At 68.8% G+C, this 56,064-nt stretch carries 54 protein-coding genes and 5 pseudogenes (1 of these 59 only partly in view); 26 read left to right on the top strand and 33 right to left on the bottom strand.

Features of this window, described 5'->3' with window-relative positions:
• From BXA11_RS42370 to BXA11_RS45445, 4 genes are all read right to left on the bottom strand, one after another.
• Positions 1–52, bottom strand: the 5' end (the start) of a protein-coding gene (locus BXA11_RS42370; RefSeq protein ID WP_143734480.1) for a hypothetical protein. It extends 338 nt beyond the left edge of the window; 52 of the gene's 390 nt are visible here — the first part of the coding sequence; it begins with the start codon at positions 50–52; its stop codon lies beyond the left edge, outside the window.
• A 994-nt stretch (positions 53–1,046) separates the two neighbouring features.
• Complete coding sequence (locus BXA11_RS24030; protein ID WP_076438064.1) at positions 1,047–2,636, bottom strand: ABC transporter permease; 1,590 nt, start codon at positions 2,634–2,636, stop codon at positions 1,047–1,049.
• Positions 2,633–3,556, bottom strand: a complete 924-nt coding sequence (locus BXA11_RS24025) for an ABC transporter ATP-binding protein (RefSeq protein ID WP_076438062.1) — start codon at positions 3,554–3,556, stop codon at positions 2,633–2,635. The genes BXA11_RS24030 and BXA11_RS24025 overlap by 4 nt, the downstream gene beginning before the upstream one ends.
• Positions 3,557–3,562: 6 nt before the next feature.
• Entirely contained in the window at positions 3,563–4,246 is a 684-nt protein-coding gene (locus BXA11_RS45445) for a TetR/AcrR family transcriptional regulator (RefSeq protein WP_275409728.1), read from the bottom strand.
• Between the two features lie 256 nt (positions 4,247–4,502).
• On the opposite strand from BXA11_RS45445, the gene BXA11_RS24015 reads away from it, so the two are divergent.
• The gene (locus BXA11_RS24015) at positions 4,503–4,673 is read left to right on the top strand and encodes an IS3 family transposase (RefSeq protein ID WP_083744533.1); all 171 of its coding nucleotides are present in this window, start codon (positions 4,503–4,505) and stop codon (positions 4,671–4,673) included.
• A 473-nt stretch (positions 4,674–5,146) separates the two neighbouring features.
• Here BXA11_RS24015 and BXA11_RS24010 read toward each other — a convergent pair whose 3' ends face one another.
• Positions 5,147–6,745, bottom strand: coding sequence for an ISL3 family transposase (locus BXA11_RS24010; protein ID WP_076438236.1), 1,599 nt, complete (start codon positions 6,743–6,745; stop codon positions 5,147–5,149).
• A gap of 246 nt (positions 6,746–6,991) precedes the next feature.
• Here BXA11_RS24010 and BXA11_RS24005 point away from each other — a divergent pair, with 246 nt between their 5' ends.
• The gene (locus BXA11_RS24005; protein WP_143734478.1) at positions 6,992–7,303 is read left to right on the top strand and encodes a hypothetical protein; all 312 of its coding nucleotides are present in this window, start codon (positions 6,992–6,994) and stop codon (positions 7,301–7,303) included.
• A gap of 496 nt (positions 7,304–7,799) precedes the next feature.
• Here the strand turns inward: BXA11_RS24005 and BXA11_RS24000 are convergent, their stop codons facing one another.
• The 9 genes from BXA11_RS24000 to BXA11_RS23960 form a co-directional block, all read right to left on the bottom strand.
• Positions 7,800–8,636 carry an HpcH/HpaI aldolase/citrate lyase family protein gene (locus BXA11_RS24000; protein WP_076438058.1) on the bottom strand — a complete coding sequence of 279 codons (837 nt, stop codon included), beginning with the start codon at positions 8,634–8,636 and terminating at the stop codon, positions 7,800–7,802.
• Entirely contained in the window at positions 8,633–9,217 is a 585-nt protein-coding gene (locus BXA11_RS23995; RefSeq protein WP_231514118.1) for a MaoC family dehydratase, read from the bottom strand. Before BXA11_RS23995 ends, BXA11_RS24000 begins: the two co-directional genes overlap by 4 nt.
• Before the next feature lie 126 nt (positions 9,218–9,343).
• Positions 9,344–10,264 (bottom strand): succinylglutamate desuccinylase/aspartoacylase family protein, encoded by a 921-nt coding sequence (locus BXA11_RS23990; RefSeq protein WP_076438055.1) that lies wholly within the window; start codon positions 10,262–10,264, stop codon positions 9,344–9,346.
• Positions 10,261–11,118, bottom strand: a complete 858-nt coding sequence (locus BXA11_RS23985) for an alpha/beta fold hydrolase (protein ID WP_076438052.1) — start codon at positions 11,116–11,118, stop codon at positions 10,261–10,263. The genes BXA11_RS23990 and BXA11_RS23985 overlap by 4 nt, the downstream gene beginning before the upstream one ends.
• A 36-nt stretch (positions 11,119–11,154) precedes the next feature.
• Positions 11,155–12,879, bottom strand: a complete 1,725-nt coding sequence (locus BXA11_RS23980) for a DUF885 domain-containing protein (protein WP_083744531.1) — start codon at positions 12,877–12,879, stop codon at positions 11,155–11,157.
• Positions 12,880–12,918: 39 nt separating this feature from the next.
• Entirely contained in the window at positions 12,919–14,112 is a 1,194-nt protein-coding gene (locus tag BXA11_RS23975; protein WP_076438050.1) for a dipeptidase, read from the bottom strand.
• Positions 14,109–15,485 (bottom strand): dipeptidase, encoded by a 1,377-nt coding sequence (locus tag BXA11_RS23970; RefSeq protein WP_076438232.1) that lies wholly within the window; start codon positions 15,483–15,485, stop codon positions 14,109–14,111. Before BXA11_RS23970 ends, BXA11_RS23975 begins: the two co-directional genes overlap by 4 nt.
• A complete protein-coding gene (locus tag BXA11_RS23965; RefSeq protein WP_197042867.1) occupies positions 15,472–16,170 on the bottom strand; it encodes an SDR family NAD(P)-dependent oxidoreductase in 699 nt (232 codons plus the stop codon). Before BXA11_RS23965 ends, BXA11_RS23970 begins: the two co-directional genes overlap by 14 nt.
• Entirely contained in the window at positions 16,167–16,880 is a 714-nt protein-coding gene (locus tag BXA11_RS23960; protein WP_030511290.1) for a creatininase family protein, read from the bottom strand. Before BXA11_RS23960 ends, BXA11_RS23965 begins: the two co-directional genes overlap by 4 nt.
• Before the next feature lie 250 nt (positions 16,881–17,130).
• Between BXA11_RS23960 and BXA11_RS23955 the strand changes: the two genes are divergently transcribed.
• Positions 17,131–17,700 carry an Lrp/AsnC family transcriptional regulator gene (locus tag BXA11_RS23955; RefSeq protein WP_083744529.1) on the top strand — a complete coding sequence of 190 codons (570 nt, stop codon included), beginning with the start codon at positions 17,131–17,133 and terminating at the stop codon, positions 17,698–17,700.
• A gap of 104 nt (positions 17,701–17,804) precedes the next feature.
• Here the strand turns inward: BXA11_RS23955 and BXA11_RS23950 are convergent, their stop codons facing one another.
• From BXA11_RS23950 to BXA11_RS23910, 9 genes are read right to left on the bottom strand one after another with little or no spacing between them, the layout of a single operon-like run.
• Positions 17,805–18,995, bottom strand: a complete 1,191-nt coding sequence (locus BXA11_RS23950; RefSeq protein ID WP_239105122.1) for a CaiB/BaiF CoA transferase family protein — start codon at positions 18,993–18,995, stop codon at positions 17,805–17,807.
• Entirely contained in the window at positions 18,995–20,251 is a 1,257-nt protein-coding gene (locus BXA11_RS23945; RefSeq protein ID WP_076438044.1) for a methylaspartate ammonia-lyase, read from the bottom strand. Before BXA11_RS23945 ends, BXA11_RS23950 begins: the two co-directional genes overlap by 1 nt.
• Positions 20,248–21,072, bottom strand: coding sequence for a M55 family metallopeptidase (locus tag BXA11_RS23940; RefSeq protein WP_030511286.1), 825 nt, complete (start codon positions 21,070–21,072; stop codon positions 20,248–20,250). The genes BXA11_RS23945 and BXA11_RS23940 overlap by 4 nt, the downstream gene beginning before the upstream one ends.
• Complete coding sequence (locus tag BXA11_RS23935) at positions 21,069–22,019, bottom strand: glycosylasparaginase (RefSeq protein ID WP_051762446.1); 951 nt, start codon at positions 22,017–22,019, stop codon at positions 21,069–21,071. The genes BXA11_RS23940 and BXA11_RS23935 overlap by 4 nt, the downstream gene beginning before the upstream one ends.
• On the bottom strand, positions 22,016–23,053 hold the full coding sequence (locus BXA11_RS23930; protein ID WP_076438041.1) for an oligopeptide/dipeptide ABC transporter ATP-binding protein: 1,038 nt from the start codon (positions 23,051–23,053) through the stop codon (positions 22,016–22,018). Before BXA11_RS23930 ends, BXA11_RS23935 begins: the two co-directional genes overlap by 4 nt.
• Positions 23,050–24,066: an ABC transporter ATP-binding protein gene (locus BXA11_RS23925; RefSeq protein ID WP_063754694.1), complete on the bottom strand. Its 1,017-nt coding sequence runs from the start codon at positions 24,064–24,066 to the stop codon at positions 23,050–23,052. Before BXA11_RS23925 ends, BXA11_RS23930 begins: the two co-directional genes overlap by 4 nt.
• Positions 24,063–24,926, bottom strand: coding sequence for an ABC transporter permease (locus BXA11_RS23920; RefSeq protein WP_030511282.1), 864 nt, complete (start codon positions 24,924–24,926; stop codon positions 24,063–24,065). Before BXA11_RS23920 ends, BXA11_RS23925 begins: the two co-directional genes overlap by 4 nt.
• The gene (locus tag BXA11_RS23915) at positions 24,923–25,864 is read right to left on the bottom strand and encodes an ABC transporter permease (RefSeq protein WP_076438038.1); all 942 of its coding nucleotides are present in this window, start codon (positions 25,862–25,864) and stop codon (positions 24,923–24,925) included. The genes BXA11_RS23920 and BXA11_RS23915 overlap by 4 nt, the downstream gene beginning before the upstream one ends.
• 41 nt (positions 25,865–25,905) lie before the next feature.
• Positions 25,906–27,543: an ABC transporter substrate-binding protein gene (locus BXA11_RS23910; protein WP_076438035.1), complete on the bottom strand. Its 1,638-nt coding sequence runs from the start codon at positions 27,541–27,543 to the stop codon at positions 25,906–25,908.
• Between the two features lie 279 nt (positions 27,544–27,822).
• Between BXA11_RS23910 and BXA11_RS23905 the strand changes: the two genes are divergently transcribed.
• The 3 genes from BXA11_RS23905 to BXA11_RS23895 all read left to right on the top strand — a co-directional run bounded on the left by BXA11_RS23905 (position 27,823) and on the right by BXA11_RS23895 (position 31,569).
• On the top strand, positions 27,823–29,964 hold the full coding sequence (locus BXA11_RS23905) for an amidase family protein (protein WP_076438033.1): 2,142 nt from the start codon (positions 27,823–27,825) through the stop codon (positions 29,962–29,964).
• A gap of 31 nt (positions 29,965–29,995) precedes the next feature.
• Positions 29,996–31,051, top strand: coding sequence for a zinc-binding dehydrogenase (locus tag BXA11_RS23900; RefSeq protein WP_239105121.1), 1,056 nt, complete (start codon positions 29,996–29,998; stop codon positions 31,049–31,051).
• 101 nt (positions 31,052–31,152) lie between these two features.
• On the top strand, positions 31,153–31,569 hold the full coding sequence (locus tag BXA11_RS23895) for a VOC family protein (RefSeq protein WP_076438030.1): 417 nt from the start codon (positions 31,153–31,155) through the stop codon (positions 31,567–31,569).
• On the opposite strand, the pseudogene BXA11_RS23890 reads toward BXA11_RS23895, so the two are convergent.
• Positions 31,566–31,907 (bottom strand): annotated as a pseudogene (locus tag BXA11_RS23890) (transposase); the annotation flags it as partial. The gene BXA11_RS23895 and the pseudogene BXA11_RS23890 overlap by 4 nt on opposite strands.
• A gap of 4 nt (positions 31,908–31,911) precedes the next feature.
• Between BXA11_RS23890 and BXA11_RS45785 the strand changes: the two are divergent.
• From BXA11_RS45785 to BXA11_RS23875, 4 genes and pseudogenes are all read left to right on the top strand, one after another.
• Positions 31,912–32,040 (top strand): annotated as a pseudogene (locus BXA11_RS45785) (IS481 family transposase); the annotation flags it as partial.
• 107 nt (positions 32,041–32,147) lie between these two features.
• A complete protein-coding gene (locus BXA11_RS23885) occupies positions 32,148–32,606 on the top strand; it encodes a MarR family winged helix-turn-helix transcriptional regulator (protein WP_239105119.1) in 459 nt (152 codons plus the stop codon).
• The gene (locus BXA11_RS23880; RefSeq protein WP_076438025.1) at positions 32,603–34,036 is read left to right on the top strand and encodes an MFS transporter; all 1,434 of its coding nucleotides are present in this window, start codon (positions 32,603–32,605) and stop codon (positions 34,034–34,036) included. The genes BXA11_RS23885 and BXA11_RS23880 overlap by 4 nt, the downstream gene beginning before the upstream one ends.
• 33 nt (positions 34,037–34,069) lie before the next feature.
• On the top strand, positions 34,070–34,363 hold the full coding sequence (locus BXA11_RS23875; RefSeq protein WP_076438022.1) for a DUF1330 domain-containing protein: 294 nt from the start codon (positions 34,070–34,072) through the stop codon (positions 34,361–34,363).
• Between the two features lie 141 nt (positions 34,364–34,504).
• Here BXA11_RS23875 and BXA11_RS45440 read toward each other — a convergent pair.
• A pseudogene (locus tag BXA11_RS45440) lies at positions 34,505–34,759 on the bottom strand (GIY-YIG nuclease family protein); the annotation flags it as partial.
• A gap of 807 nt (positions 34,760–35,566) precedes the next feature.
• Here BXA11_RS45440 and BXA11_RS23865 point away from each other — a divergent pair.
• The 3 genes from BXA11_RS23865 (at position 35,567) to BXA11_RS23855 (ending at position 37,730) form a co-directional block, all read left to right on the top strand.
• Positions 35,567–36,361, top strand: a complete 795-nt coding sequence (locus BXA11_RS23865; RefSeq protein WP_204053823.1) for an isocitrate lyase/PEP mutase family protein — start codon at positions 35,567–35,569, stop codon at positions 36,359–36,361.
• Positions 36,362–36,420: 59 nt separating this feature from the next.
• Complete coding sequence (locus BXA11_RS23860; RefSeq protein ID WP_030511273.1) at positions 36,421–37,068, top strand: nitroreductase family protein; 648 nt, start codon at positions 36,421–36,423, stop codon at positions 37,066–37,068.
• Positions 37,069–37,424: 356 nt separating this feature from the next.
• Entirely contained in the window at positions 37,425–37,730 is a 306-nt protein-coding gene (locus tag BXA11_RS23855; protein ID WP_076438018.1) for an aldolase/citrate lyase family protein, read from the top strand.
• Between the two features lie 483 nt (positions 37,731–38,213).
• Here the strand turns inward: BXA11_RS23855 and BXA11_RS23850 are convergent, their stop codons facing one another.
• Entirely contained in the window at positions 38,214–38,780 is a 567-nt protein-coding gene (locus BXA11_RS23850; protein ID WP_143734476.1) for an MFS transporter, read from the bottom strand.
• A complete protein-coding gene (locus BXA11_RS23845; protein ID WP_076438013.1) occupies positions 38,777–39,508 on the bottom strand; it encodes an MFS transporter in 732 nt (243 codons plus the stop codon). Before BXA11_RS23845 ends, BXA11_RS23850 begins: the two co-directional genes overlap by 4 nt.
• 620 nt (positions 39,509–40,128) lie before the next feature.
• Here BXA11_RS23845 and BXA11_RS42355 point away from each other — a divergent pair.
• The gene (locus BXA11_RS42355; protein ID WP_143734475.1) at positions 40,129–40,554 is read left to right on the top strand and encodes a hypothetical protein; all 426 of its coding nucleotides are present in this window, start codon (positions 40,129–40,131) and stop codon (positions 40,552–40,554) included.
• 22 nt (positions 40,555–40,576) lie between these two features.
• Here BXA11_RS42355 and BXA11_RS23835 read toward each other — a convergent pair whose 3' ends face one another.
• Positions 40,577–41,350 (bottom strand): methyltransferase domain-containing protein, encoded by a 774-nt coding sequence (locus tag BXA11_RS23835; protein WP_076438226.1) that lies wholly within the window; start codon positions 41,348–41,350, stop codon positions 40,577–40,579.
• A gap of 55 nt (positions 41,351–41,405) precedes the next feature.
• Here BXA11_RS23835 and BXA11_RS23830 point away from each other — a divergent pair, with 55 nt between their 5' ends.
• A complete protein-coding gene (locus BXA11_RS23830) occupies positions 41,406–41,810 on the top strand; it encodes a MerR family transcriptional regulator (protein WP_204053822.1) in 405 nt (134 codons plus the stop codon).
• Between the two features lie 40 nt (positions 41,811–41,850).
• Here the strand turns inward: BXA11_RS23830 and BXA11_RS23825 are convergent, their stop codons facing one another.
• Complete coding sequence (locus BXA11_RS23825) at positions 41,851–42,210, bottom strand: BlaI/MecI/CopY family transcriptional regulator (RefSeq protein WP_030512459.1); 360 nt, start codon at positions 42,208–42,210, stop codon at positions 41,851–41,853.
• 119 nt (positions 42,211–42,329) lie between these two features.
• Here BXA11_RS23825 and BXA11_RS45780 point away from each other — a divergent pair, with 119 nt between their 5' ends.
• The 4 genes from BXA11_RS45780 (at position 42,330) to BXA11_RS23805 (ending at position 45,746) form a co-directional block, all read left to right on the top strand.
• Positions 42,330–42,941, top strand: coding sequence for a DUF6153 family protein (locus tag BXA11_RS45780; RefSeq protein WP_373320624.1), 612 nt, complete (start codon positions 42,330–42,332; stop codon positions 42,939–42,941).
• A 76-nt stretch (positions 42,942–43,017) separates the two neighbouring features.
• On the top strand, positions 43,018–43,638 hold the full coding sequence (locus BXA11_RS23820) for a DUF305 domain-containing protein (RefSeq protein ID WP_076438006.1): 621 nt from the start codon (positions 43,018–43,020) through the stop codon (positions 43,636–43,638).
• 78 nt (positions 43,639–43,716) lie between these two features.
• Positions 43,717–44,652, top strand: coding sequence for a M56 family metallopeptidase (locus tag BXA11_RS23815; RefSeq protein WP_083744527.1), 936 nt, complete (start codon positions 43,717–43,719; stop codon positions 44,650–44,652).
• 557 nt (positions 44,653–45,209) lie between these two features.
• On the top strand, positions 45,210–45,746 hold the full coding sequence (locus tag BXA11_RS23805) for a DUF4396 domain-containing protein (RefSeq protein WP_076438002.1): 537 nt from the start codon (positions 45,210–45,212) through the stop codon (positions 45,744–45,746).
• Between the two features lie 150 nt (positions 45,747–45,896).
• On the opposite strand, the gene BXA11_RS23800 is transcribed toward BXA11_RS23805, so the two are convergent.
• Positions 45,897–47,795 (bottom strand): heavy metal translocating P-type ATPase, encoded by a 1,899-nt coding sequence (locus BXA11_RS23800; protein ID WP_275409727.1) that lies wholly within the window; start codon positions 47,793–47,795, stop codon positions 45,897–45,899.
• A 245-nt stretch (positions 47,796–48,040) separates the two neighbouring features.
• A complete protein-coding gene (locus BXA11_RS23795; RefSeq protein ID WP_239105118.1) occupies positions 48,041–49,450 on the bottom strand; it encodes an MFS transporter in 1,410 nt (469 codons plus the stop codon).
• A 644-nt stretch (positions 49,451–50,094) separates the two neighbouring features.
• Between BXA11_RS23795 and BXA11_RS23790 the strand changes: the two genes are divergently transcribed.
• A complete protein-coding gene (locus BXA11_RS23790; RefSeq protein WP_076437996.1) occupies positions 50,095–50,550 on the top strand; it encodes a MarR family winged helix-turn-helix transcriptional regulator in 456 nt (151 codons plus the stop codon).
• 64 nt (positions 50,551–50,614) lie between these two features.
• Here BXA11_RS23790 and BXA11_RS42345 read toward each other — a convergent pair whose 3' ends face one another.
• On the bottom strand, positions 50,615–50,944 hold the full coding sequence (locus BXA11_RS42345) for a multicopper oxidase domain-containing protein (RefSeq protein ID WP_076437994.1): 330 nt from the start codon (positions 50,942–50,944) through the stop codon (positions 50,615–50,617).
• Positions 50,945–51,182: 238 nt separating this feature from the next.
• Between BXA11_RS42345 and BXA11_RS44765 the strand changes: the two are divergent.
• The 4 genes and pseudogenes from BXA11_RS44765 to BXA11_RS44755 form a co-directional block, all read left to right on the top strand.
• Positions 51,183–51,715, top strand: a pseudogene (locus BXA11_RS44765) (transposase); the annotation flags it as partial.
• Between the two features lie 727 nt (positions 51,716–52,442).
• A complete protein-coding gene (locus tag BXA11_RS23775; protein ID WP_076437991.1) occupies positions 52,443–52,787 on the top strand; it encodes a hypothetical protein in 345 nt (114 codons plus the stop codon).
• 72 nt (positions 52,788–52,859) lie between these two features.
• The gene (locus BXA11_RS44760) at positions 52,860–53,024 is read left to right on the top strand and encodes a twin-arginine translocation signal domain-containing protein (protein WP_239105117.1); all 165 of its coding nucleotides are present in this window, start codon (positions 52,860–52,862) and stop codon (positions 53,022–53,024) included.
• A 15-nt stretch (positions 53,025–53,039) separates the two neighbouring features.
• Positions 53,040–53,231, top strand: a pseudogene (locus tag BXA11_RS44755) (hypothetical protein); the annotation flags it as partial.
• Between the two features lie 432 nt (positions 53,232–53,663).
• On the opposite strand, the gene bla reads toward BXA11_RS44755, so the two are convergent.
• Positions 53,664–54,611, bottom strand: a complete 948-nt coding sequence (gene bla / locus BXA11_RS23760) for a class A beta-lactamase (RefSeq protein ID WP_076437989.1) — start codon at positions 54,609–54,611, stop codon at positions 53,664–53,666.
• A gap of 479 nt (positions 54,612–55,090) precedes the next feature.
• Here bla and BXA11_RS45775 point away from each other — a divergent pair, with 479 nt between their 5' ends.
• A complete protein-coding gene (locus BXA11_RS45775) occupies positions 55,091–55,405 on the top strand; it encodes a transposase family protein (protein WP_204053834.1) in 315 nt (104 codons plus the stop codon).
• Positions 55,406–55,497: 92 nt separating this feature from the next.
• Positions 55,498–56,064: GntR family transcriptional regulator (locus BXA11_RS23750; protein ID WP_280175325.1), on the top strand; the 567-nt coding region annotated here is incomplete at its 3' end.

Below are 56,064 nucleotides of genomic sequence, written 5' to 3'. Positions count from 1 at the left end.
TGGACGATGCTCCGGTTACGGCCAGGAATGAAGCCAGCTTGTTGCGAATCATCCGACGCCCTTTCGTATAATGTGATCTTGAATTGGAATGGAAGGCACTAGTGGCCACATCTCCATTGAAGGGTCGTGTTGTGATTCATACGGCGAACTGGTGAAGCAGCTACGCCGAGGTGCCCCCACCGACTCTCGGACTCCATGGCGAACGCATAGTCGGCGCTTCGGTTGGCCGACCCAGATTGGCGCATGATGCGACAAAATGCCGGGTGTGATTGTGGACCAGGCGACCTATTGCAAAGTGGTCATCAAGCCGCTGCTGTATGTGGAGGAGACCTCCGGCATCGAGACTGGGGAAATCAACGTCTTCCTCGGCGCCGACGGCGCAGCCACCTCGCGATCACCGAGGACGCGGGCGACAACACGCCGGAGACGCTGCACGTCCTTTTGGTAGGCCGGATCGCCACCCGGTGCCAGGCGCCGCACCGGTGACGCGGCAGGGGCCGGCAGCGACAAGGGTTTCCCGCGTCTCCGCCGACAGGTCACTCATGATGCGGTCACCTATGCCCTAGTCACCGGCACCGTTGGGACGGCTGACGATGGAACCCTTGCCTGGCTTGGTGGTGATGAGGCCTTGAGCGCGGAGCTGCCCCATCGCCTTGCGGACAGTGACACGGGCAACGTCGAACTTCTTGTAGCTGCACCTATCACGGTGAGAGACGGGTAGGTGCCATGAGCGATGCCCTCGGCGACCACGACCGCTATCTGCTCCCACTTGTAGATCATCTGTACGCGGTCTACGTCCCTGGCCCTTTGCCTTGGCTTGCAGCGTGGCGAGATGCTCGGGCTCCAATGGGAGGACATCAATCTCGACGCACGTGCATCTATCTGCGGTGGCGTCCTCCGTCGTGGTCAGCGGAACAGACCTGCGTTCTCAGCCGCCCATTCGTATTAAGGACGCGTTGGGCAACGCTCCACCATGAACGTGCAGTGATCCAGAACGTGTCGAGGGCCGCGTGGGTCGAGCCGCGCGACCCTCGACTCGGGCGTGATTACGCCACCGGCACGTCCCTCCGGTGCAGGCCCGCGAGGCCGACTGCGCCGAGGGCGAGCGCGATGGCGGTGAGCCACAGCATCGGCGTCACGGTGAACGCGGAGCCGGGTAGTTTCGGCACGTGCGCGAACGGGGTGGCGTCGACGATCCACTGGCTCAGCCCGAACAGCGCGCCGAGCTCGACGAGCAGGACGGACAAGATGAGCGCGGCCCAGGCCAGTGCGCTGAACCTCGGTGCCAGGCCGATCAGGGCGGTGCCGAACCCGGCCAGCACCCAGGTGGCCGGCAGTTGCACCAGGGCGGCGCCGAGCAGCCGTCCGATTTGCCCGCCGATGTCGTGGACCTGCATGCCGTACCCGAGACCGCCGGCGATGCCCGCCGCTGCCAGCAACAGGGCGGTGCCCAGGAGCGCGAACGTCAGGTGGCTCGCCGCCCAGCGGAGCCGGCCGACCGGCGTGGCCAGCAGCGCCTCGACCCGTCCGCTGCTCTCCTCTTGGCGCAGCCGCAGTATCGCCTGCACGGTGTAGGCGGCGGCGACCATGCCGGTGATGCCGAAGATCGCGGCCAGGAACGCGTCGGTGAGGCCGTTGTTCCCGCCCATCCGCGTCAGGATGTCGGTCAGCTGCTGGTTCGGCGACTGCAGGTCGCCGATGCCTGCGGCGGCTCCACCCATGACGGCCCCGGTCAGCGCGAGCCCGATGGTCCAGCCGAGGAGCAGGCCGCGGTGCAGCCGCCAGGCCAGCGCGAGCGGGCTGCGCAGGGCCGGGGAGGACTCGGCGGACCCGAGCCGCTCCCGTAGCAGGCCGGCGCCCACGTCCCGGCGCGCGACGAGCGCGTACGCGACGACGGCGAAGACGGCCCCGACCCCGACGAACAGGCCGGCCACCCACCAGCGTTCACCGGCGTATGGGCGCAGGTGCAGCGCCCAGCCGGTCGGGGACAGCCAGCTCAGCCAGGTCGGCCCGGTGTCGCCGACAGCACGCAGCAGGTAGGTCCCGCCAAGGACGGCGCCTGCGATGGCGCTGGCCGCCCGGGCGCTCTGGGTAAGCTGCGCGCTCGCCGCGGCGATCGCGGCGAACAGCATCCCGACAAGGCCGGTGGCGAGGCCGAAGGCCAGCGATCCGGCTGCGGGCAGCCCGGTTGCCAGCAGCCCGAGGGCGATCAGCGCCGCGATGGCCAGGTTCACCAGCCCGGTCACGAGCAGGGCGGCGGTGAGCGGCGCATATCGGCCGACCACGGTGGCGCCGATGAGCTCCAGCCGGCCGGTCTCCTCCTCGGTCCGGGTGTGCCGTACGACCGTGAGCAGGCTCATCAGACCGACCAGGATGAACTCGGTCACGCCGATCTTCCACGCGGTGAGCCCACCGATCGAGAGGCCGAACAGCGGGCCGCTCAACGCGACGAGCGACGGGTTGGACAGGACGGCGCTCACCGCGCGCAGGTCCGCCTCTGTCGGGTACAGGCTCAAGTAGTTGGCCGCGGTCCCCATCGGCATCACCGCGAGCCCGAGCACCCACACGGTCAGCCGGACGCGGTCGAGCCGGAACGCCAGCCGCGCCAGAGCGCGCGTGCCGGTCAGCGAGTTCATCGGGTCACCCTTGTCTGCGGCTTTTCGTCGGCCTGCGTCCGGTCGTAGTGGCGCAGGAACAGCTCCTCGAGGGTCGGCGGCTGGCTGGTCAGGCTCAGGATGCCCACGGTGGTGAGGTGCCGCAGCACCGCGTCGAGAGCACTGGTGTCGACGTCGAAGCGCACGGTCCCGTTGTGAGTCTGTACGTCGTGCACGCCGGGCAGCGTGTCCAAGCCGGTCACCGGCCCGGCGAGGCCGACCTCTATCGAGGTACGGGTCAGGTGACGCATGTCGGCGAGCGTGCCGGTCTCGACCGCCCGCCCATCGCGGATGATGGTGATCCGATCACAGAGCGCTTCGACCTCGGCGAGGATGTGGCTGGACAGCAGGACGGTCCGGCCATCGCGCTGCTGCTCTTCACGGATCACCTGGCGGAAGACTTCTTCCATGAGTGGGTCGAGGCCGGAGGTGGGCTCGTCGAGAATGAGCAGGTCGACGTCCGAGGCGAGGGCGGCGACGAGGGCGACCTTCTGCCGGTTGCCCTTCGAGTAGGCCCGGCCCTTCTTACGCGGGTCGAGGTCGAAGCGCTCCAGCAGCTCGTCTCGGCGCTTGGCGTTGAGGCCGCCGCGGAGCCGGCCGAGCAGGTCGATGACCTCGATGCCGGACAGGTTGGGCCAGAGGGTGACGTCGCCGGGCACGTATGCGAGGCGGCGGTGCAGTTCCGCGGCGTCGCGCCGCGGGTCGCCGCCGAGCAGCCGGGCGGAGCCGGAGTCGGCGCGCAGCAGTCCGAGCAGAATCCGGATGGTGGTGGACTTCCCCGCGCCGTTCGGACCGAGGAAGCCGTGCACCTCCCCGGTCCGTACAGACAGATCGAGCCCGTCGAGCGCGCGGGTGGGCCCGAATGTTTTGACCAGTGCGTCTACGTGGATCGCCTCGGTCATGGTTTCTCATGCTCCTTCAGCCCCGGGGTCGGTCCCCGTGGCGGTAGGGGGGTTGGGTGCCCGCGGCGGTTCCATCGCCGCGCGGGCTTTCGTGACGAACTCGGGATCGAGCAGCGAGTGGGAGTAGAAGTCGGCCAGCGCGCCCGCCATGCGCAGGTGCCCTTCAGTGGTGAAGATGTCGACACCCAGCGTGCGGGACACGTGGTCGTGCATCGCCAGAAGTCCGGACTGCATGCCGACGAGCACCGCGGCGTATGCCCGGTAGTCCTCGGTGACGGCCGGCGCGTGCTTACGGACCCACTGCTCGCTCAGCGTCACCATCTCGTCGAACATCGCCGCGGCGCCCGACGAGCCGCCGAGCAGAGCACGGGTGAGGTATTTGTAGAGCAGCACGATCGTCGGATGGACCGACGGCAGGAAGCCCGGGTTGGCCACCTTGCCCTCAAGGTAGAACTCCTCCTTGATCTTGACGAGCCGGTCCAGCGCGTAGGTGTCGCACACCTCGCGCAACGCCTCCTTGGACCCGAAGTGGTGTCGAAGCAGGCCCGGCGACACGCCTGCCTCCTGGGCGATGTCGCGAACCGTCGTGCCGTCGATGCCCCGCTCGGCGAACAGGCGGATCGCGGCGTCCCTGATCCGCGCCCGAGCCGTCAGGTCCTCGAACGCCGGATCGCCAATCGGGTCTCCCACTACTCAAATCTCCTTATACAAGCATGTTGTCAGATGGTCGATCGGATAGCTCACTATACACGCATATAGTGCTTGCCGTCGCAACCGCCAAGCGGGAATTGTTCCTGCTGGCCGCGCGCACCCTGGCCGACAGGGGCGGGCAGGATCTGGGCGATCGCTTCACCTCCCTGGTCGGTCAGTTGGCGATCACCGATGACACGTGGGTGCGTTCCCTCATCGACTGGACACGCCGGCAACCCGCGCTGCGCTGGGCCGGATGCAGACCGAACTGCTCAATCGGCGGCGGTGGAACACCCGCATCGAGCTGGCAAACGCGATCTTCGAGTGCCTGGAGATCTTCCACAACCGCCAACGACGTCACAGCGCCCTGGGGATGCGCACCCCGGTCGAATACGAGATGCTCTACGCAAACACGCAGCTGGCATGACGGCCAACCAAGCCGACTCCACGGAACCCGAGGCACATCAGTTCCACTCTGCGGCAAGGAAAGACAGCAGGCTGTCGGCAACTGACGTCCCGTCCGAGCAACAAATGAGCAACGAGAAACAGAAAAGCCGTGATCACATAGTTCGTGATCACGGCTCCGACCTGCCGAAACAGTGTCGGGACACAGTGCGTGCTGGACCCACGGCAGCTCGGGCTCTCCTCGCGGCGGTAGACCGTACTGCCAGCGGATATCCCCGGCAAGCTCCTCGTACCCCCACTACGCTCCCCGAAAGGCGGGCTGCAGACAACAGCGTTGGTCTGATGGAAGCCGAACCGATCCGGCGCACAGGGAATCGCCGATGCGCACGACTGCTTCCTGGCCGTACAGCAGGAGCCGTACGGCAGTCATACGCGCCGCGTGTCAACGACGCTCGAATTCTGGATCAGGCACACTTTCCGTGAAGTGGACCCTGGTCAGTCGGCCAGCAGGAGGCGTTTGCGCAGGAGATCGGGGTTGGCGCGGCCGTACATCTGCCGCTTGAGCATTTTGGTGCGGTTGACGTGCCCTTCGACGGGTCCAGAGCTGTAGGGCAGGGTGAGGCCGGCGGTGACGGCGTCTTGGTCGCGGCGTAGCCCGGTGACGAAGGAGTGCAGGTCAGGCAGGTCGTCGCGGAGTACCGCGTTGATCCATGCCTCCAGGTCCCGGCCGCGGCGGTTCATCATCATTTCGGCGAACTGGCGCACATGGCCCCGGAGCGCTGCCAGCTGGGGAGATAAGGCGGTGAGGGTGTCGAGCTGGCGTTGCTCGCCGGGTTCGAGGCGGGCGGGGTTGCGCAGGAACCAGCCGGTGGCTTGGCGGACCGTGGGCGGGCGGGGCGAAGCCGGGGTTGGTGGCAGGCGGGCTCGCCAGGGGCGGACGTATTGGCGGACGGCGGTGCTGCTGCCGCGGTAGCCGAGATTCCGCAGTTCACGGCAGAGGACTTCGGCGTTGGTGCATCCCTCCGCCCACCGCTTGCGTAGGTAGCCGTCGTAAGCGTCCAATGCCTTGGGGCGTTGGCCGGTGCCGGTGTGGACGAGAAGGTCTTCGGGGTTGTCGGCGCGGGCGAAGCGCCGGACGGTGTTGCGGCCGAGGTTCAACTGCCGGGCGATCTCCCGTACGCCGTGGCCCTGCTTCAGCAGAGCGTGAACGACGGAATGCCGTTCCCGGGTGCGGACGGCGATCCGGTCGTCGCGGTCGGCGGGCGAGCGAGGTGGGGTGGGTGCCTGCGGAGGTGGAGAAGGGGTGGGCTGAGTGACGAGCGTGGGGATTAGGGACGGCAGGTGATGGCGGTGGCGGGTGAGGGTGCGTTCGACGGCCTCGCCGAGGTTTCTCCAGATATGCCAGCGGTCTGCCACCTGGATCGCCTGCGGTGCGCCGCGGGCGGTGCCCTCGGCATAGGCGCTGGCCCGGTCCCGGCACACGATCTCGACGCCGGGGTGAGCGTGCAGCCAGGCCGCGAGGGTGTCGGCCGTCCGGTCGGGCAGCACGTCGACCACCGTGCTGGTGGAGATGTCGATCAGGATGGTGCCGTAGGAGTGGCCCCGACGGTAGGCGAAGTCGTCCACGCCGAGCACCCGCGGGCCCGCCAGGAGGGGCGGCTCGGGCAGGCCGCGACTCAGTCTGATCAGCGTCATCCGGCTCACTGAGGCGGCCAGGCGCTGGGTGAGCCGGGCCCCGGCGCGACCGCCCAGCGCCAGCGCAATCGCCGCCAACACCTTGCCCGCTGGGATGCTGCGGCGGCCGTATCGCACCGTCAGGCCGGGAATCTGCTCGGCGAACGTCGCCCTCACGCAGGCGGTATTACGGCAGAAGAATCGGTGTACCCGCAGGTGGATGAGCAGTTCCTGACCGCCGGCTGCGGTGTCGGACAACCGCCGTTCATAGTGACTGTGCCTGCGCCGCGACCGATCTCCGCAGTCCGGGCACGCCGCCTCCACGGTGCCGGTGCTGGCCCGGATCCGCACCGTCCTTCCCGCACGCGACACCTGGTCAATGCACACGCGGGCCAGGTGAGGGAACAACGCCCTGACCATCTCACTGATCAACACGCCGCAGATCGTCGCCATAGACAGGTGAGCTACTGGCTAGAACGCCTGAACCGTGATCAGCTCAGCCGGGGTCCGATCATGGAAAGTTGTGCCTGATCCAGTTTTCACGCGTCGTCGACATCGCCGGCCGCCGGGGCGGGTCATAAGTTCCAGTGACAAGCCCCGGCCTGGTCAACGGCCGCCGTCCGCTCCGAAACCTGCCGATGGTTTCTGTCGGTAGGTTTCGGAGCGGTGTCGACTCATGTTGTGGAGATCACGATGGTGGTGGGCCGCCGCCCTGGTGGCCTCGGCGGCGGAGGCCGGATACATCCTCTCGGCCGCGCCGTCTCGCGAGTCCTCGCAGCGCTGCTGCTGGCTGCCTACAGCACGGCCCCACTCGCACTCGCCGTCGATCTCGGCATCAACCGGAGCTGCCTCGGCGTATGGGGCGGGCCCGAGGGAGCCACGCTATTCCTGCGAGGCGACACCGCGCCCATGCCGGCCGCGCTGTGCATCCTGGCGACGCTGGGTCTGCTGGCGCTACTGCCCGCCGCCGACCTCTGAACGGCCCCATCGCCCCGCTCGACCACTGCCCCACCGGCCACGGCCTGCCGCCCGGGTGAGCCCGACCACGTCAGAACCAGCGGAATAGGACGCGTAGCACACGACGTCTCTGGTGTGTGGCGCGTGGATCATCTGGCCGGGAGTGACGACGATCCCGGCATGCCCGGGCCCGCCGGCTCCCCGGCCCCTCAGCTCCCCAAGCGTACGGCTTGCCGAGCTGCATCCGCGCGTAGGCGAGGACACGGCCGGCCACGGCACTCGGCGCGGCAGGAAGCGCACACAGCTCCTCCCCACGCCGGCCGAGCTCGAAGAGTAACCGCGGGCGAAGTCGAAGACCCGGCCGACGTACCAGTCGGCGTGGTTGTGGCGCCAGACGGCCCGGCACATGTCCGCCGACGCTCCGCTCGCCTTCAGCACTATTTCGCCGCCGCCGGGATCGAGTCGGCCGGGTCGTAGGATCACACCCGCGCGCCGCACGACGCGCGGGCCGGCCGCTTCACGCCGGCTCCTCCCCCGCGGAGTCGACGATGCGCCGGGCGAGCTCCAGACGAGGTCTGTCGATCATCTCTCCGTCGACCCGTACGGCGGCGCCCGCGGATCCTGCCGCCACGTCGAGCACACGCCGGGCCCAGTCCAGTTCCCCGTCCGAGGGCGTGAACGCGCTGCGGACGAGAGCGACCTGACGCGGGTGCAGGCACAACTTGCCGGTGAATCCCAGGGCCGCCGCCCGGCGGGCGGCCCCCAGGGTCGCCGCCTCGTTGTCGATCTCGGGCTCGACCCCGTCGACGGGCCCGGGCAACCCGGCGGCCCTCGCCGCGAGGACGACCTTGCTGCGCGCGAACAACAACCCCTGCTCGTCGCCGCCCCGCGAGGGAATACCCGCGTCGAGACAGAAGTCGAGGTTTCCGAACAGAAGCCGCGCCACGCCCGGGGCCTGTGCGATGAGATCCGCGTCCCGTACGCCCCGGGCGGATTCGAGCAACGCGAAGACCGGTACCCGCGGGCCGAGCACGGCGGCCACCGTCGCGACGTGCTCCGGCGCCTCGGTCTTGGCAAGGACGACTCCGGCCAGCCCTTCGGCCCCGGCGAGCGCCGCCAGGTCGTCATCGTGCCACGGCGTGCCGATCCCGTTGACCCTGACCAGTGCCGGGTGGACGGAGACGTGGCCGGCGGCGGCCGCCCGCGCGTGTGCCTTGTCCTGCGGGGCGACGGCGTCCTCGAGGTCGATGATGATCGCGTCCGCGCCGCTGGCGGCGGCCTTCGCGAAGCGGTCGGGCCGGGTCCCGGGCACGAAGAGCAGGGTCCGCGCCGTCGTCCCGTACGCCCCGGTCACGGTGTGCCGGGACGCGGGTCGAGACCGGCGGCCCGCAGAGACCTCTCGTCCCACCGGGGTTCGACGACGGCGCGGGTGGGACCATGCCCCCGCCGGTAGACCAGAAGGGTGCGCTCGAAGCTGATCACGATCACGCCGTCCTGGTTGAACCCGATGGTGCGCACCTCCACCACGCCAACGTCGGGACGGGACTGCGACTCGCGCACCGAGAGCACTTCCGACTGGGAGTAGATCGTGTCGCCTTCGAAGACGGGATTGGGCAGGCGCACCCGGTCCCAGCCCAGGTTCGCCATGACGTTCATGGACACGTCGTGCACACTCTGCCCGGTGACCAGGGCCAGGGTGAAGGTCGAGTCGACCAGCGGCCTGCCCCACTGCGTTCGCTCCGCGTAGTGCCGGTCGAAGTGGATGGCCGCCGTGTTCTGGGTCAGCAGGGTGAGCCATGAGTTGTCCACCTCGGTCACCGTACGGCCGAGCGGGTGCCGGTAGACGTCGCCGACGACGAAATCCTCCAGGTAACGGCCCTCCCAGCTCACTGACGGCGTTCGGGGCGCCGGGGAGGCGGTTCCGTTCTCGTCCACGTCGGGTCTCCTTGTCGATGGTGTCTGTACGTCGGTGCCGCCCTCGGTATGCCCGGAGCGGCGAAGACGGGAAGCGGCTGCTCCCATGGATGTCATGCTGCGAGTTCTGGGCCACCCCCGGCGGGATCAGTGACGGGCCAGGCCCAGCAGCAGGCCGCCGGCCGATACCGCCGGGCTGCTCGTCAGGAACAACGGTGTGCCCGCCTCGGGCGCCCGCACCTCGGCGAAGACCTCACCCCACACGTCGCTCATCGTTCCCAGCAGCCCGGCGGCCGGCACGGGCTCCCCCACCGCCACGGCGGGCTCCCACCAGCCCGCCCGGTCCGTGCGCAGCCAGTGCCACCCCTCGTGCAGGCGGACATCGCGCACCGGCCACGGCTCGCCGTCCAGCACCCCGACGGATCTCGCGATGTTGGTCAGCCCGGCCAGGTGCCGGTCGATCGCCGCCTGGTCGAGCAGGCCGTTCTGGCCTGACTCCGCGATGACGGCGGGGATGCCGGCGTCCGCCGCGGCCGCGCACGTGCTGCCCGCCACGGTCCGCGCCTCCGCGGCCTGCCTGACGACGTGTCCGGCGCCGTACGCCAGGGCGAGTTCCAGCGAGGCCGCCTCGACCGGGGACTCCTCGAAGATCGTGAACGGCTCCAGCGACTCGGGCAGGTCGCCGGCGTGCATGTCGACGAGGTAGTCGGAGCCGAGGACGAACTCGGTGAAGACGTGGTGCGCCAGCACCTCCGTGAACGAGCCGCGAGGGTCGCCGGGAAAGCTCCGGTTCAGGTTCTCGCCGTCCACCGGGACGACGAACGGCGTCCTGGCCCAGAATCCCGGCACGTTCACCACGGGGACGACGACGATCCGCCCGGAGACGGCGGCGGCGTCGAGGTTCCGCACGAACTCGCGGACGGCCGCGATCGAGGCGTACTCGGCGCCGTGCACGCCGGACAGCACGGTGAGCCGCGGCCCGTCTCCGCGGCCCCGGATGTCGAAGTACGGGATGTCGAGCCCGTCCGGGCCGAGGCCGGGGATGCGGAGAGTCCGCCGCTCGATCATCGCACCGCCGTTCCGAGGTCCGGCAGCGCCTCGGCGAGGAAGTCGCGCATCGTCCGCTGGAACAGCTCCGCCTCCTCGAACTGCGGGGAGTGCCCGGACTTCTCGAAGACGACCAGCGTGGAGTCCGGGATGAGGGAGGCGATCGTCTCCGACGACGACACCTGGGTCACCCAGTCGTGGCGGCCCACGGTGACAAGGGTGGGGCAGGTCACGGACGGAAGCTGCGGCTTCACGTCGTAGATCGGCGCGTTCTGCTGGAAGCACCAGTTGTGCGCCTCGTGGCGGTAGATGCCAGCCTCGACCCGCGCGGCCGCCTTCTCCGGGTCGTACTCGTGGTCGTACAGCGGGATCAGTTCGGCCCAGCGGGCCTTCAGGTCGGCGTCGTCGCGGATCTTGCCGCTCCAATAGCGCTCGTAGTTCTCCCAGTCGAGCTCCACCCGGGTCTGCTTCCGCGCGTTCTCGTGGGCGAGCTCCAGGTTGGTCCAGTCCGGTGAGGTGTCCCGCAGGATCATCGCCCGCACCCTGTCCGGGTAGGCGATCGCGTACTCCATGGCGATGAATCCGCCGTAGGAGCCGCCCGCGATCACGACCGTCTCGGCGCCGGCCCACTCGCGCAGCGCGTCGACGTCGGCGGCCCACTGGGCGTGCGAGTAGGGCGGGACGCCCTCGCTCAGGCCGCAGCCGCGGGCGTCGAACACCACGACGCGGAACAGGTCGGACAGCGGGCCGAAGGTCGCCTTCGGCTCCGCCAGCGAGCCGATGCCCCCGCCGCCGTGGTGGGCGATCAGCACGGGGGCGCCCTCCTCGCCGAGGACCTCGACGTTGAGCCGCGCACCATTGATGTTCACGAACATGTGCACTCCTTGCTGAGGAAACGCAGGCGCCCTGGCTCAGGCCGCCGCGGAGTCGATCCAGGCGGCCACGATCTGGTCGAGCACACCGAGGGGGACGGCGCCGTTGCCGAGCACCGTCCCGTGGAAGGCGCGGATGTCGAACCGGGATCCGAGCCGGGCCTCGGCCACGGTTCGCAGGCGGCGGATCTCGCGACGGCCGATCATGTACGCCAGCGCCTGCCCGGGCCATGCGATGTAGCGGTCGATCTCGTTGCGGACGTTGGCCCGCGTCGTCGCGGTGTTGTCCCACATGAATTCCATGGCCTGCCTCCGCGACCAGCCGAGGTGGTGCATGCCCGTGTCCACCACCAGCCGGCAGGCGCGCAGCGCGTCGAACGAGAGCATCCCCAGCCGGGCGATGTCCGAGGTGTACAGGCCCATCTCGTCGGCCAGCCGTTCGCTGTACAGGCCCCAGCCCTCGACGTACCCGCACACCTCGGCGTCCAGGAAACGCCGGTACGCCGGAAGGTCCGTCAAGGTCTGCGCGGAGGCGATCTGCAGGTGGTGCCCGGGCGTGCTCTCGTGGAAGGCCAGTGCCTCGTACTCGTACACGAACCGTTCCTTCGGGTCGGCCGTGAGGACGCAATGGGCGCCGGGCCGGGACCCGTCGCCCGCCGGCGGCCGGTAGTGGGCGAGCGCGGCGTTGCCCGCCTCGATCGGGTTGATCTCCTCGATGACGCAGTCGGCGATGTCGTACGCCGGGAACCAGTCGTCGCGGGCCTCCTCGGCCCGGCGCAGCGCGTCGGTCACCACGTCGACGATCTCGGCGGCCGAGCCGAACCGCAACGAGGGATCGTCCCGCAGCCGGGCCAGGATCTCGCCCACGTCGCTCGTACCGAGCACCCGGCCGCCCAGCTCGGCCCATTCCTGTCTCAGCTCCGCGAGACAGTCGAGGCCGATCTGATGGATCTCCTCCGGAGACAGGTCCGTGGTGGTGTGGCGCCGCACCGCGGCCCGGTAGCCCTCCTCGCCACCGGGGACGAAGCGGACGCCGACCCGCTCGTCGGGCCGGGCCACGGGCAGCAACTCGTCCCGGAGGCCGGCGAGCAGGCGCCGGAGCGCGGGACGGACGGACTCCTCGACGATGCGGGACGCTCGCCCCCTGACGCTCCCCTCGTCGACGCCGGCCGGCAGCCGGAGGCTGAGCAGGGTGTCGTCGGCCAGGCTCAGCGAAAGGTGCCCGGTGAGCTGGTCGATGGCCTGGCCGACGCCGACGCGGGTGGGTATGCGCCCGTCCTCCTTGGCCGCCCGATAGCGGTCGAGGATGGCGTCGACGAACGCGGGCAGGGCGGTAAGCCGCCGGAGGTACTGGTCGACGGCCGCCGCGTCGGAGAGGGACGCCGCCGGGACCGACATGAACATCATCGCCTGCGGTGAGGAGTAGCCGTCCGCGGACGCCCCCGTCTCCCACAGCCCATGCTCCAGATCGGACCGCACGCCCCAGGCGAGGCGGCCGAGCACCGCGTGGTTGATCCGGTCGGCCGGGTTCAGGCCGCCGGGGTCGATCTCCGCCAGCCGCCGCTCGATGTCCGCGATCTTCGCGGCGTCGGCGGCGGAGCCGGAGCGGCTGGGGTCGGGCACCAGTCCGTCGAAGCCCGAGACGCCGAGCAGTGTGGCGCTGAAGGGGTCGGCCGTGTGCTTCACCTGGAAGAACTCGGCGCTGAGCTGGGCGAGCCGATCGTCCGCCCCGGCGGCCGCCGGGGGCTGGTCGTCAGGAATCACTGATCCTCTTTCCTGTTGACGGGGGCGCGGGAGGGGCCACTAGGCCCAGATCCGCTCGAGCGCCCGGAGGATGTTGCCGCCGAGCACGGCCGTGATCTCGCTGTCGGAGAACCCTTCCCGTACGAGCAGGCCGCAGATGTTGTGGAAGTTCTCGGTCGGGTTCTCCAACCCGTCGACGTACTCCACCTTCTCGAAGGAGGGGCCGCCGGGTGCCGCGGCGCCCACCTTGAGCAGGTGCCCGAAGACGGTGTGCAGGCCGACGTGGTCGCCGTAGAGGGTGTCCGGCCCGAACGCGACGTGCTCGATGCCGACCAGGTCCAGGCAGTACCGGAAGTGGTCCATCACCGACAGGATGGTGTGCCGGGGATGAGCCTCGGACAACGTCGTGTGGGGCGCCGCCGACATCCCGATGACTCCGCCCGTCTCGGCGACCGCGCGCAGGACGTCGTCCGGCTTCATCCGCGGCGTGTCCCAGACCGCACGCGCTCCGGCGTGGGTCATGAACACCGGGCGCTCGCTCACGGCGCAGACGTCCAGGCCGGTCCGGTCGGAGGAGTGCGAGATGTCGATGGCCAGGCCGAGCCTGTTCATCCTGGCGACCGCGCGCCCGCCGAAGTCGGTGAGCCCGCCGTCGGTGGTCTCGTTCAGGCCGCTGCCGAGGGCGTTGGCGTCGGAGTAGGCGATGCCGATCTGCCGGAGGCCGAGGCCGTACAGGACGTCGAGCCGATCGATCTCGTTCTCGATCGGCGTCGCCGCCTCCAGGCCGAAGAGCAGCCCCACCTTGCCCGACCGGTGCGCGTGCTCGATGTCGTCCATCGTCCGGATCACGATCACGTCGGACTGGTGGGCGATGTCGGCCTGGCGCATGCCGAGGTCGGTGATGATGTCGAGCCAGCGCCACGGGGCGTTGCCGGTGACGCAGGCGGTGCCGTCCATCATGTTGTCGAACACCACGGTCATGCCCGACGCGAGGAGCCCGGCGAACGCGGTGTGCTGGCGTCCGGTCCTGTTGTACTCCGGCGTCTGCCGCATGTCCGCGGGGAACCGGACGGGATGGTCGTGCAGGCTGACCACGACGTTGTCCCGTAGCAGCCGCTCGGCCCGTTCCCGCTCCTGCTCGCTCAGGCCGCCGGCGTACGGCGGCACGCGGCCGAACTCGGGGGCCAGCTCGATGTCCGGGAAGTCGACGCCGGGCGTGAGGTAGCCGTACGACTCGTAGGCGCCCGCGGTCACCGCGTGCCGTCCCCGCGGACCGGCGCCAGCCGGTGCGGCCCGTCGGCGAGCAGCCGCCACAGCCGCTCCCAGGCGCGCATCCCCTCACGCAGCCGGGAGATCCGCATGAACTCGTTCGGCGCGTGCAGGTTCTCGTCGGCGGTGGAGAAGGAGAAGAACAGGGTCTTCGCGCCGAGGACCTCCTCGAACAGGGCCGTCGCGGGCAGCGTCCCCGCGATGACGGCCAACAGGACATCCTGGTCCGGGTAGACGTGCGCGAGCGCCTCGGTGGCGGCGCGGATCGCCGGGTGGCCGGCGGGGATCGTGTACGCGGGCACCCCGCCCTTGTCGGGGCGGACGGCGACGCGCACGCCGGGGATCTTCTGGGCGAGCACATGGTCGGTGATCGCCTGGAGCACCCGTTCCGGGCGCTGACCCGGCACGAGACGGCAGGAGATGTGGGCGGTCGCGACGTGCGGGATCACCGTGTACTTGCCTCCGGCCAGGACGCCGTTGATCTCGAGGGTGGGACGCTCCCACAGCCGCTCCAGCGTGCTGTAGCCGGCCTCGCCGAAGAGGCCGTCGAGACCCAGGTCGTCGCGGTAGCGGTCCTCGTCGAACGGCACCGCCGCGATGGCGGCGCGACGCTCGTCGCTCAGTTCGGGGATCCCGTCGTAGAAGCCGTCGACCGCGACCCGGCCGTCGGCCGCGTGCAGGCCGGCCAGGATCTCGCTCAGGGCGTGCACGGGGTTGGCGACGGTGCCGCCGTAACGCCCGGAGTGCAGGTCGGTGGCGGCGCCGCTGACCTCGACGTCGAGCGTCACCAGGCCTTTGGACGCGATCGACAACGAGGGCTCGCTCGGCCGCCACATCGCCCCGTCGGCCGAGATGACCAGGTCGGCCGCGAGTTCGTCCGCATGCTCGCGCAGGTATGCGGGAAGGTGGGGGCTGCCGATCTCCTCCTCCCCCTCGAAGAGGAACTTGACGTTCAGCGGCAGCGCGCCTTCCTGCTCGATGAACGCCTGCGCCACCTTGAGCACGATGAAGACCGGGCCCTTGTCGTCGGTGACCCCGCGCCCGCGCATCACGTCGCCGTCGACTCTCAGCTCGAACGGCGGGGTGCGCCACTCGGCGAGATCGCCGGTCGGCTGCACGTCGTAGTGGCCGTAGACCAGGATGGTGGGAGCGCCGGGCGCCCCGAGCCACTCGCCCCGGACGACGGGGTGACCCGCCGTGTCGACGACCCGTCCGCCGGCGAAGGACAGCTGGGCCGCGAGCCATTGAGCCGCGGTCCGCATGGTCTCCGCGGTGGCGTCCCGGCTCACGCTGGGCACCGCGACGTAGTCGGCGAGCTCGTCGAGGTAGGCGGCGTCGGTCGAATCAAAAGAGAGCATGTCCACCATCAATCGAGAGGGTCTGACCGGTGATCCAGGATGAGGATTCCGAGACGAAGAACCGGACGCCGTGCGCGATGTCCTCGGGCCGGCCGAGCCGGCGTACCGCGATGCCTTCGACGAGCGCGGCCTGCCCCTGCTCGCCGTAGCTCTCCCACTGCTCGATCGTCGTGGGATTGGACAGGACGAACCCCGGCGCGATGCAGTTGACCGTGATGCCGAACCGTCCCAGCTCGTGCGCCATCTGACGGGTGAAGCCGATCTGCCCGGCCTTCGCGCTGGCGTAGGCCTGGATGCCGGTCAGGCTGACGCTGCGGCCCGCGCCCGACGAGATGTTCACGATGCGGCCGAAGCCTCGCCGCTTCATGGCCGGCACCGCCGCCCTGGTGCACAGGAAGGTGCTGGTCAGATTGGCCGCGACCACGGCGGACCAGTCCTCGTCGCTGATCTCCTCCAGAGGGTGGTGGACCTGGCCGACCACCCCGCCGGCGTTGTTGACCAGGATGTCGACGTCGCCGATCTCGGCGAAGAAGGCGTCGACCGCGGACGAGTCCGTCACGTCCACCGTGTCCTTGTCGACGCCGTGCACCCGGGCCCCGTCCGCCTCGAGCGCGGCGGCGATGGCCGCCCCGATCCCGTGTGCCGTGCCGGTGACGACGGCGACCCTGCCCCTGACTGCTGTCACTGGTCGAGCCATCCCTTCTCGAGCAGCTCGCGGACCTCGGCCACGCCGGCGTCCCACACGATTCGCATGTCCTCGTCGCTGCGCTGGTAGGCCCCACCCAGGCTTCCGTCCGGGGACAGCTCCCTCATCTCGCGCGCGGTCACGTTGTCCGCCAGCGACCTCGGCAGGACCGGCGCGCTGCCGCCGGGGATCTCGACGCCGTCGACCCTGGTCCAGGCGAAGTTCTCCAGCCAGGAGCCGTGGAACTGGTCGTCGTCGAACCTGGACGCGGCCTCCGCCGTCTTCGGCGCGTTGTACCAGCTGTGGAACAGCACCTCCACCCGTTCCTCGCGCGGCAGGCACACCCATTCGCGGATGAGGCCGGCGACGGGAGCGTTGCCGCCGTGGCCGTTGATCACCGCGATCCGCCGGAACCCCTGGGAGGCCAGGCAGTTGAGCAGGTCGCGGATCACCTCGATGTAGGTGCTCATCCGCAGGCTCATGCTGCCCGGGTACTCCACGAAGTACGGCGCCATGCCGAACGGCAGGACCGGCAGGACCGGCACGCCGAGCGGCTCCGCCGCTTCCACCGACACACGCTCGGCCAGTAAGGCGTCCGTCCCGAGCGAGAGATACCCGTGCTGCTCGGTCGACCCGACCGGGAGCACGATGCGATCGTCGCGTTGGAGGTAGTCGGCGATCTGCATCCAGTTGCTGTCGAAGACCCGCACCGGTCCTCACACTCCGTTCGATATGCGAAGTGAAACCAATGTCGACCTTGGGAGTGGTCAACTGTAAGGGAAGTTGCGTCTCATACTAACCATTTGCCCCACAAATACCAGCCATCCACTGCAAACGCATTCGGATCGCCTGTCGCCGCGGGTGTCCGCCCCGGGATGTGGCACCTGTCATACGGGTGACTCCGGCGGCGGTGCTCTTTCCGTGCCCCTTCCGTGTCCCCGGCGGGGTAGCCTTCCCGCCATGCCCCCTCGCCGTCGTTCCCCTGCTTCGCACACTTCGGCCGCGCCCCTGCGGGCTGTCGCCGACGTGCCCGTCCCAGTGCCTCCGGTTCCGCTCGACGACGTAGACCGGCAGATACTCGTCCTGCTCAGCCAGGACTCCAGGCGCTCGCAGCGGGCGCTCGCCCGTGAGCTCGGCATGTCCGCCCCCGCGGTCGGAGAACGCATCGCGCGTCTGGAACGTCTCGGTGTGATCCAGGGGTACGGCGTGCGCGTGAACTGGAGCGCCGCGGGCTATCCGATGACGGTGTACCTGATCATCACGGCCGTCCAGGGCTACCAGCAGCAGGACCTCGTCGAGCAGCTCGCCCTGATACCCGAGCTGGAAGCGCTCGACATCGTCACCGGCGCCATGGACATGCTCGCCCGGCTCCGGGTGCGTGATCACCAGCATCTGCGGCAGCTGCTCATGGACTGCATCTGGCAGATCGAGGGCGTGCAGCGCACCGAGACCGCGCTGAGCCTGGTGGAGATAGAGCCGAAGAACCTGGTGGCCGACCTGCTGTCGGCCCCGCCCGGCGAGCCGGCCTGAGCGGTCCGGCCGGCTCACCGGGGATCGTGTGGGGGTCCGTGCGCCCGTAGGCGTTTTCGGGGGCGGGTCACGGACCTCGCGGCGGCGTGGCCATCTGGGAGGCCTCAGCCCCGGCGATCGGCGGCGCGCAGCCGCTCGATGCGTTCCGCGTCGTATCCGAGCACCTCGCCCAGGACATAGCCGGCGTCCTCGTCGCGCCGGGGAGCACGCGCGTGGGCGCGTTGTTCCGCACCCACCCGCAGCGGGCTCGCGACCTGCCGCACGGTCCCGAAATAGGGATGTTCGGTCTCGACGACCATGCCCCGGGCGACGGTGTGCGGATCCCGCAGGGCCTGCGCCACGGTGTTCACCGGCCCGCACGGCACCCCGGCCGACCGCAACAGGCCCAGCCAGTGCTCGCTCGTGCCGGTGGCGAACACCGCCTCGAGCTCGGCCAGCAGGGCCTCGGCGTTCTCCCGCCGGGCGGCGAAGTCCCGGTACCGGGGGTCGTCCGGCCACTCCGGATGCCCGAGGGCCCCGGCGAGCCGGCGGAAGAACTTCTCCTTCGGGCAGGCGACCACCAGCCAGCCGTCTCCCGTCGGGAAGGCCTGGAAGGGGACGAGTGACGGATGAGCGGAGTGGTGGGTGCGCCTGGGCTCGAAGTCGCCGTTGAGCTGCCAGGCGGCCGGGTAGGTCAGCATCGAGATCGCCGTGTCGAACAGGCTGACGTCGCAGTCGGAGCCGACACCGTCGCGCCGCGCGGCGTGCAGCGCGGCCAGGATGGATGCCGCCGCCACCAGCCCGCCCGAGTAGTCCACGAGCGACAGCCCGGACTTGGTGGGCGGTCCGCCGGGCTCGCCGGTGAGGTCCATCCAGCCGGCCATGCCCTGCAGCACGTAGTCGTACCCGGGTTCGGCGCTGCGCGGCCCGGTCATGCCGAACCCGCTGAGCGAACTGCACACGATCGCCGGGTTGAGATGCTTGAGGTCGTCGTAGCGGATCCTCAGCTTGGCCGGGACGTCCCCCCGCAGGTTCGAGTGCACCACGTCGCTGACCTTGACCAGGTCCTCGAACACGGCGCGGCCCTCGGGCGTGGAGATGTCGAGGCTGAGGCTGCGCTTGTTGCGGTTGAAGGTCTCGAAGAACAGGCTGTCCTCGCCGTGCTGCTCGGGAACGACGTACCTCCCGATGTCACCGCCGGTCGACGGGTCCTCGATCTTGATGACCTCGGCTCCCAGGTCCGCCAGATGCACGCTCCCGAACGGCCCCGCGCCGTACTGCTCGATCGCGATGATCCTGACATCCTCCAGCGGCATCACGGCAGGACCGGCTCTCGGCGTGCCGCGGCGATCGCCGCCACCCGTGCCATCTCGTTTCCCACGATCATCAGTCCCTCGTCCACTCCCATGCCGGGCTTGGCCAGCACCTGTCCCGCGCCGCAGGCCATGGCGACGTTGGCGGTGACCTGCGCCGAGCGGTCCGTCTCGTTGCACGTGCCACCGCAGTACGCGACAAGTCCGCGGTCGCGCACCAGCAGCAGCGCCTCGATCGTGTTGTTGATGCCGCCGAGGTCCGGTGTCTTGACGTGGATCACGTCGGCCGCGCCCCGGTCGACGAACATCTCGATGTCCTCAAGGGTGTTGCACCACTCGTCGACGGCGATCTTCACCCGTGCGTTCATCCGCCGCAGGGCGGACCGCAGCCGGACGTACGTCTCGATCTGGGCCTCCCGGCTCCCGGCGTCGACGGGATGCTCGACCACCAGCTCGTACGGGGCCGCGATGTCCCCGAGACGGGCGAGATAGGCGGCGACCGCGTCGACGTCGCCGTCGAAGGCGAGGCCCACGGTGCCGTAGGTGTCGACGTGCAACCGGGGCGTGTACGCGCTGTCCGGGCGCAGCTCCCCGATCCTCTTCACCAGCCACCGCAGGTAGTCCTCGAGGAGTTCGCCGCCCCGGCCCAGCTTGGTGTCGACGTTGTTGATCAGGGCGTGCGGCAGGACGTCCACCTGTTTGAGGATCATCTTCTCCGCGTTGGCATACCGGTCGTCGCCGGTCTGCGCGAACATCGGCACCGGTTCCAGATCGACGCCGGTCGCGTATTCGTCACGCACGACCTCGGCCATGGTGAGCCGCCGGCTCTGCGCGACGGCGTCGAGCACCGCCTGCGTCACGCCGTACCGGATGGCCGTGTGCAACGGGCCGGAGGTCGTACGGCATGCGTCCACCCGCCCGGCCAGCTCGCGGAACGAGCCGAGCTCCGTCCCGGCCAGCATCGGGACGAGGTGCTCCTCGACGTCCCGGCGGGCCGCCGCGGCGCTGAAGAGCGGGTCGCGGCCACCGGCACCGCTGTACTGCACCGCCGCGCAGTCGCCGTGGGCCACGGAGCCGTCTTCGAGGAGCAGCAGGACCGACAGCGCCTCGCCCGCCTGCCGGATGGCGGAGAACCCGGGCGTGATCGGGGCGCCCGCGTAGGCGAAGCCGTCGTGCTCCGCACCGGCCCTGATCGCCGCCTGGTCGTCGGCGAAGAAGCCGGTGCGAACCGGCTGTGTGAGCACGTCGACTATCTTCATTCGACCAGCCCCCGGCACAGCAGCACGACCGTGATGAACGTCTGATAGATCCACAGCGGGTCGTCTCCGACGATGACCGCCGACAGGTCCCCGGTCCGCTCGACTCCGGCGATCCTGGCGGCCAGCTCGCAGTAGTCGCTGCTGCGGAAGGACATGCCGAGCGTGACGGGGAGGCCGATGGACGGCGGCGCCGCGCCCGGCAGGTGCTCGACGGCCTCGCGCGCCCGCTCCCGGATCAGGTCCCTCGCGGCCTCCGGGTGCAACGCCTCGGCGGAGAACCGGGACACCGACCGCTTCACGACCGCGGCCTTGATTCCCGGGCAGAACCGCTCGGTCTCCTCGGCGGTCGTCGCGTCGCCGGTGACCAGCACGATCGGCACCCGGTATGCGGCCGCCACGAGCGCGTTGATGCCCGCCTCACCGGCGACGACGCCGTTGATCGTCACCTCGGCGAACGCCAGCGGGAAGTAGGTGTGCGACAGGACCGAGCCCCTGCTGCCCATCGATCCGTGATACGAGACCAGGAAGATCGCGTCGAAGCTCGGGTCGAGCCCTTGCATCATGTACATCGGCTTGTACCGGCCGGACAGATAGCCGGCACGTCCGGCGAGTGCGTCCGGTTTCAGGTTCGCCATCTTCGAGTGCGCGTCGTTCACCAGGAACTCCGTGGCGCCCGCCCGCATCGCGCCCTCGATGGCGGCGTTGATCTCCCCCGTCAGCAGCTCGGTGTAGTACGGATACTGCGACCCGCCGATGACGCACTGGTCCCAGTCCACCACGCCGGCGGTCCCCTCCATGTCGGAGGAGATGAAGATCTTCACGACAGCACGCTCCTCGGGTGGGACTCCGGTCCGGTCGAGCTCTCGGTCATCACCACGTAGTACGAGCCGGCCTGTCCCGCCGCCGCGCCGTGCCGGCCGTCCGGCGTGAGGGCGAGACAGCGCAGCTCGGCACGGAACTCGTCGGGCAGGGTGGCCGCATCGGCGAGCATCGCCAGGCACGCCGCCGAGGGGTCGAGCCCGCGCGCGATGTCCGCGACGATGCCCCGGGCGCCGAGGACCCGCATGCTCAGCTCTCCCCGGCCCGTGCAGGCGGCGCCTCCGTACCGCGCGTCGGCGTAGTTTCCCGCGCCCGGAACGGCGGAGTCCCCGATGCGCCCCGGGTACTTCCAGGGGTAGCCGCTGGTGGACACGCCCACGACGAGCTCACCTGAGGCGTCGAGGGCGATGATGTTGATGGTCCCCCAGGGCCCGTCGTGCGGGGCGAAGCGGTTGACGAGTTCGAGCGCGGTCCGGCGGTACAGCTCGTCGCCGGCCTGCGCCGCGGTCCGCTCGCCTTCGACGGACTCGTCCGAGGGCTGGAGTGCCGACAGGAACAGCTTCTTGGACTCCTCGGTCAGCAGCTCCGCGCGGGCGAATCCGTTCTCCTCGGCGAACAGCTCGGCGCCCTCGCCGACGAGGAGGCTGTGCTGGGGCAGCCGCTCCAGGACGGCCCGGGCGATGGAGACGGGGTTGGGGAATCCCTTCACCGCGCCGACGGCGCCGAAGGCCCTCGTCGAGCCGACCATCACCGACGCGTCGAGCTCCACCACACCCTGGGCGTTCGGCAGCCCGCCGGTCCCCACGTAGTGGTCGTCCAGGTTGTCCTCGCACCTGCGCAGACCGGCCTCGACCGCGTCCAGGGCGGAGCCGCCGCGAGCGAGTGTCTCCATGGCGGCGGGCAGGCCGGCCTCGCTCCGCTCGCTGCCGATGACGATCGGACCGCTCACGCGATCACTCCTTCAGGGTGGTGGGAAATGTGCACGCAGGCGGCGCGCCTGCGTGCGTCGCGGGGATCGGCGAGCAGCGGCGGCTCGGCGGCGCACGCGGCGACGACCGACGGGCACCGGTCCGCGAAGCGGCAGGGCTGGGTCCCGTCGCGCGCCGCGGACCGCGCGACCTCCTCCCGCACGGGACCGAGGTCGCCGGTCTGCTCCGCCTCCGCCTCCACCGGGCCCCGCGCGCCGACCAGGCGGGGAACCGAGCCGATGAGCAGCCTGGTGTACGGATGCGCCGGATCGTCGAACAGGGTGGCGGTGGCCCCGGTCTCGACGATGCGGCCCCGGTACATCACGGCGGTGCGTTCGCAGATCTGCCGCACCACCGCCATGTTGTGCGAGACGAAGATGACCGACAGGTGGAGCGTCTCCTTGAGGTCGGCCAGCAGGTTGATGATGGTGGCCTGGACCGACACGTCGAGAGCGGACACCGGTTCGTCCGCCACCAGCACGGCCGGCTCCAGCGCGAGCGCCCGCGCGATGCCGACGCGCTGCCGCTGCCCGCCCGAGAACTGCCGCGGGCGCTGGCCCAGCGCGCTTTCCGGCAGGCCGACCAGGTGCATCAGCTCGCGGTTGCGCGCGTCCACCCTGTTCCGCGGGACCAGCTTGTGGAACCGGAGCAGCTCCGAGAGCATCTGCCCGACCGTCATCCGCGGGTTCAGCGAGCTGTAGGGGTCCTGGAAGACCATCTGGATCGCGCGCTGCTGTGCCCGGGTGCGTTTCTCCGGCAGGACCTCGCCCTCGTAGTTGATCGTGCCCGTCGTGGGGCGGTACAGGCCGACGATGGTGCGCGCGAGGGTCGACTTGCCGCAGCCCGACTCGCCGACGAGGCCCAGCGTCTCCCCCTTGTGCAGCACCAGGTCCACGCCGTCGACGGCGCGGTTCACCACCGGCTTCTTCCCGAAGAGCCGGTCGGTCACCGACACGGGAGGGCTGAAGTGCCGGGCCAGGCCCTCGATCGAGAGAATCTCGTCAGCCGCCGTCACCGCGTGCTCCCCGCTTCTTCCTCGGCCATCGCAGTCCACCGCTCCGCCGTGTCCACGCGCCGGCAGGCGCTCAGTCTCCCCGTTCCGGCAGGCACCGGCTCCGGCTCTCCCACTCGGCAGGCGTCCTCGGCGAACGGGCATCGGGGAGCGAAGGAGCAGCCGGTCAGAGGCTGGGTGAGGTCGGGCGGCCGGCCGTGGATGGTCAGCAGCCGGGCCACGCGCCGGTCCGGGTCGGGCACCGACCGGAGCAGGGAGAAGGTGTACGGATGCCGGGGCTCGGTCACCAGGTCGACCAGGTCGCCGGACTCGACGACCTTGCCGGCGTACATGACGTACAGCCGCGAGCAGGTCTGGCTGACCACGGCCAGGTCGTGGCTGACCAGCAGCAGGCCGACGTGCTCCTCCTGCTTGAGCTGCCGCAGGACGCCGAGGACCTGGGCCTGGATCGTCACGTCCAGGGCCGTGGTCGGCTCGTCGGCGAGGATGAGCCGGGGCTTGGTGGACAGCGCGATCGCGATGCAGACACGCTGGCGCATGCCGCCGGACAGCTGGTGCGGATACAGCTCGTACCGGCGCTCGGGATCGGCTATCCCGACCTCTCTCATGAGGTCGACGGCGATCGCCCTGGCCTCGCCGCGCGACTTGCCGAGCCTGCGCAGCGGTGCCTCGGCGATCTGGTCGCCCACGCGCATGACCGGGTTCAGCGCCGTCAGCGAGTCCTGGAAGATCATGCTCATCGTGTCGGCCAGCCGGCGCCGCAGTCGCTTGGCCGGCAGCCCGGTGACGTCCTCGCCGTCGATGAGGATGGTTCCCGAGACGATCCGCGCCGGGCGGGGCAGCAGTCCGAGCAGCGCGCGCAGGGTGAGGCTCTTGCCCGAGCCGGACTCGCCGACCAGCCCCACCGACTCGGCCGCGCCCACCGTGAGGGACACGCCGCGGACCGCGTGCAGCCGTGCGTGCGGCATGGGGATGTCGACGTGCAGGTCGTGCACCTCGAGCAGCGGAGGGGTCATTGGTTCGCCTTCTCCACGATGCCGTCCGCGATCAGCGCCAGCGCGAGTCCCGTGACGACGACGGCCAGGCCCGGGATCGTGGCCATGTACCACTTGGTCAAGATGAACTGCTGACCTTCCTGGATCATGGTTCCCCAGTCGGGGGTCGGCGGCGGCACGCCGAGGCCGAGGAAGCCGAGGGTCACGATCGCCAGCAGGGTGAGCACGATGTCGCTCATCGAGAAGATGATCGCCTGCAGGACGACGTTCGGCAGCAGGTGCCGGAGCAGGATCCGCCACGTCGGCAGCCCGCTGGCCCGCGCCGCCATGGCGTACTCCTGCTCCTTGGCGACCAGGACCTGACCGCGGACGATGCGGCAGTACGCCACCCACCCGACGAGGGTGACCGCGACGTAGATGCTGGTCGTCCCCGGCCCCATCGCGAAGACCAGCGCGATGACCAGGACCAGGAACGGGAACGCGATCACCATGTCCACGATCCGGCCGATGACGGCGTCCACCCATCCGCCGAACCATCCGGCGACCAGCCCGATCAGGCTGCCGATGATCAGCGGCGAGATGACCGCCACCACGCCGACCCGCAGGTCGACGCGGGCTCCGTAGAGCAGCCGGGCCAGCACGTCGCGCCCGAGCGCGTCGGTGCCGAGCAGGTGGCCCTTCGCGCCCGGGTCGAGGAAGGCGGCCTGGAGGTTCTGCTTGATCGGGTCCTGGCTCGTCAGCAGGGGCGCGCAGAGCGCGAGGGCGACGATCAGGCCGAACAGGATCAGCCCGGCGACGAGCGGCGCGTTCCACCGGCCACGCCGGCGGCGGCCGCCGGAACCCGCCGGCGCGGCGGGGCCCGCGGTGGCGACCGCGCTCATGTGAGCTGGACCCGGGGATCGAGGGCGGAGTGCGCCACGTCGGTCAACAGGTTCACGACGACGACCATGATCGCGAAGACCAGAGTGATTCCCTGCACGGTGGGGAAGTCCCTTCCGAAAATGGAATTGATCATCTGCTGTCCGATGCCCGGGAGCGAGAAGACCCGTTCGACCACCAGCGTCGATCCCGTGAGATAGGCGATGTTGACGCCCAGGACGGTGACGGACGAGACGGCGGCGTTGCGCAGGGCGTGTCCGAGCACCACCCGCGCGGTGCTGATCCCCTTGCTGTGCGCCGTCACGATGTAGTCGCTGCTCAGCACCTCGATCATGCTGGCGCGCAGGCTGCGGATCACGATCGGCGCGAGCGTCAGGGCGACCGTGACGCCCGGCAGCACGATGCCGCGCAGATGCTCGGCCAGGCTGTCGCCGTACCCTCCGACCGGGAACCAGCCCAGTTTCAGCCCGAAGACCAGGATGAGCACGATGCCCAGCAAGAACGCCGGCAACCCCAGACCCACGACCGGCACCGCCCGGATGATGTTGTCGGCCACCCCGTTGCGCCGCGCCGCGGCCAGGACGGCCAGCGGTACGGCGATCAGCAGCGTGAAGAAGGTGCCCGAGACCAGCAGCCAGATCGTCACCGGCAGGCTGGTCCCGATCAGTCCCAGGACCGAGCTGTTGTACACGTAGGAGAATCCAAGGTTGCCCTGCAGCAGGTGGCCCAGGAACGTCAGATACTGGCTCAGCAGTGGCTTCTCGAGCCCCATCTGATCGCGCAGTTCCTTGACCGCCTCCGGGGTGGCGTGCACGCCGAGCAAGGTCGCCGCCGGGTCTCCCGGGATCAGCCGGATCAGGAAGAAGACGATGAACGAGATCCCGAGCAGCACCGGGATCAGCGACACCACCCGTTTCAGGACGTAGACGAGATACCTCATCGTTGCTCTCGCTCCAAGTTCTCAGTCCGCATCGGCCGTGCTCAGAGCGAGACGTCTTCCATGTGGTAGGACCCGGTCGGCAGGACCTTGAAGCCCTTCACGGTGCTCGCCGTCGCGTACGGGAAGGGCGTGTAGAACAGGAACGCGAGGAACGCGGACTCGGCGGCCTTCGCCTGGAGCTCGCTGTACAGCGCCTGGCGCTTGGTCTTGTCGAACTCCTTCTGCGCCTGGTGGACCAGATCCATGATCTCCGGGTCGTTGAAGCCGGTGTCGAAGGAGTGCCCGCCGGAACTGGGATCGAGGGCGAACTGCGCCAGCTCGTCGGGGTCGGCCAGGTCCATCGTCCAGTACGAGTGCGCGATCTCGTAATCCAGCTTGCCGGTCATGTCGTGCTGCGCGCTCGGGTCCACGTTCTGGATGTTCATCGTGATGCCGAGCTCCTTCAGCGACGCCTGCAGGACCTGCGCGATCGCCGCGTCCACCGCGTCGCCCGACATGGCGAGCCACGTTGTGGTGAAGCCGTTCGGCACGCTCGACTGACGCAGCTCCTCCCGGGCCTTGTTCATGTCGTACTGGATGCCGGGGCAGTTCTTGTCGTAGAACGGCGTGGACGGCATCAGGAACGAGTTCGCCGGGGTGCCGTTGCCGAACAGGATGGTCTTGACCAGCGCCTCCCGGTCGATGGCATAGGAGATGGCGCGGCGCACGTGCACGTCGTCGTACGGCTTCTTGTGCTGGTTCATCATGATGTAGTCCGTCCTGGTGGACGGGAACAGGTCGACCTTCAGGTTCGGCGTGTTCTTGAGCTGGGCGAGGCTGGAGAACGGCGGGCTCTCGTTGATGTGCGCCTGCCCGCCCTGCAGCTGGATCGCGCGGGCGTTGCTGTCCGCGACCACCTTCCAGGTGACCGAGTCCAGGTACGGCTTGCCCGACTGCCAGTACGAGGGGTTCTTCTTCAGCGTGAGGGCACTGCCCTTCTGCCAGGTGCCCCACACGAACGGGCCGGTCCCGATCGGGTTGGCGTAGAACTCGTCCTTGGTCTTGCCCGCGTAGTCCTTGGGGATGATTCCGTTGTTCGGGCAGCTCAGGTCGGCCAGCAACGGCGCCCACGGATACTTGGTGGTCACCACGACGGTGTACTCGTCCGGCGTGGTCACCTCCTTGATCGCGGAGTTGATGAACTCCCAGCCGCCCTTGGTCTTGCTCGACTCGTCGATGGAGAACTTCACGTCCGCCGAGGTCATGGGCTGGCCGTTGTGGAACTTCACGCCCTTCCTGAGCTTCAGCGTGCACGACTTGTTGTCGGGCGACATCTCGTAGCTCTCCGCGAGCCAGGGCTTCACCCCCAGGCCGTCCTCCGTCATGGCCACCAGCGGCTCGTAGATCTGTGCGTAGGTCCAGATCGAGGCGTTGCTGAACACCGTCGTCTTGTCCATGTTCACCGCGTCGTGGTCACGGACGATGACCAGATCTCCCCCCTTCTTGGCGGCGCCGGACGAGGCGCCGGTGGAGGTGTCCGATGACGATCCGCAGGCTGCCAGCAGCGGCGCGGACGCGAACGCCCCGATGCCGAGCGCGCCGAGTTGGAGCATCCGGCGCCGGCTGATGTCGGGGACCCTGAGGCCGGCGAAGATCTGTGAGGCCGATGGGGCCGATGCGTCAGTGCTGTGGTCAGACATGCCTATCCTTCACGAGATGTCGCGGTGGTGCGCAGGGGTCTCTATGGACGAAAAAGGGGCCTCAGCAAGGGCCTTCAGGGGTCCGACGGAGGATCAGATCGGCCCGCGACGAAGTATTGGAGCATCACGACGTTTCGTAAAGGTTACGCGTCGATCAGCTGTCATACGTAAGGTCGCCGTCCCGACTTCACCAGCAGATGCAGACTAGAGCATTCAAATCGGTTCAGGTAGTGTCCAACGGCAAAGCCCCCCAATCACTCCCAAACCAGGCGGCCTCTCATGCAACTGACGATCATCGGCGCGGGCGCGATCGGCGGCACGATCGGCGCGCACATGATCCGCGCCGGCCACGACGTGCTCCTGTGCGACGCCGACCCCGCGCACGTCCAGGCCATCAACCGCGACGGCCTGTCCATCGAGGGGCCCGTCGAGAACTTCACGGTGAGGGCGCGGGCGGTCACCCCCGATGGTCTGCCGGAACGCCTGCACCACGTCGCGATCGCGGTCAAAAGCCATCACACCGACCAGGCCGCGGAGCTCGTGCGTGATCGGCTCACTCCCGACGGATACCTGGTCAGCTTCCAGAACGGCCTGACCGCCGACCGGCTCTCCGCCGTCGTCGGCGCCCACCGGCTCCTCGTGAGCTTCGTGAACTTCGGGGCGGACGTACTGGGCCCGGGCCGGATCATGCAGGGCAACATCGGCACCTTCCGGGTCGGCGAGCCGACCGGCGGTGAGATCACACCGCGGGTCCGCGAGCTCGTCGAGGCCCTGCCCTACGCCGAGGCCACCGGCAACATCATGGGCTTCCTCTGGGGCAAGGAGGCCTACGGTGCGATGCTCTACGCGGGCGCGGTCTCCGACCTGTCCATCGCCGACTCCCTGGAGGCGCCCGAGTGGCGGCCGCTCATGCTCGGCATCGCCAGGGAGGTGCTCGCGCAGGCGCCGGTGAAGCCCGAGGGGTTCGACGGCTTCGACCCTGACGATCTCGAGGGCTCGCTCGACCGGCTCGTCACGTTCAACCGCAACAGCGCCAAGTCCCACAGCGGCATCTACCGCGACCTGATGGTCCGCAGGCGCAAGACCGAGGTCGACGACCTGCTGCACGACCTCTCAGGGCCGCTGACCACCTACACCGGCCAGCTGATCAAGGCGATCGAGCGGGGCGAACGCACCTGCGAGGTCGCGAACCTGCGGCTGCTCGCGGCGTACGAACGAGCCGAACGACTCGGCCGGCCGCTCGACGCCGTGGTCACGCTGTTCCCCGCGCCGCCGCGCGCGCCCGAGGGACCCCTGCACGGCGTGCCGGTCGCCGTCAAGGACATGATCGACATCGCCGGACACCCGCGCGGCAACGGCAATCCCCTGTCGATGCGCGCCGAGCCGGCCGCCGCCGACGCCCCGGTCGTCCAGGCGCTGCGCGCGGCCGGTGCGGACGTCTTCGCGGCGACCTCGCTGCTGGAGTACGCGGCCGGCGCGGTCCACCCGGAGGTGCGGGAGGCGATGAACCCCTACAACCCCGGGCGCACGGCCGGCGGGTCCAGCGGAGGATCGGCCGCCCTGGTCGGCGCCGGCGTATGCCCGGCGGCGCTGGGCACCGACACGGGCGGCTCCATCCGGATCCCGGCCCACTACTGCGCCACGGTCGGATTCAAGCCCAGCTACGGCGCGCTGCCACTCGACGGCGTCGAGCCGCTCGCCCCTACACTCGACCACGTGGGGCTGCTCGCCCGCGACGTCGCGACCACGACCACCGTCTTCTCGGCTCTCACCGGCGACCGTCCCGTGACGCGATCCGGTGCCGATATCCGGGTGGGAGTGCTCCCCGGCCTGCTGGAGCGCGCCGAGGTCCAGCCGGAGGTGGCCGCCGCGGTCAGGGCAGCGCTGGACATCCTCCGCAACGCCGGCGACTCCGTCGTCGAGGTGGACGGCTCGGTCTTCCACGAGCTCGACGCGGCCTTCCCTCACATCCTGCTGTACGAGGCGTGGCAGGTGCACGGGGCGCGGGTGAGCGCGGATCCCGGCCACTACGGGCCGGAGACCCTGCGGCTGCTGAGTTCCGGCTCCGGGGTGAGCGAGGCCGACTACCGGAAGGCCCTCGCCGTACGGGAGCGACTGCTGCCCGCGGCGACCGAGGTCTACGCGGGGATCGACGTCCTGCTGACTCCCGCCGCGCCCTTCGTCGCGCCCGTCACGACGCCTCCCGTGGACACGCCGGAGGGGGCCGCGGAGGGTCTGTTCACCGGCATCTACAACCTCACCGGAGCCCCGGCCCTGGTGCTGCCCTGCGGCTGGAGCGCCGACGGCCTCCCGATCGGACTCCAGCTGTCGTCCCCGCCGGGCACCGACATGGAACTGCTGGCCGTGGCCGCCCACGTCGAGTCGACGCTCGCCGTGGACGTCCGCAGGCCGGCCTTTTAACTGATCGAACCGACCCCACGAAGGAATCCCCTTGCGCGCCGCCCTCTACATGTCCGCCGGCCACGTCGTCGTCGAGGACGTGCCCGACCCCGCGTTGTCCGAGCCGACCGACGCCGTCGTGCGTGTTCTGCGCGCCGCCGTCTGCGGCTCGGACCTGTGGTCCTACCGGGGCGTCATCACCCGTGCGGAGCGGTCCCGGCTGGGCCACGAGTTCATCGGCATCGTGGAGGAGGTCGGCAGCGAGGTCCGCGCCGTCCGCCCCGGCGACCTGGTCGTCGCGCCCTTCACGTGGTCCGACAACACCTGCCCCGCCTGCCTGGACGGAATCCAGTCCTCGTGCGAGAGGGGCGGCACCTTCGGCGCACCCGGCGCCGACGGCGGCCAGGGCCAGGCGGTCCGGGTGCCATGGGCCGACGGAACGCTGGTGAAGGTGCCCGGCGGTCCGATCGGTGTCGACGAGTCGGTGTACGCCGCGCTGCTGTCCGCCTCGGACGTGATGGGCACCGGTCTGCACGGAGCCGTCATGGCGGGTGTCGCCGAGGGGTCCACAGTGGCCGTCATCGGCGACGGAGCCGTCGGGCTGTGCGCGGTGCTGGGGGCGAAGGCCATCCTCGGGGCCGAGCGGATCTTCCTGATGAGCCGCCACGCGGACCGTGCCGCCGTCGGCAAGTCCTTCGGAGCGACCGACGTCATCGCCGAGCGGGGCGAGGAAGGCGTCGCGGCGGTACGCGAGCGGACCGGCGGCCTCGGGGTGCGGCATGTGATCGAGGCGGTCGGAACGCCGGAGTCCTGGGCCATGGCGGTCGGCATGGCCCGGGACGGCGGTTCCATCGGCGCCGTGGGCGTGCCGCACACGGCGCCGACGCTGCCGCTGTTCCAGCCGCTCGTCCACAATCTGAGCCTGAACCTCGGGATCGCCCCCGTACGCCGGTATCTCCCCGACCTGATCTCGCGCATCACGGCCGGGACCCTGGATCCCGGCCCCGTGTTCGACACCGTCCTCCCGCTGGAGAACGTGGCGCAGGGCTACGCCGCGATGGCCTCCCGAGAGTCGATCAAAATCATGCTCACCACCGGCGACCTCTAGATGATCGATCCCAAGGGTTAGTGGTCGTAGCGATCCCGGACTTGCCGGACGGGTGGCACGGCCTCATAGGCTGAGCCCCCGTCCGCACTGTTGGGGGAGTCATGACCAGTAGGTTCACCGAGTTGGTTGTCGACTGCCACGATCCGGAGCGGCTCGCGGCCTTCTGGTGCGCGGTCCTGGACTTCAAGGTGATCGACCGTAGCGAGGGCAAGGTCGAGATCGGCTCCTGGGAGCCGACCGTCGAGGAGGTCAGGGCCCGCCAGATGCCGCCCACTCTGGTGTTCATTCGGGTGCCCGAGGGCAAGACCGTGAAGAACCGGCTCCACCTCGACGTCAGCCCGATCGACGGCGGTACCGACGAGGAGGTGGCCAGGCTGCTCGGCCTCGGCGCCGCCAAGGTGGACGTGGGGCAGGGCTCCGGCCGGAGCTGGGTGGTCATGGCCGATCCCGAGGGCAACGAGTTCGATGTCCTGCGCACGCTGGCACCGTCCACGTACACGATCGGCCCGGAGGGTTAGTGGTCGTAGGCGGTCAGTGAGCGCAGGACGGGCTGTCCGCTCTGGTCGTTGTGCCAGATGGCTGTAGTCAGCGTGAGGATGCGCTGCGTGACGCGGGCGACGACGCCGACGAAGTGTTCGGCCGGCCGCATCAGCCGGATGCCGTGCTCGGCCAGGTGGTGCTCGAAGTCGCGGCCGAAGTAGGTCTTGTCGCCGATCAAGGTCTGTACCGGCCGGATGGCGACGAGTTCCGGTTCGGAGTCGAGCAGGTCCAGCAGCGTCTCGCGCTCGTCGGCTTTCGCTCCGGTCAGGGCGAAGGCGACGGGCAGTCCTTGGAGAGTGCACACCAGGTGCAGGCGCCGCCGCACCCCAACCCGCACCGAGCGGCGCGTCATCAAGGTCCGCGTACTCCGCCGGTGTCATCCGCGAGGAGCGCTCAAACGGGAACTGGTCGCCTGCCTGCGCACCGGGAGGGCCCTGCGCCGCCGCGAGATCGGCTTCACCAGCCTGCACGAGAAGCTGGAGCCGCTGCGGGCGACGCTGAACCGACTGGCCGCCATTTCCATAAACTATGAATATAAAAATGCTATGCTTCGAGCATGAGCCGTCAAGACACCGCTCCTGGAGCGTCCGCCGCCATCGGGGCCGCCCTCTACGGCCTGGCCACCAGGGCCGCGAGACGCCTGCCCCGGGACATGAGCCTGACGTCCGCCGCCACCCTGGCCACCCTGGACCGGACCGGCCCGCGGCGCATCACCGATCTGGCCGCGGTCGAGGGCGTCACCCAGCCCGCGATGACCACCCTGGTCCGGGTGATGGAGGAGTCCGGCCTGGTCGAGCGACGGAGCGACCCGTCCGACAAGCGGGTCACGCTGGTGTGCCTGACCGAGGCCGGCGCCTCCTATGTCCGGACGCGGCGCCAGGCGGGCATCCACGCGTTCGAGCTGTTGATCGGCGAACTCACCGGCGACGAGGTCGAGGCGCTGGTGGCGGCCCTTCCGGCGCTGAAGCATCTGGCAGAGCTCGAAAGCCAGGACCGCGAAGGGCCGAAACAGTGACCGGGCAGCCGGTCGGCAAGGTCGCGGCGAAAGCGTTCCCGGTGGCGCGTTCCGAGGCGCGGTTGCTGGTCCCCGCCCTGATGTTCATCGCTCTGGTCGTGGCGGCGGTCGGCAGCCTCGGGACGCCGCTCATCACCAGCGTGGCGACCTCGTTCCACGTCTCGCTCGGCAGCGCGCAGTGGACGCTGACGATCGCGCTGCTCAGCGGCGCCGTCGCCACGCCGGTCCTGGGCCGGCTCGGAGCCGGCCCGCACCGGCGGGCCACGATCCTCGCCACGCTGGCGGTCGTCGTCGCAGGCAGCGCGCTCACCGTGCTGCCGCTGCCGTTCGCGTGGCTGCTGGCCGGCAGGGCGGCCCAGGGCGTCGGGCTCGGGCTGACGGCGCTGATGATGGGCGTGGCCCGGGACCACCTCCCCGAGGAGCGCAGCGCGGCCGTGATCGCCCTGATCTCGGTGGTCTCGATCATCGGGGCCGGCGTCGGCTACCCGCTGGCCGCACTGCTCGCCGAGCTCGGCGGGGTACGGGCCGCCTACGGCCTCGGCCTGGTCGTCACCGCCGCAGCCCTCCTGACCGCGTGGCGCTCCATGCCCGAAGCCCCCGAAGGCCGCTCCGCCCACGTGGACGTGGCAGGCGCGGTCGTCCTGGCCGCTGCGCTGCTCCTGGTGCTGTTCCTCGCCGGCGAACGGACTCTGTGGAGCCGGCACCTCACCGTGGCGACGGGCCTCGCCGTCGTCGCGGTGGTGCTGCTCTGCGTCTGGGCCGTCATCGAGCTGCGCAGCACGACGCCCCTGGTCGATGTGCGGGCGGTGCGGCACCCGGCGGTCGCCGGGGCGAACCTCGCCATGTTCGTCGGCGGGATCGGCATGTACCTCCTGCTCACGCTCATCACCCGGTACGCGCAGACGCCGCACGGCGCCGGCTACGGCTTCGGGCTGACGACCTTCGTCGCCGGGCTGGTCCTCATCCCGTTCTCGGTGCTGGGGTTCGTCGCCGGCAAGCTCACGCCGCGGGTCCGTACGCGGATCGCCGACCCCCTGCTCCTGGCCGGCAGCGCCATCGTGGTCGGCGGCGGGTTCGCCCTGTTCGCGGCGGCCCGGTCGGACCTGGCCGAACTGTTCGCGGCGATGGGCGTGCTCGGCTTCGGCGTCGGCGGCTTCTCGGCCGCGATGCCCGGCGTCATCCTGGCCGTCACCCCCAAGAGCGAGACGTCGAGCGCCATGAGCTTCAACTACGTCGTCCGCAGCGTCGGGTACTCCTTGGGCAGCGCCATCGGCGGCCTGATCCTCGCCGCGGGCACCGGCCCCGGCCACCTCTTCCCCGACGACAGCGCCTACACCACCGCGGCGCTGATCGGCATCGGCGCCATGGCGATCACGACGCTGACAAGCCTCGCTCTCGCCCGCCGACGCTCCTCCGAGACCAACCCGTAAGTCAGATGCACTCATTCCAACACTGGAGGTTCCATGCCCAAGGGCTACTGGGTCAGCGTCTACCGCACCATTTCAGACCCTGAGAAGCTGGCTGCTTACAACAAGCTGGCCGGTCCCGCCGTCAAGGCCGGAGGCGGCCGGACCCTCGTCCGTGGCGGTCGCGTCGTGGCGCATGACGCCGGAATCGCCGAGCGCACCGTCCTGGTCGAGTTCGACAGCTTCGAGCAGGCCGTCGCGGCGTACGAGAGCGCGGCCTACCAGGAGGCGCTGGTCGCCCTCTCCGACGGCGTCGAGCGCGACTTCCGCATCGTCGAAGGCATCGACTGACCGAGGTCCAGTCGGATCTTCACTGAAGATCCACCGTCTTGGTTTTCGCTGGTGCGGCCGCTGGTGTGGCGGGGTTCGTCCAGCTGCGGGTGCAGCGCCGTGAGCCGGCTGCCGGCGCTGGCCGACGATCTTCTCCAGCAGGTCGCGGTCCTCCGCTGGGGTGGCGTATAAGAACTCACGGCGCGGGCTGACCTTGTTGACGCGCCGCTCGCGCAGTTCGTCGTGGAGGCGGCCTTCGAGGAAGACGGCGTCGTCGCTGAAGATCAGCGCGTGGGTGTCGAACCTGAACGGCACCGAGGCGTCCCCCAGCTCACGCACCCGGTCCTCGGGCTCCAGCCGCCGGGTCATGCCGATCTTCACGACGTTCTCGCCGAACGCGCCGACGTTGGAGATCACAGACACATAGCCCGCCCGGATGTCGGCCTCGCGCGCCTCCACATCGGCGACCGCGGCGCCGATCTCTTCCAGCTTCGCCTTCAGCTCCTCCGCCCCCGCCGCATCACCGTTCGCCAGGAGCTTGACCACTGGCCCCTTCACTGCTCGTCGCGGTGCATCGGCGGTTCATCGATCCGGCTCATCGTCCGGTGGGGCGGACGGGAGTCGAAGGGGTCCGTCCAGTCAACCTGGACGGACCCGCCATGGCGTGGTGCGCGGCCCCCTTCGAGCGGGCTCGGGCCGCGCTCGACCAGGCCTTCATGTCACGCGTCGTGTGCCCTGAGTGTGCTGGAAGTGCTTGATGAAAAAGGTCTACTTAGTCCAATGTGAGCACGATCCGGTCGGTCGGCACGTCAGCCCCGGGGACGCCGGGCGACGCGGTGAAGTGCGACATTCGGGGTTTACCAGGTTTTGGACTGTGCAGTCCTTCATGCGTGTAGTTGGACTGTATAGTCCTTCTTGCATGCGCTGCGACGAGATCCGGAACTCGGCGCTGACGGAGTCACCCCTCGCAATGCACTTCACCAAGCGCCCGACGCGACCGACGCCCTCTGCCGGTTGCGGCCAACGCGGGTAAGGCCTGCGGCGGAGCTCTGTGGCGCCAAGAGGCCGACTTGGGCTTGATGGGGACCACTCGCACCCCGAGCGGAGGTCGATTCGCTGTGTCACGACCCACGCGGTCCGCGCACGCAGCCGCACCCCTCACCGACTCTACGATCACTCAGGAAAGGCTCCGACATGCCGGGCTCCGAGCTTTATGAGAGATTCATGGCGCTGCACACCCGCGACGGTGGCCTTGTCATGCCGAACGCCTGGGACGGCCTCTCGGCGCTGATGCTGGCCGATGCCGGCTTCGAGGCGATCGCGACATCGTCGGTGGCGCTCGCCAGCACGCTCGGCCGCCTTGACGGGCGTCACCAAGTCACCCGCGAAGAGCACCTCGAGCATGCGCGGCTGTTCGGCCGGCTCACCGGGCTGCCCGTCAACGGAGACTTCGAGGACGGCTACGGCGAGACGCCTGAAGACGTCGCTGCGACCGTGGAAGCCGCCGTGGCGTCCGGCCTGGCCGGTATCGGGATCGAGGACACCTCGGGCAATCCCGATCAACCGATCCGCGACTTCGACGATGCCGTCAACCGCATGCGTAGCGCCGTCAACGCGGCCAGGGGACGCATCGTCGTCACCGGCCGCACCGACAACTTTATCCAGGGACGACCCGATCTCGACGACACCATCCGGCGCCTGACGGCCTTCGCCGAGGTCGGCGCGGATGTGCTCTACGCCCCTTTCCCGCCCGACCTCGACGCACTCGTCGCGATCGTCACCGCCGTCGCGCCGACACCGGTCAACGTCCTCATCTCGCCGGCGGACAAGGTGCTGACCGTCGCAGAACTCCAGAAGGCCGGGGTCAAACGCATCAGCGTGGGTCCAGCGCTCTACACCCACGCGATGGAAGCACTCGAACAGGCCACCAAGGCGCTCGTCGCGGGTGACCTCACCGCCGCGACGACAGGCATCAGTTTCGAGCGCATCAGCGACCTACTTGCCCGCGGCACGAACTAGCCCAAACCCTCCGAACCACCGCTCCTCACCTAGCGATCGCAAGAAGAAGGCAGGTTGACATGGACCTCGACAAGCTCATGAACAAGCACCTCACCAGGTATTTCGACCCGAGCAAGACCATCCCGGAGGAAACCCTTCAACAACTGCTGACGTTTCTGCGCTCCGCGCCGACATCGACGAACATCCAGCCCAACCACTTCTACGTCCTCACCACGCCCGAAGCCAAAGAGCGCCTCGCGGCCAACCTGGGCGAACGATTCCAAGACAACAGCGGGAAGATCCTGAACTCGTCGCACACCATCATCCTCACCACCCGGGCAGATCTGCCCGAAAGCCACATCGAAGAGGTGTTCGACAAGGAGACCGCCGACGGTCGGTTCCCCGACCAGGCGAAGAACGCGCTGTGGCAGTCGATGACCCGCGACTTCCTCAACATGCGCATCTACCGCTACAAGGACCTGAACCACTGGATGGAGAAGCAGACCTACTTGGTGCTGGGCCTGACCATGATGGCGGCCGCCGAGCTCGGCGTCGAGGCCACGCCACTCGAAGGGTTCGACCCGATCAGTGTCGACGCGGCGTTCAAGATCCGTGAAACCGGACACACCACGACAGTGCTGCTGGCCCTCGGCTACCCCGACCTTGCGAAGGTGTACAACGGCCCGGTTTCGCGCTTCGAAGCCGACCGGCTGTTCACCTTCGTCTAAACATCCCCGGCATCGGGAACGATCGTGGTTGAAGTACGCAAACCGCAGACATCCCGGTCCTCGATGTCGTCCCACTTCGGACAACCATCTCGGCGGCAGGCGCCGCCGGTCATCACGGCCCGCGCGATGTCGTCGGCAGTGCCAGACCGTCATCCGCAGGCCTGATTCGGGCCTTCCCGCCGAGTGACCATGGCTGAGGTGACAGCAGCCCTGACAGCAACACGCCCCCAACGGCCTTGAGTCCACGCTCGCACAGCTGTACGCCGTCTCGGCCTACCTCTTCACGTCCGTGGTTCGCATCCCCGCCGCCGACCCCGTGACGATCAAGCAGGTCCTCGACCCCGAGCCGTCGCTCCGTGTTGGGGCAGATCGAGACGGCCGAGGGCGCCGCAGCCGCGGAGGCGATCGCGGCGACCCCCGGCATCGACGGCGTCTTCGTCGGCCCGAGCGACCTCGCCGCCTCCATGGGCGTCCTGGGGCAGCAGACGCACCCCGACGTCATCGCCGCCGTCCACCGCGCCTTCGACGGCGTCGCCGCCACCGGCAAGCCCGTCGGCGTCAACGCCTTCGACCCACAGGCGGCACACGCCTACGCGGAGGCCGGGGCCAGCTTCCTGCTCGTCGGCGCCGACGTCGCCCTCGTCGCACGCGCTTCCTACTGACCACCGAGGCGCATGACCCGGTCAGAGGCAGTTCCAGGAGTCATCCCAGGTCGCTCACGAGCACGGCACCAACCAGATTGATCGACCGCCAACTCCAGAAGGAGGCGCTGACGCGTTCGAAGCCCGCCTGGCCGGCCGCAGGCGGGTTCATCTCCGCTCACAGACCTCCTTGGTCTTGAGCCGCAACGCGTCCTCGCCCAAGGTGGGCGGCTGAGCATGCGGCTGGGTAGCCGAGTGCGAGGCAGAGTTCGGGCGAGGCGTGTACCCGCCGATCTGCCACGAGTGGAACGCGATTGCTCACCGGACTCAAGAATGCCGAGCCGACGAGGCGCCAAGTCGGCCAAGGGCCGAATGACCCGTCGGGGCTACCTTCCCGATTGCCCCAGGTGAGGTCTCAGCGAGCCGATCACTGTGGCTCCTAAGAGCGCCGAGTGCGTCCGGGGCTCTGAGCGCCCGGCCACCCCCTGGCTCGCTCCGGTCTCCTCATTCCCTCCGGGCGAGTGTTATGAACCGCGCCGCCACCGTGGCGAGCACGGCGGCGGCAAGGACGGTGAAGCCTGCCGTGAGGAACACCGCCTGCAGGGTTGTGGACGAGACAAGGATCGCGCCGAGGCCAGACCCTGCCGCCAGGGCTACTTGAAGGTTCGTCACATTCACCGCCGACGCGGCCTCCGGAGTTTCCGGGGCCGCGTCGAGTAGCCAGACCAGCGTTCCCGGGTTCACGACTCCCCAGACCAGGCCCCACAGCGCGAGCAACAGGCCAGCCAGCCAGGGTATGGTGCCCGCGTTCGCCAGCCCGATGAGCAATGCGGCCACCACCGTCGCCGACCCGGCGAAGCTGCCGATCACTCCGCGCTTGAACAGCGATCCGGCGACGAGCGAGCCGACGATGCCACCGCAGCCGTAGACGACGTACAGCAGGGAGACCACGCCGCTGGACAGATGCGTGTGGTCCATCAGGAACGGGGTGATGTACGTCCACGCGGTGAACTGTCCGATGAACACCACCGCGCCCGCCGCCATCCCAAACCGGGCGGCCCGCCGCGTCACGACTCCACGAGGTCACGCAGGTGCGTACGTCCGTCCGGTGGAATACCCGGCAACAGGACCGTCTGCACAACCACGACAATCAGTGTCGCCGCCGCCGCAGTGGCGAAAGTGAGACGCCAGCCGACGAGGTCGCCGAGGAACTGTCCCGCCGGCAGCCCCACCACCGTCCCACCCGAAATACCCGCCGCGATGATGGTGATGGCACGAGTGCCGCCGGCCGGGCCCACCAGCTTGGGTCCGACCGGTGAGACCACGGTCCAGAAGGCTCCGAGGGTGGCGCCGAAGAGCATACGGGCGATCAGCACCAGGACGAAGGTCGGCGCCATCGCGACGACCGCGTTCGACACCAGCACCGTTAGCCCCAGGACGAGAATGGCCGAGCGCCGGTTGAAGCGGCCGGAGCCGAGGAAGAACAGCGGCGCCGACACCGCGGCGCTGAAGCCCGGCACGAGCACCATCAGCCCTGCGAGGCCGAGCGAGACATGCAGTCCGTCGGCGATCTGCGGTAGCAGCCCCACAGGCAGCGTCTCCGTCATGACGACGACGAACGCGCCGAGCGCGACCGCACCGACGGACGCCCAGCCCCGCCTGCTCCCGGGCTCCGCAGCAGTGGCGGGAGCGCGGACGGCTGCGGGCTGGGTCGGGACGGCCGCGGCGCACGACGATGCCGTGACCACGCGTACCTGCGGTGCGTGGTGTGTCGGCGTCGCCTCCGCATTTTCGATCATGTGTACTCCTCGCTCACGGCATGCTCCTGACGGGGCTCTGCTCTGTAAGCGCCCCAGGGTTATCTGCACGAGTCACACGGGGATTCGAAACAGCTCACGTCGCGATCTAGCTCCATGAGCCGGTGCGCGGCCGTGTCAGCCCTTGATGAGGTCGATGATGTGGCCGAAGTTGAAATTCGACGCGAGTGCCGTCAGGTCTCCCTTTGCAGGGCGCCAGCCCTGATGACTGCGCTGATGGAGGCCCCGTCGGGCAGGTTCGGAGCGTAGAGGACATCAGCTCCTGCCTCCGCCTAAGCGGAGAGGCGGCGGACGGTGTCATCGATGTCGGAAATCCCCCATAAGAAGTTGTCCGTATGACCGGTCAGAACGATCCGTCCGTGCGCAGCTGCCGAACGATTGTTCCGCCTGGTTGGTGTCAGATCCATCCGCACCGTCTTACTCCGGCATCGGCGCAGTCGGTTCCGCGGCTGACGGCTCCTGCGTGCTCCATCCTCGAGTTGCGGCGGGTGGTTGGCCCCATGAGTTCGGCCGATCCCTCGACCAGGAGCCAACAGGACGATTTCGTCCAAGGTAGGATATCGCGGCTTCGGCAAGCGGTGCGCTTGGTCCCGACTCAGTCGATGCTGCTCATCCACGCGATCCCACCAGCGCCGGGCCGTCGCGGCCAGCCCCGCCGGCGACAAGACACGCTCTACGCCCACCGCGGCCACGACCACGACAAGTACCGCAGACAGGCCTGCGAGGTCGGAATCACTCGGCTCATCGGCCCGCGCGGCGAGGCGTACGGCTCCGGTCCGGGCGTGTATCGCTGCACACTCGTCGATCACCTGACTGGACTAAATGGTCCTCTACGGTGCATGATGGGCGTGCCGAAGAACGAGGACGTCGACATCCTCAAGCGGGCCACCTTCTATTCCGACCTTCACCACAGCGGCATGTACGTCGTCGGCGGCATGATGGTTCACGCCCCGCAGACGGGAGACGTGGTGAAGATCGTCAGCATCAGGACGCGCCCCTTCGTGGGCGGCGTACGCCTGGTCTCTTGACCGCCACCGGTAGGCGTTCTCGTCAGGGTCGGCGTGCCGAGGCGAGGAACAGCGGTATCGCAAGGAAGAGCCGCCCCGCCTTGGCCCGCGCGGCCTGCTCAGCGATCCACCTGTCGGCTTGCTCCCGATCGAGGGCGCCGGCCGCGAAGGCTCCCTCGGCGATGCCCGAGAGCATCGGCAACATGGTGGCGTCGGTGAAGATGCCGGTGCGGACCTCTACCGACACGTCCTCGAAGCCGGCGTCGAGCAGGAGATTGCGGTAGCGGCGAGCGGCGCGAGGATTCGGAACCGTGTCCGCGCGCGCCTGGACAATGGTGCGGGTGATCGTGGGAGTGTCCGAGTCGATGATGAAGCTCTCCCAGTCCTGACCGATCAGGGCGATTCGCCCGCCGGGTGTGAGCACGCGGAACGCTTCACCGAGCGCTTTCGCCGGGTCGTCGAGCTCGTGGTACACCTTGTCGGCTCGGTAAGCCGCTACAGAGCCGTCCGGAAGGGACAGCTCGTAGGCGTCGCCCACCCTCAAGTCCAGATCCGGCCGGCGTCGACGGCCCTCATCGATCATCTGCACGCTGGCGTCGATGCCGATGGCTTCGGTCCCCCGCTCGCTCATCTCCGCCACGGCGCGGCCGGTACCACAACCGACGTCGACCGCTGGGATTCCGGGGGCGATGTGCAGCAGTTCGTAGGTTCGGGCACGGAGGGCTGCCGCGCCGGGGGATGCGTCGGCCGCGTCGAGCAGCCGGATGAGCGGATTGAGATCTTCGGCTGGCACACGGGGCATCTCGTCGTTGGACATGTGCCCCACCATGCGACTTAATGTCGACATGAAGTCAAACTCGAACCCTCCGGCGATGAGGATCGGAGAGGTGGCGGAACACTTCGGCCTGGCCACGCACGTCCTGCGCCACTGGGAGGCCGTCGGCCTGCTGGAGCCGGCGCGGATCGGAGGCGACCGCCGCAGGTACGGTCCCGATGACCTCTACCGGATCGCGGTCATCCTGCGGGCGAAGGAAGCCGGGTTCGGGCTCGACGACATCCGGGAGATGACCGCGGCCAGGGAGCCGGCGGAACGGCGCGTCATTCTGCGGCGTCTCGAGAACGATTTGAGACGGCGCATCGCCCAGGCGGAAGCCTCGCTGGAGCTCATCCGATGTGCGCTGGACTGCGACCATGAGGACTTCACCTCATGTGCGCACTTCCAAGCCATGGTCACCGAAAGGATCGGGCGGGAAGCGCGACCGCATGTCCCTGTCTGAGTACGCTGAATCGAACCGGAGCCTGGCGGGTGGGCGGAGGTCAGCTCGGGGGCACGATTTTCAACGCCTGCCGAAGCGCCTCCACCTCTTTGGGGGTGAGCTCGGCGAGGAAGTGGACGAACGCCGCCGCCTGGTTGTTGCTCGTGGCCAGCGCTCCGCGCATCAAACGAGCCGTGTACGCCTCGCGCGAGGCCACAGCCTCGTAACTGTAGGCGCGGCCCTCCAACCGACGGCGCAGCCAGCCCTTGCCATGCAGGGTGTCCATCACCGTCATCACCGTGGTGTAGGCGATGTCGCGGCTCTTCTGGAGCTCGGTCAGCACCTCGCGTACGGACACGGGCCGGCCGAGAGCCCAGACGCAGTCCATCACCGCCGCCTCGAGCTTGCCGAACTCGCGCACGTCTCCTCCGCTTTCATCCTTCCTAAGTAGGCTAGTAGATCAGGCCTGGTGCGACAAAGCGGTCACCGATTCCGGACTCCTGTCGTAGGCAGTGACAGTCGACCGACAACTGCCCCCGGATGCCGCGACGGGGATCAGTGGTGTCTCCTCCCGGCGCTGACGATCACAGTATCCCTGTTCAGCTCCACAACCGTCGACCTGCCGCCTGGTGGCCGAGTATCACGTTCACTAGTGCGGATAGTAGTGAGTGCATAGGAAGGCATTGCCGGGTGACGCGGGAAGCGCCTGGATCGATGGGTAATGTGTCCACTGTGACTAGGGACGCTGTGGCGCGCAGGCTCGCTTCCTTGAGCGGACTGCTCCTGCTTGCCGCCGTCCTGTGCGGCCTGCTCGCCATGCACGGGCTGCAGCCCTCACCAGGACCTCTTCCAACTCCTAGCGTCCTGGCCCTGCACTCCGCTCAGAGCGATCATTCGGCGATGCCGACGGCCGGATCCCACGACCGGCACAGCGGCGAACCCAGCTCTCCCCACCAGGGTCACGGTGGCGGCCAGGTCTGTCTCGCCTTCCTCCTGGCCGGGTGGGTCCTACTACTTCTCCTCGTCATAGTGGGTGCCGGAGGCTTCGGTGCCCCGCCGATTCGGCTGTTCTTGCGGTCGTTCCTCCCCCGCGGGCCGACCGCCCGTCCCAGAGGGCCGACTCTCGCGCAACTCTGTGTGATCCGGGTGTAGAAGGCGCACTCGACGGTCTGCCTCGCCGTCGAGCTCCCGCGACCTGCCTGCATCTACACACGGAGAGTGTTCATCCATGACGCGTCTTGCCATTCCCGCCGCCCTGCTGTCGGCCGGTCTGCTGGTCAGTGCCTGCGGCTCCACGGACACCGCCACCGGCGACGTGTCCGCCACGTCGTCGATGTCCGCGATGCCTGCCGAATCACCGGCTCCTGCCACCAGCCCGGCCGCGGACCACAACGACCGGGACATCTGGTTCGCGCAGATGATGATCCCGCACCACCGTCAGGCCCTTGAGATGGCGAAGCTGGCCGAGGACCGCGCTGGCAGCAGCAAGGTCAAGGAGCTGGCCAAGCAGATCGAGGCCGCCCAGGGTCCCGAGATCCAAACGATGACCGGCTGGCTCGAAAGCTGGGGGGTTCAGGCCCCCGGCGAGGACGCCATGCCGATGGACCATATGGACCACGGAATGCCCGGCATGATGTCCGGCGAGGACATGAAGAGGCTCGAAGGCCTCAAGGGCGCCGCGTTCGACAAGGCGTTCCTGACGATGATGATCCAGCACCATGAGGGCGCCATCACCATGGCCAAGGAGGAGCGGGAAGCCGGCGTCTACGAACCGGCCAAGCAGATGGCCGGCTCCATCATGACCAGCCAGTCCGCGGAGATCAGCACCATGAAGAAGCTCCTGAAGTAGGACTCCCGGCGGGTGGGCGGCGGTGGCCGTCGCCCACCCGTTCCTCGAATCCCAGGCGCGAGAAGGTGAGAACTGGGAATGATCGCCGCAATCATCGCCTTGGCCGGATGCGTGTTCCTGCTCGGGCACCTCGCGGGCCCCATGCTGCTGCGCGCGCGATGGTTCGCAGGGTTGCCCGGCACCGCCGTAGCACTGTGGACCGCCGCCCTCGCCGGCACCATGCTGGCCTTGACCGGGCTGACCGCTATCGCACTCGTCTGGCCCTCCACTCCCGGTCACCGGCTCATCGACTGGCTCGCCGACTGCCTGCCAAAGGACGGCCATGCCATATCCCCGGTGGCGGCATTCGCGACGGTCCTGCTTCTCGCGGCAGTGGTCACGTCCCTTGGCCTGGCCGTGCCCAGGGTGGTCCGGACCGTTCGGGAACGCCGCCAGCACCGGCAGATGCTCGACGTGGTCGCGGGGGATCTATCCGGGACACCGGACGTCCGCGTGCTCGAGCACCCCATGCCGATGATCTACTGCCTGCCGGCGCGAGAACGGCCCATCGTCGTGACCACAGGCGCGCTCGACCGGCTCGGCCCGGCCGAGATGGAGGCGGTGCTGGCCCACGAGCGGGCGCACCTGCGGCAGCGGCACCACCTGGTCCTGATGCTGGCCGACGCACTGCGAGCCGCGGTTCCCTGGCTCGGCACGCTACGGCTCGCGTACGCCACCCTGCCCGGCCTGCTGGAACTGGCCGCCGACGATCACGCGGCGCACCACCACGGAAGGGCTCCACTCATCGGTGCGCTACAGAAGCTCTCAGTCGCGTCGTGCTCAGTGGGTGCCCTGGCCGTCAACCCCGCCACCGCGTACATCGCCAGGCTGAGAATCGCCCGGCTGACCTCTCCACAGACGCCTCCACGACTGCCTCACGTCAGATCTCTGTCTTGGTTCGCCGTCTCCGCCGCGGTCGGCGTCCCCGCCGTACTGGTGACGCTGGGCGTGATGATGCTGCCGCTTCCTTGCTGAGTGTCTTCGGCAGACATGCAATGACCTTCCCAATCGCGTCAGCGACTGCGATCTTGCACGGGCGCAGCCTGAGTCCCTTGAGCGCAAGGGCGTTCATGGCCACGATGAAGCTGGAGCCTGACATCGACAGCGCCGCGATCTCAGGGCGCAGCACCAGGCCGAGGGCGGGTTCGAACACTCCCGCAGCGATGGGCAGCGCCAAGGTGTTGTAGCCGATCATTCAGGCCAGGTTCTGCCGCATCTTGTGTACCGTCCCGCGACCGATACGCGGAGTTGTGGGCACGTCCAGCGGATCGGACCGTGTCAGCATCGCGTTTCAGTAGATGCAAGAACTACTAGGGTTCCTAGTAGTGGAGCTTCATAGTTGTGGCACCCAGCACTTTCCCGACCGGCCGCCATCCTTCCCTTGCCGACGCTGCAGCGGGGGCGCCCGCACACCTCGGACCGATCCGCACCACCGACGCCGGTCGCACCTGGACCGCCATGCTTGCCGATACCCCCTGGGGGTATTACTCTCTGACGAGTAACGAGGCCCACCTACATATGTCGGAGTCGTCATGACCGAGCAGCACCGCCACGACCAGATGGAGCATGAGCACAGTGAGCACCCGCCAGCCCTGGACCATGCAGCCCATTCGCATCACGGCTTCGGAACGAAAGCATCCTGGCGGACAGCCGCGTCCGCGACGCTGCACTGCCTGACCGGGTGCGCCATCGGCGAAGTGCTGGGCTTGGTGATTTCCACCGCGCTCGGCTGGACCACTGGCCTGTCCGTCGCCTTGGCCGTCGTGCTCGCCTTCTTCTTCGGCTATCTGCTGACCCTGCTCCCCCTCCGAAAGGCTGGAGTGGGCTGGGCCGGCGCGATCAAGTTGGCGCTGGCAGCCGATACCGTTTCCATCATCATCATGGAGATCGTGGACAACGGCGTCATGATCGCCATCCCGGGCGCCATGGCCGCTACTTTGACGTCCGCGCTGTTCTGGGGCACCCTGGCGCTTTCCCTGTTCGTCGCCTTCTTGGTCACCACGCCGATCAACAAGTGGATCATCGGCAAGGGCAAGGGACACGCCGTTGTCCACGCCTACCACCACTGAGCTGCGGTCTCGCCGGCGTGTTCGGTCAGGCCGCGGTGATGGGCCCGCCGCGGAATCCGCCACTCGAAACGGACGCTGTCTCGGCGCCATCACCTGCTGCCCCGGGGACAGATACGCGCCGAGGTCGCGCGAAGATCGCCGTCAAGAAAATCAGGGCCGACGCTCGGTGGGATCGCCGGCGGCGCGTTGCCAGGCGACGCCTCGTAACAGGCGCAGGCCGTTGAGGCCGACGATGACGGTGGAGCCTTCGTGCCCGGCTACGCCGAGCGGCAGCGGCAGGTCGCCGAGCAGGTCCCAGGCCACCAGTACGGCGATGAACGCGGCGGCGATGGCGAGGTTGGCGATGACCAGGCGGCGGGCGCGGCGGGCCAGGGCGATCACGGTGGGGACGGCGGCGAGCTCGTCGCGGGTGATGACCGCGTCGGCGGCCTCCAGGGTCAGGTCGGCGCCGGTGTCGCCCATCGCGATGCCGGTGTGTGCGGTGGCCAGGGCGGGGGCGTCGTTGACACCGTCGCCGATCAGAGCCACTCGTGCCCCCTGCTGATGGAGTTCGCGTACGGCGTCGACCTTGTGCTCGGGCACCAGACCGGCGCGGACGTCGGTGATGCCGGTCTGTGCGGCCAGCCGGGCGGCGGCGCGGGGGTTGTCCCCGGTCAGCAGCACCGGCGGCGCCGGGATGAGGGCGCGAAGGCGGGCCACGGCGTCTGGTGCGCCGGGCCGGACGCGGTCGGCCAGGGCCAGCACCGCGGCCGGGCGGCCGTCCAGCAGCATCACCACGGCGGTATGCCCGCCGTCTTCGAGCTCGGTCACCAGGGCACGGGACGCACCGGCACCCGGCGCCGTTTCGGGTAGCAGGTGGGTAGGGCTGCCGATCTCGACCAGGTGACCGGCGACGTGGGCCCGCACGCCACGTCCGGGCACCGCTGTGAACCCTGCGGCCAGGGGCAGTCGCAGGCCCTTGCCGTGGGCGGCGGCGGTGACGGCCCGGCCGAGTGGGTGTTCCGAGCCGTCCTCGGCCGCGGTGGCGAGCGTGAGCAGCTCACGCTCGCTGAGGCTCGTGCCGGGCAGGGCGCGGATGTGGGTCAGGTCGGGGCGGCCCTCGGTGAGGGTGCCGGTCTTGTCGAAGGCCACCTGGGTGACGTCGGCGAGTTGTTCCATGACCACGGCGGACTTGACCAGCACCCCGTGCCGGCCGGCGGTGGCGATGGCGGCCAGCAGCGGCGGCATGGTGGCCAGCACCACCGCGCACGGCGAGGCGACGATCATGAAGGTCATCGCGCGGAGCAGGCTGCCCCGCAGGTCCTGCCCCAGCGCGAGGGGGATCACGAACAGGGCGAGGGTGGCGGCGACCATGACCACCGAGTAGCGCTGCTCGACCTTCTCGATGAACAGCTGGGCGCGTGCCTTGGTAGCGCTGGCCTGCTCGATCATGGCCACGATCCGGGCGATCACCGTCTCACCGGCCGGGCTGCCCACTCGCACCCGCAGCACGCCGGCGCCGTTGACGGTGCCGGCGAACACCTCGTCGCCGGCCTGTTTGTCCACCGGAAGGCTCTCACCGGTGATTGACGCCTGGTCGACGTCGCTGGCCCCGTCGACCACCTGGCCGTCGGCGCCGATGCGCTCCCCGGGCCGTACCACGATGACGTCGCCGACGGCCAGATCGGCGGTCTCGACGACCTCTTCCCGCCCCGCCGGGTCCAGCCGGGTCGCCTTTTCGGGCGCCAGGTCCAGCAGGGTGCGCACCGAGTCGGCGGTGCGCTTGGTCGCCACCGCCTCCAGCGCCCCTGAGGTGGCGAAGATGACGATCAGCAGCGCGCCGTCGAAGACCTGCCCGATCGCGGCGGCGCCGATCACCGCGGCGACCATGAGCAGGTCGACATCCAGCGTCCGCTCACGCAGCGCACGCAGCCCGTCCAGCCCCGGCTCCCACCCGCCGGCGGCATAGCAGCTCAGATACAGCCCCCACCACAGCCAGGAGGGTGCCCCGGCCAGCCGGCAGACGCCGCCGGCGGCGAACAGACCGGTCGCCGCGATGGCCCAGCGCACCCCGGGCAGCGATCCGGCCCCGGACTGCCACCACGCCCACGGGCGGCCGGGCCCGCACGCGCCGCCTCCTGACACACAGCCGGACCGCCCCCGCAATCAGCCTTGGCGGTGCGCGGCGGGATCCCGGGCCTCTCGCCGGCGGGCCGGCGCCTCGGGCGAGACGCCGGCGCGGCGAGCCGTCCTCCTCCCCCGGCTGTCCACCGTACGGCTTTCGCGTGCCGTGACAATGCTTGAAACCTCGGTCCTCAGTGCGCGTGCGGCCCCGCGACGTGATGTGGTCTGCCACCTGGCAGCAGAATCAGAGCGACGAGGGCCGCCAGAGCGGCACTGACGGCGCACACCATGAAGGCGGTGCTGAAGCCGGTAATCGCGCCGGTCTCGATACCGCCGGCCGCGACGGTGGAGACGACGGCGACGCCGACCGACCCGCCGACCTCGTGGAAGGTGTTGACCACGCCGGATGCAAGGCCGGCCTCCTGATGGGAGATGTAGCCGAGTGCGGAGGTGGTGGCTGCGACGAACACGGCGCCGAGGCCGACGGCAGCCACGGCGAGACCGGGGACCAGGACCGCCCAGACGTCGGCCCCCGCGGACAGGCCGGTGAGCAGCCAGGAGCCGACGGCGGCTAGTGCCAACCCCGCGGCGGCGATCGGACGGCTGCCTATGCGCCCGATGAGACGACTGCCGATGTGCGCACCGATTCCGGTGGCCATCGCGACGGGCAGGAACATGAGGCCGGTGCCGAGGGGGGTGTAACCGCGGGCGTGCTGAAGGTAGACGGAACCGAGGAAGAAGAAGCCGATCAGCAGCGCGCTGGCGACCAGCATGAGGAAGGCACCCGCGAGGACGGGACGCCGGGAGAGCATGCGAACGTCCATAAGCGGCGCACGAACCCGCCCTTCCACGATGCCGAACCCGGCGTACAGCGCCAGGGCGGCGATCAGTGCCACGAGCGTCGCCGTCCCGCCCCAGCCGGCGTCGCCCGCTTTGACCAGTCCGTAGATGAGGGAGGCGGTCGCCCCGGTGACCAGCAGCGCCCCGAGCAGATCGATCCGACCCCGCTGAGCCTGGCGAGCCGGGGCCGGGACGGTGAACGGCAGGGCGACCAGCACCACGACGCCGACAGGGACGTTGATGAAGAACACCCATTCCCAGCCGGGGCCGGCCGTGATCGCGCCGCCCAGGATGACTCCCGCCGCCGATCCGATACCGCCCAGAGCGGCCCAGACGCCCAGCGCTTTGTCGCGCTCAGCGCCGTGGAAGGTGGTGGTGACGATGGACAACGCCGCCGGGGAGAGCAGGGCCGCTCCGACTCCCTGCGCCACACGACCGGCGATGAGCACGGATCCGCTCGGGGCCAGGCCCGTTCCAAGCGACGCGAGGGTGAAGACGGCGAGACCGGCCAGCAGGGTCCGTCGCGCGCCGAGCCCGTCCGCGAGCCGGCCGCCCAGCAGCATCAGCCCTCCCAAGCAGAGGGTGTAGGCGGTGACCACCCACGTGAGCGTTTCGCGGTCCAAGTGAAGGTCGGCGCTCATGCTGGGCAGCGCGACGTTCACGACGGTGACGTCGAGGATCAGCATGAACTGGGCCAGGCACACCAACGCGAGGGCCGTCCAGCGGCGCCGGTCAGGTGGGGTCTCGGGATGTGCCTGCACGGCATGCGGATGGTGAGCAGAGACGGGATGGCTCATGAGAGACCTCCGGAAGGGGATGTGAAGGCTGCGCGACGAACCCAAACGCAGCGGATGATTCGAGCAGTTATGTACGGGTCAACGGGGCTCGATCACGAGGGCGGGCAGGGCAACCATGGCTCCCGGCTCGAGGTCGGCCGGCGTGCGCGTGACGTCCGGCGCGAACCTGGCCGTCGGCGGGGTTGCGCGAGCCGTCAATCGCGAGCAGCGCGACCCGGAGCAGTTGCCCGACGAGCGTGTGACCACTCCGGCGAGCGCACTACGTCCGGCCTTTCACGCGATTGGGAAAGAGGCGGCGACCAGGCATGCAGCGATCAGCATCAGGCTCAGGACCTGAAAACTGCGTGTGAGCCCGTGCACCTGGCCGGACGCACGGATCCCGGCGCGTCTCGGGCCGGGTGCGGGATCACCCCGAGCAGGAACGGTAGGCCTCCGGTCCACCCGGTCACAGCCGCGAGCCGGCTCAGTGAGCGGACCACTTCGCGATCCCGCTTGCCCTGCGGTGTCTGCGTAACTGCCACGATCCCGCCCCCCGCGTGAAAGTTGTACGATGCAACTCTTAAGAGAGGGTAGCGAGCAGAGTTGTATGTTGCAACTATGGAGGATCTGTGCAGCAGGAACCGACACCCGACGGCCTTGAAGCGCTCCTGATGGAGCTGGTCATCGAGATAGGCCTTCAGCGGGGCGACGCACTGGTGCCGGATCTGGCGATGACTCTCTCCGAAGGACTGGCCCTCCTCGAGATCTGGCACACCGGCCCGGTGCCGCAGCAGCACATCGCCGACCGTCTACGCCTGGAGAAGAGCAGCGTCAGCCGCCTTGTCGCGGGGCTGGAGCGCAAGGGCTGGCTCGTCCGGGAACGCGATCAGGCCAACCGTCGCTACTACCGCCTCATGCTGAGTGAGGCCGGTCGTGTAGTCGTGGCACGAATGTCAACGCACCTGCACGAGCGTCACGGCCAGGTTCTCACGAGGCTTACGGGCGCCGAGCGCTCCGCTCTGGCCGTGGCGCTGCCCGCTCTCACCCGTGCTCTGCGTGAGACCACCGCCGCAGCGGCCACCTGAGGAGATCGCCGGCCGTCGACGGTCACGATGCTGGGCAGGGGCGGACAGGCGCCACCCCAGGTGATCAGGACTGGACGTAGCCGAGGGTGGTCATCATGCCGACTTCGGCGTGATAGACGTCGTGGCAGTGGATCATCCACAAGCCGAGATTGCCGGCGTCGAAGTCCGCCTCGACATTGCTGTTCGGCAGCACGATGGCGGTGTCCTCGCGGATCCCGCCGGCGGTCAGGGCGAAGGTCTGGCCATGCAGGCGCATGGGATGCCACATCAAGGGCCGGTTGACGAACCGCAACCGGACCCGTTCCCCTGCGTGGACGGGGAGGATGGTCTTCGGGTCGTACGGCCGGCCGTTGATGGCCCAGTCGTAGGCCATCATGCTGCCGGTCAGCTCCAATCGGATGGTCGACGGCCTTCGACGGCAGCCTCACACTCTGCGCGGGACGGAGCTCGTCATAGCGGATGATCTTGCGATTCAGCTTTCGCGGCCGCATGTCGATGTCAGGAGTCCGGCCCGTGATGGAGGTTCGGACCAGCGCGCGGGCGGTGACCCCGTCCAGCCAGTCGTCGAGGACGACCACCCACTCCTCGTCGTACGACAGCAGCTCGTGGGGATCCAGGACGCAAACGCGACTCAAGCCAAACGCCGGCGCCTGAGACTGCGGCGTCGTGCACGGCTGAAAGCGGCCGCGCTCGGCCGCTCGCGCGACGGCCTGACCAGCAAGGTTCGCCTGTCCGCCGCCCGCTGTCGTTCGTCGTGACGCCGGGTCAGGCCTCCGACAGCCCGCGGTTCGGGCCGTCCTGGCCGGCATCAAGGTCCGGGTGCGCATCGGCCGCCCGCGTACCCGCCCTGACGCGGTGGTCGCCGATAAGGCGTACTCCTCCCGCGCCAACCGGTGCCACCTGCGCCGGCGCCGCATCCGGGCGGTGATTCCCGAGAAGGCCGACCAGGCGGCCAACCGCAAGAAACGAGGGTCACTGCGGTGGCCGCCCGGTCAGCCACGACCGGGACCTGTGCAAGGAACGCAACACAGCCAAGCGCTGCATCAATCGGATCAAGGAGTGGCGGGGCCTGGCCTTCCGCTTCGACAAGACCCCCGAGAGCTATCTCGCCGGCCTCTACTTACGAGGTGCCATCTTGTGGATCCGTAGCCTTCAGCCCGCCTGAAGATCCGAACTCCGTACAGGCCCTAGTGGCGCCGAGTCAGTCGTCGCACCCGCAACCATCGCAACTGCAATCGGCACATTGACAGCTACCGGACTGACAGCTTCCGGCGCTGTGTACGGTCATGGCACTGGCGGGACTGGCGTAGGTGAGAGCGCCCAGGCAGACAGCGCTGCCGGCCAGAGCGGTGCTGGCCGCGACGCCGGCGATGATGTTACGGAGTACAAGCATCTCATCGTCTCCCTGATGGATTACTGAGAATTAGATGCGTATGGAAATGCCACTCGTAGACTTGAAGTGACCACTCCAGACGACTCATTGATTACCTCTCCAAAAGCCCACAAACGGACATTCTGGCTATTTAGTAATCAATTGAATCTACTATCACCCTTAGTAGAAGTATCCTGCGACATCTGGCACTAGAACAACCCATCTGTCCTGATTTGTTGATCGGTTGGCCCCGGTCGAGGAGATGATCAGCTAGTTCAAGCGGTATCGACGCCAACGTTGGGCTGCCGTGAATCGAGGCTGCCTGACGTTCCGATCGGTATCGCCTCTACGGCGGCTTGTAGCTGGCTCGGGTTACTTTTCGAAGGAGAGGAACCGTCGCCGGGCATACGGAGCCCTACTATCGCAGATAGAAGGTATCGACCCTGGAGGACATAATGGCTGCCCGGGGACCAGCAGCGGCGCTTCTCCGCGCGATGCTGCCAATGATCCTCTGACAGGCGTGGCCGCCATGCACGCGCTCGGGCATGAGCACGATGACCCCGGCGCGATGTCGATGTCAGCGGCCATGACAACGCATACGGCCGACGTTGGGCTTGCTACTCCGCATCACAGCTCCTCCGGCAGCGACTCGTCCACGCACGACGCCGGCTCCCACTCGCCGTTCGATCCAAGCACGGTGTGTCTTGTGATCCTGTCGGGCCTGGCCTTGGGACTGCTGTTCCTGACCCGTATCGGAGCGGAGGAAGCGGCCAGGCCTGGCCGGCTGTCGATCGGCCGACTCTCCGTTCCCGACCTGCCGCCGTTATCCGTCGTCCTCACGCATGTGGTGGTGCTTCGGAACTGATGCGTGCCACGCGGGCGCCCGGCACCGCGCATTTCCGGGGTCGTCCATCGGACGATCCCCTTGAGGTCTCGCATGTCTTCGTTCAACCGGCGTTCCTTCCTCCGCGGCGGCCTGCTGGTCGCCGCGGGCGCCGCGTTCTCCGCCTGCAGTGGCAAGACGGTGAGCACGGCCGGTGTCCCGGCCTTCGTCGAGCCGTCGGCCGAGCAGGTACGGGCCGCGGTCCCCGGCGTCACGTAGCCGCCCGTCAGGACCGGTGCGGAGTTCACCTATGAATTCACCGCGTTCACCCCCGGGACCTACTGGGTCCACCCGGATTCCGGGCCGCAGCTCGATGGCGGTCTCTACGCGCCGTTGATCGTCGAGTTAGGTCGGCCTTCGCTGGCGTCACCTGTGGTACCCGCCGCTGGTGAAGCCCCTTTCCCCCTCGACGACCTACGCGGCTGACGCCGGCGAGACCATGTCGGGAATCTGAGCACGGCCGCTGGCCGGAGAAGTCCCCGGTGGTGATGCAGTACATCCGCCACCGCGACAAGTGAAAGAACAACCCGATGCTGCGCGTGGGACTATGACCGGGGCGACGACCGTGCAGGGTGACAGGCCGCCGCGACCTGGTCCGTGCTGCTCACATCTCTCGGCACGACCAGTTGGCTCGAGACATCGCCGACCCGTCCAGGTTCGTCCATGCGCACCGGCATGCGGTGTGACAACCTGTGGCAGGTTGGCTTATGCCCGCCGCTGAAATAGTTCCGGAAACCAGGCTTGGGTGAAGTGACTGCCCAACTGTGTCAAACACTGGTGCAGGGCCGGACTCACACCGGGCACGTCCGGGCCGAGCAGCGGGAACGCTCTGAGCAAGGCCTGGACAGGAGACGAGGGTCAGGTGAGGTCGGAGACGATCCGCGCTGTGGCTTCGGCGATCAGTGAGTCCTTGGGCGGTGTGTGGTACCCGGGCCGGTCGGACATGATGGCCATCACCAGCGGGGCGGTGTGCGGCGGCCACACGATGGCTATGTCGTTGGCCCTGCCGTAGTCGCCGGTTCCGGTCTTGTCGGCCACCGTCCATCCCTTGGGGAGCCCGGCCCGTACGCGTTTAGCCCCGGTGGTGTTGCGTACGAGCCAGTCCTTGAGCAGGGCGCGTTTGCCGGCGCTCAGCGCCTCACCGAGCACGAGCTTCTGGTAGTCGGCGGCGATCGCCCGAGGAGTGGTGGTATCGCGCGGGTCCCGTGGGCGGTCCCTGTTCAGCTCGGGCTCGTAGTTGTCCATGCGGCTGACGGTGTCGCCGAGCCTGCGCAGGTAGGCGGTCAACCGCGCCGGACCGCCGATGTCGCGCATCAGCAGGTTGCCGGCCGTGCCGTCGCTGTATCGGATGGCGGCGTCACACAGTTGCCTGATGGTCATTCCGGTCGCGATGTGATCCTTGGTGATCGGCGAGATGGAGTTGACGTCGGCTCCGGTGTAAGTGACGCGCTTGCCCAGGTGACTGACGGGGTTTTGGTGCAGGACCGCCGCCGCGGCGAGCGCCTTGAAAGTGGAGCAGAACGCGAAACGCTCGTCGGCGCGGTAGGCCAAGCTGGCGCCGGTACCGGTTTCCAGGACGTACACGCCCAGCCGGGCGCCGTGCTTGCGTTCGAGTGCCGCGAACTGCGATCTGTCTGGGAAGCCCACCGCACGGCGCTCCGGTGCCGGGGAACCGGGTGAGCGGCGATCCGGCGCCGGCGATGGCCCGGAGGCTGAGCCATCATCTTCGTCGCACCCCGCCAGAGGCAAGAGCGCCGCGGCCATCAGTAAAGCGCGGCGGGACGGGCCGGGCGGCTCAACGGGCATCGGTAGTACCTCCTTTCACTTGCCGGGACTCTAGGCAATCACGACATCATGGCGGTCAAACCTGCCTCGTGCGAATCACCGACCGGGAAGACTCCGGCCACGGCGACCGCGCTTTCGAACTCGCCGAGGGGGCCGGACACACCTCCCGCCGGGTCTGGGCCTTTCGGTCGGCGAGGTCTTTAGCCACTGATGTTGCCCCGGTCTTGTGGACACCTAAGTGCTCGGAGGGGAGGAAGATGACGGTGACCCTTGGTCGAATTGCCGGGCTGTCGCGGGCGCCGCCCCGCAGACCGGCGTCACGAGTACGCCGCGACGTGCTGGGTCTTCAGTCAGCCGAGAAGTCCTTCGGTCCTTGTGTGGCCCGGTAGCGAACCGAGCAGGACGTCGAGCATGCTCAGGGGAGCTTTAGGTGGTCGAAGTAGGGCGCTGGCGGGCGGTTCCGCGATGGTGCAGGATGGCTAGCATCCGTCACCTTTCCTATACGATCCGAGTGGTCGTCAGCATGCAGCAGCGTTGCGACCGATGTCAACAGGTTCGCGAAGACGCTAGAAGGGACCTCACGTCACGACGGACGACGAAGCGTCGATCGCGGCTATCAGGGCACAGGGATCCGTACCCCGTACAAGAAGCCACCCGGCCGGGAACTGACCGATGCCCGCAAAGCCTGCAACACCGCGCTAAACCGCATCCGGGCCGCGGTGGAGCGGGCCATCGCCCACCTCAAATGCTGGAAAGTCCTCAAAACCGGCTTCCGGCGATCACTGGAGGACTTCCCCGCATTGCTACGCCCGTGACCAAACTGGAGGTCTTCCGAGTGTACGGCCTGTACTGAAACACCATCCAAATTGGTTTTGGGAAGTCCTCCTGATGTCGCTGCGGATCGAGCCTGGCGCGAGAGCTGGGGGTCTCGCAGACGCCGATCCGAGACGCTCTGAACCGCATGGAGGCCGAGGGCCTGGTCGTGCGTGTGCCCCATGCCGGCTATCGCATTCCTCCCCAAATCACTCGTCAGCGATTCGAGGACATGCTTGAGCTCCGCCTGCTCCTCGAGCCGGCAGCGGCGCGCAGATCCGCCGAACGCGCATCCTTGCAGCAGGTGGCCGGTCTGCGACGAATGCTGGAGGAGATGGCGGAGCTGGAGGGAGGCAACGGGATCATGGCCTATGGCGCCTTCGGGCTACGCGACGCCGCTTTTCACGATCTCGTCGCCTTGAGCGCGGAGAACCAGGTCATCCGCGAAGCGCTCGGTCGCCTGCACACGCACGTGCACCTGTTCCGGCTTCTCCACGACACCCAGGTCACGCACTTGGCCATGGCCGAGCACGAAGAGGTTCTGGCCGCGATCGCCGCGCGTGACCCCGACGGCGCCGCCTACGCCATGCGTCGGCACATCCTGCTGTCCGGCGAGCGGTTCCGCCGATTGTTCGACGAAGTCAAGGGCTCGGACGGAATG

The sequence above is a fragment of the Microbispora rosea genome (genome assembly GCF_900156315.1).
In the GTDB taxonomy this organism is placed as follows: Bacteria; Actinomycetota; Actinomycetes; order Streptosporangiales; family Streptosporangiaceae; genus Microbispora; species Microbispora rosea.
This window is presented reverse-complemented; position numbering and strand designations above follow the sequence as displayed.

Coding starts and splice junctions, on each gene's coding strand:
- BXA11_RS23905 (WP_076438033.1), top strand. CDS start 27,823: ATGCAACTGACGATCATCGGCGCGGGCGCGATCGGCGGCACGATCGGC.
- BXA11_RS23865 (WP_204053823.1), top strand. CDS start 35,567: ATGGCGCTGCACACCCGCGACGGTGGCCTTGTCATGCCGAACGCCTGG.
- BXA11_RS23820 (WP_076438006.1), top strand. CDS start 43,018: ATGACGCGTCTTGCCATTCCCGCCGCCCTGCTGTCGGCCGGTCTGCTG.
- BXA11_RS24025 (WP_076438062.1), bottom strand. CDS start 3,556: ATGACCGAGGCGATCCACGTAGACGCACTGGTCAAAACATTCGGGCCC.
- BXA11_RS24030 (WP_076438064.1), bottom strand. CDS start 2,636: ATGAACTCGCTGACCGGCACGCGCGCTCTGGCGCGGCTGGCGTTCCGG.
- BXA11_RS42355 (WP_143734475.1), top strand. CDS start 40,129: ATGCTGCTCATCCACGCGATCCCACCAGCGCCGGGCCGTCGCGGCCAG.
- bla (WP_076437989.1), bottom strand. CDS start 54,611: ATGCCCGTTGAGCCGCCCGGCCCGTCCCGCCGCGCTTTACTGATGGCC.
- BXA11_RS23875 (WP_076438022.1), top strand. CDS start 34,070: ATGCCCAAGGGCTACTGGGTCAGCGTCTACCGCACCATTTCAGACCCT.
- BXA11_RS23845 (WP_076438013.1), bottom strand. CDS start 39,508: ATGATCGAAAATGCGGAGGCGACGCCGACACACCACGCACCGCAGGTA.
- BXA11_RS23830 (WP_204053822.1), top strand. CDS start 41,406: ATGAGGATCGGAGAGGTGGCGGAACACTTCGGCCTGGCCACGCACGTC.
- BXA11_RS23925 (WP_063754694.1), bottom strand. CDS start 24,066: ATGACCCCTCCGCTGCTCGAGGTGCACGACCTGCACGTCGACATCCCC.
- BXA11_RS45780 (WP_373320624.1), top strand. CDS start 42,330: ATGCCGCGACGGGGATCAGTGGTGTCTCCTCCCGGCGCTGACGATCAC.
- BXA11_RS23860 (WP_030511273.1), top strand. CDS start 36,421: ATGGACCTCGACAAGCTCATGAACAAGCACCTCACCAGGTATTTCGAC.
- BXA11_RS24010 (WP_076438236.1), bottom strand. CDS start 6,745: ATGGTCAGGGCGTTGTTCCCTCACCTGGCCCGCGTGTGCATTGACCAG.
- BXA11_RS44760 (WP_239105117.1), top strand. CDS start 52,860: ATGTCTTCGTTCAACCGGCGTTCCTTCCTCCGCGGCGGCCTGCTGGTC.
- BXA11_RS23985 (WP_076438052.1), bottom strand. CDS start 11,118: ATGTTCGTGAACATCAATGGTGCGCGGCTCAACGTCGAGGTCCTCGGC.
- BXA11_RS23885 (WP_239105119.1), top strand. CDS start 32,148: ATGAGCCGTCAAGACACCGCTCCTGGAGCGTCCGCCGCCATCGGGGCC.
- BXA11_RS23805 (WP_076438002.1), top strand. CDS start 45,210: ATGACCGAGCAGCACCGCCACGACCAGATGGAGCATGAGCACAGTGAG.
- BXA11_RS24015 (WP_083744533.1), top strand. CDS start 4,503: ATGCAGACCGAACTGCTCAATCGGCGGCGGTGGAACACCCGCATCGAG.
- BXA11_RS23920 (WP_030511282.1), bottom strand. CDS start 24,926: ATGAGCGCGGTCGCCACCGCGGGCCCCGCCGCGCCGGCGGGTTCCGGC.
- BXA11_RS23945 (WP_076438044.1), bottom strand. CDS start 20,251: ATGAAGATAGTCGACGTGCTCACACAGCCGGTTCGCACCGGCTTCTTC.
- BXA11_RS23835 (WP_076438226.1), bottom strand. CDS start 41,350: ATGTCCAACGACGAGATGCCCCGTGTGCCAGCCGAAGATCTCAATCCG.
- BXA11_RS23990 (WP_076438055.1), bottom strand. CDS start 10,264: ATGATCGAGCGGCGGACTCTCCGCATCCCCGGCCTCGGCCCGGACGGG.
- BXA11_RS23915 (WP_076438038.1), bottom strand. CDS start 25,864: ATGAGGTATCTCGTCTACGTCCTGAAACGGGTGGTGTCGCTGATCCCG.
- BXA11_RS23895 (WP_076438030.1), top strand. CDS start 31,153: ATGACCAGTAGGTTCACCGAGTTGGTTGTCGACTGCCACGATCCGGAG.
- BXA11_RS23815 (WP_083744527.1), top strand. CDS start 43,717: ATGATCGCCGCAATCATCGCCTTGGCCGGATGCGTGTTCCTGCTCGGG.
- BXA11_RS23950 (WP_239105122.1), bottom strand. CDS start 18,995: ATGCCGCTGGAGGATGTCAGGATCATCGCGATCGAGCAGTACGGCGCG.
- BXA11_RS23970 (WP_076438232.1), bottom strand. CDS start 15,485: ATGCTCTCTTTTGATTCGACCGACGCCGCCTACCTCGACGAGCTCGCC.
- BXA11_RS23910 (WP_076438035.1), bottom strand. CDS start 27,543: ATGTCTGACCACAGCACTGACGCATCGGCCCCATCGGCCTCACAGATC.
- BXA11_RS23955 (WP_083744529.1), top strand. CDS start 17,131: ATGCCCCCTCGCCGTCGTTCCCCTGCTTCGCACACTTCGGCCGCGCCC.